The following is a 56,487-nucleotide window of genomic DNA, read 5'->3' as shown; positions in this document are numbered from 1 at the left end:
CCGGCCCCTCGTAGACGAGCCCGGTGTAGAGCTGCACCAGGTCGGCGCCGGCCTCGAACTTGGCGATCGCGGCTTCGGGACCGTCGACCCCGCCGACGCCGATCACCGGAAAGTCGCGTCCGACTGCCCTGCGGAAGGCGGCGAGCGCCCAGGTCGAGCGGGCGAAGAGGGGCCGGCCGGACAGGCCGCCGGTCTCCTCCGCGAGGGGGTGGCCCTTCATCGTGCGCGGGCGCGAGAGCGTCGTGTTGGAGACGATGAGCCCATCGGCCTTGTGGCGCTTGCACACCGCGGCGATCTCCTGGATCTGCAGGAGGTCGAGGTCGGGGGCGACCTTGACGAAGAGCGGCTTGCGCTTCGTCGCCGCGATGGCGGCAAGCCCGTTGCGCGCGGCAACGAGGGCCGCGAGCAGCTTGTCCAGCGCATCGCCCGCCTGCAGGTCGCGCAGCCCCGGCGTGTTGGGCGAGGAGATGTTGACCGTCAGGTAGCTCGCCACCGGCTCGAACAGGCTGATGCCGCTGACATAGTCGGCGATCCGGTCGCTCGTCTCCTTGTTGGCGCCGACATTGACGCCGACGATGCCCGGCTTGCGGACCCGCGCCTGCATCCGCTCGAACGCGTCCGCTTCGCCGCCATTGTTGAAGCCGAGGCGGTTGATGAGGGCGCGTTCGCTCTCGAGGCGGAAGACCCGCGGCTGCGGATTGCCGTCCTGCGGCTTCGGCGTGATCGTGCCGACCTCGGCAAAGCCGAAGCCGAGGCGCAGCGCCGCGTCGGGCACCTCGGCGTCCTTGTCGTAGCCGGCGGCGAGCCCGATCGGGTTCGGGAAATTGATGCCGGCGAGCGACACGCGCAGCCGCGCGTCGATCGGCAGGTTCCGGCGCGGCACGAGGCCGTGCTTCAGCGCCTCGATCGACAGGCGGTGGGCGCGTTCGGGTTCGAGCTTGAAGAGGAGCGGCCGCGCCAGCGCGTAGGCGCGCTTCATCGCACCGTGTCCGGGAAGCGGTGGAGGCCGTCCGGCCCGAGCGGCAAGGGCTCGACGCGCGCGACGTCGACGAGCGGCAGCGGGGCATAGAGATGCGGGAACAGCGCCCCGCCGCGCGAGACCTCCCACTTCAGCGCATCCCCGAGCCTGGCCGGCTCGACCGCGACCAGCAGCAGGTCGTCGATACCGGCAAAGTGCTTCGCCGCCGTCTCGCGCGCCTGGCTCGCGGTCGAGAAATGGATGTAGCCGTCGGCATGGTCGACCGGCGCGCCATCGAAGTGGCCGGCACGTTCCGCTGCCTGCCAGAGGTCGCGCGGGACGATCTTGTAGATGAACTCGCTCATGCTCTGGAGTTGCCAGAGGGGGGCACGGCGGTCAATCGGCCGCGACCTGCCTTGCTGCGTTCACAGTGAGCGCTTAACCCTCACGGGCCCGGACTTCAGTAAGAGAGAGGTGTCACCGCCATGCGATCCGCAACGCTGCTCCCGGCCCTGCTTTTCCTGGCCGTCCCGGCGGGAGCACAGGAAAACCTCTTCGCCGACCGGCCGGTGCCGCCGGCGCGCTACCAGATGCAGCCGGTGGAGGGCGGCATCGCGCGGCTCGACACCGAGACAGGTGCGATCACGCTCTGCCGGCCGCAGGCGGGGATCATGGTCTGCGCGCGCGGGGAGGACGGAGCCAGTGCAGCGGTGCCGCCCGGCGACGTGACGGCAGATCCGAGTGCTCCGGAGGCCGAGGACACGGCCTCGCCGCCGCAGGGCGATCGAGCTCGGCCCGGCAACCCTGCCGGGTCAGGACCCTCGCTGCCCGGGCTGGAGCGGCGGCTGACGCAGCTGGAAGCGCGCGTCGCCGGCCTCGAGAAGCGGCTGCAGGCGACGGGAGCCTCGACGAGCGACGAGGAGGACTTCCAGAAGTCCCTGGGTCAGGCGCGGCAGGTGTTCCAGATGTTCCGCGACATCGTCCGCGAGATGGACGAGGACCGGCGCGACCCGGCCGAGCCGACGCCGAACCGCACCTGACGCGCGCCCGCGCCGGCACTTCGGCTTCGACCGGAGGAAGGGAAGGCGCGGAGCGTGCGCACCGGCGACTGCGTCTCGCTCGTTCCCGGGCCGGGACCCGCGGCTTGCCGCGGTTCCGAGCCTTGGCCCCGAAGCTCCCAACGTTCATCCCGCACGGTGCATGAAGCTGCGCAGGCACCCTTCCATTTCGCCGAGGGAGGTGTCGCCGACGTCGCCTGGCCACATCTGGAAGACGTGCGCGCCGCCATTGTAGAGCGACAGGTTGGTGCCGTTGCCGGCCGCGAACCACCGGGCCGACATGAACAGCGTGTCGTCGAGGAGGAGGTCGCGGGTGCCGCAGGTGAAGAGCGCCGGCGGCAGTCCCGTCAGATCGGCGTAGAGCGGCGACACCTCGGGATTGGTCCGGTCGAAACTCTCCGGCAGGAAGCGGCGGACGAACTGCAGCACGTCGTTGCTGTTCAGCACCAGCCGCTCGGGCCCGAAATTGCGCACGCTCGGCGTCAGGGAGAGGTCGAAGCAGCCGGCGACGAGGTTCGCAGCGCTGAAGGGCGTCAGCCCATGATCGTCCCGCAACCGCAGCAGCGTCAGCACCGCCAGATGCGCCCCCGCCGACTCGCCTCCAATCGCAAGAAAGCCGCGCGAGACGCCTGCGATCCCGCCCGTCGCGAGAGCAAGGGCGGCGTCCTCGCAGTCGTTCGGCCCGAGGGGAAACGGGTGCTCCGGCGCCAGCCGGTAGTCGACCGAGACGACGTCGAGGCCGGTGTTGTCGGCAAGCCGGCGCAGCCGGGGGTCGTTCTCGTCGGCCGAACCATACATCCAGCCGCCGCCGTGAAGGTGCAGGTAGGTTCCGGCCGAACGGCCCTTGGCGGGGTGGAACAGGCGCAGCGGGATCGGGTGGCCGTCGCGCGCCCCGATCGTGCGGGTGGTGGCGGCCGGATCGAGAGCGAGCGCGGGCATGATGCCCCGGCCCGAACGCCGCGCCTGGCGAACGAGATCGACCGGCAGCGTCCACGGATCGGGCAGCGCGGCCTGGGTCCGGGCGATCCAGTCGTTCATCTCGCGCAGGCTTGGATCGACAGTGTCCGGATCGAAGGCCGACGGACTCAACGTGAGGCGCGCACTGCTCATGCCGGCATCCTTCTCCGTCTCGGATCAAAGGCGTTATAACCCGAACTCGCTTGGAAGTCGCCGGGCGGGCGACGCCCGGCCAGGACCTCGGGCAGCGGGAGGACGACAGGATGCGGCAGGCGATCGAAACCCTCACCGTCCAGACGCGCGGGCGCTCCATGCAGGACGTCTCGGCCAAGATGAATGCAAGGCTGCGGGACCTGCGGGTGCGCGACGGCCTGCTCACCGTCTTCATCCGGCACACCTCGGCCTCGCTGGTCATCCAGGAGAACGCCGACCCGGACGTGCGGGACGATCTTCTCGACGCGCTGGACCAGCTGGCGCCACAGGACGCACCGTATCGGCATGATGTGGAGGGGCCGGACGACATGCCGGCGCACGTCAAGGCCGCGATCACCGCGACCAGCATCGCGATTCCGGTGCAGGCGGGCCGCATGATGCTCGGCACCTGGCAGGGGCTCTACGTCGTCGAGCACCGGGCCCGGCCGCACGAGCGGCAGCTGGTGCTGCACTTTGCCGGGAGCTTCGAGGGCGAAGGCTGATCCGCCGCCGGCGCGGCGAGACCGGTCGTCACCGCCGGCCTTGAACGAAAGCGGCGCCCGAAAGGGCGCCGCCGATGGATCGATGCTCGAGGCGGATCAGGCCGCGTTCGCCTCGATCTGCTTCGCGTTGGCGTTGTCCGCCGCAGCGATCTCGATCTTGCGGGGCTTCATCGCCTCCGGAATGACCCGGACGAGATCGATGTGGAGCAGCCCGTTGCGCAGGCTGGCGCCCTTCACCTCGACGTACTCGGCAAGCTGGAAGCGGCGCTCGAAGGCACGCCCGGCGATGCCGCGATACAAGAGTTCGCTCTTGCCTTCCGTCTCGTCGGTCTTCTCGCCCTTCACGGTCAGCACGTTCTCGCGCGACTCGATCGAGAGTTCGCTGTCGGCAAAGCCGGCCACCGCCATGGTGATGCGGTAGGCGTTCTCGCCGGTGCGCTCGATATTGTAGGGCGGATAGCTCTGGGTCTCCGGCTGGGCGAGGTTGTCCAGCATCGAGAACAGCCGGTCGAAGCCGACGGTGGAGCGGTAGAGCGGGGCAAAATCATACTGGCGCATGGTTGTTCTCCTGAAGAAGCAACAGTGTTTGCGTGTGGCCGCTGAGGCTCCCTTACGGCGATCCGGCGGCCAGCGATCCCGTTTGGCGATCGCAGCCATGAAATGGTGACGCGCGCCGACGGCTTCAAGACGATTTCGGCAGCTGCGCGCGGACGAGCAAAGCGCTGATCGCGAGCCGTCCAAGCGATGAACGGGGCATGAACGGTCAGTTCCGAAGACGTTCAGCCGCCCTCTGCCAATCTCCACCCATCGCTCCAAGGGCGATCGTCACGAACGGCCCAACATGCGGCGGACCGTCCACACGGAGGCCACACCTCCACCGCCGCAGGTGCCGGCGTTTTCGAAAAACGACCGCAGCGTCCCGTCCCTTCCGCTGCGGTCGCTCGGGCCGGAGACCTCTTGCCAGGTCTCCGGTCCATCTTATCCCGGCCTCCACGTCCTGCCGCAGCGCTTTCCCGGCCCGCGGAAAGGCATTAGAGCTTCGAACGCGCGCCGCCTGCCGCCGTCAATCGTCCGGACCATGCTTGATCCCTTTCACCCCGACCGCCTGATCGAGACCGACGGCAACCTGCCGCCGCCGCAGATCCGATCGGCGAGCTTCCGCACTCCGGATCGGGTGCGGCTGCGCTATGCGATCTGTCCGAGCCAGCTGCCGACGACGCGGGGTACGGTCATCCTGCTGCACGGGCGCAACGACGCGATCGAGAAGTATTTCGAGACGATCGGCGACCTGACGCGCCGCGGCTTCATGGTCGCGACCTTCGACTGGCGCGGCCAGGGCCAGTCGGCGCGCCTTCACGACGACCCGACGCGTGGCCACGTGCGCAGCTTCCGCGCCTATGTGCGCGACCTCGAGGCGTTCCTGCACGCCATCGTCATGCCCGACTGCCGCGGTCCCTTCGTGATCCTCGCTCACTCCATGGGCGCCCTGGTGGCGCTGCTGGCGGCGCCGCGGCTGGTGAACCGGATCGAACGGATCGTCGCCGCTGCGCCGCTCATCGCCCTGCCGCCGCAGCGTGTCGGCCCGAACGCGCTCTACTTCGGCGCGGCCGCGATGCGGCTGGGCGGCTTCGGCGCGATGGCGGTGCAGAAGTGGCCGCAGGGCGGGCGGCGCTTCCGCTTCGAGGACAATCCCTTCACCTCCGACCGCCGCCGCTTCGAGCGCAACCAGGTGCTGGCGGAGACGGCGCCGCAGCTCTTTCTGCGCAGCCCGACGCTCGCCTGGCTCGTCTCGGCGCTCGGCGCCATGCGCAAGATGGACGACTCGAACACGATCGGCGCGCTGCGCATCCCCACGCTGCTCGTCACCGCGGGCGCCGACACGGTGGTGTCCTCTCATGCCACCGAGCGGCTCGCATGGCGGATGCGCTCGGGCCATCACCTGGTGATTCCCGGCGCCCGCCACGAGCTCCTGCAGGAGGCCGACCGCTATCGCGAGCCGTTCCTCTCCGCCTTCGAGAGCTTCGTCGGGTCGGTCCTGCCGCTCGACGGATCAGCGCTCGAGGGGGTCGGCTCGGCGGAAAAAGGCGGCAGCCTCCTCCCATAGGTCCGGTGTCGCGGCGGCGATGATGTCGCCGCCCGTCTCTGCCCGCGAACCGTCGATCCGGCGCACCACGCCGCCGGCCTGTTCGATGATCGGGATCAGCGCCACGATGTCGTAGGGCTGCAGTCCGGCTTCGACGACGAGGTCGATCTGTCCGGCCGCCAGCATCGCGAAGGCGTAGCAGTCGGCGCCGTAGCGGGCGAGCCTGACGCGTCGTTCCAGACGTTCGTAGGGCTCTGCGAGCGCTCCGGTGAACAGGCGGGGCGTGGTGGTGAAGAGCGTCGCCGCGTCGAGCGAGCGGGTTTGACGCACTGCCAGGCGATGCCGCTCGCCCGGTCCCTCGGCATAGGCGCCGCTGTCGTCGGCGAAGAAGCGTTCGCCGGTGAAAGGCTGGTGCATGATCCCCGCCCGAGCGACTCCCCCGACCGTGAAGCCGATCAGCGTGCCCCAGAGCGGCAATCCCGAGATGAAGGCGCGGGTGCCGTCGATCGGGTCGATCACCCAGCAGCGGTCGCCGGCGCCGCTGGCGCCGTACTCCTCGCCCAGGATAGCGTGATCGGGATGGGTGCGCTCGATCAGCGTGCGAATCGCGCGCTCGGCGGCCCGGTCCGCCTCGGTCACGGGATCGAAGTCGGCCGGCCGCTTGTTGTCGACGTCGAGCGGCAGGCGGAACCGTGGGAGCGTCTCCGCTGCGGCCGCCTCGGTGAGATCGATGAGAAAGTCGAGCGTCGGCAGCGCGGTCATCGCGGGGGGAACTCCGGCAGTTCGGACAGAAACCTCCGCTGGCTTAGGGACCGGGCGGGGGAACCGCAACCTCTCGGGGGCCCATCCGGGGCGTGGTGAAAGACCAGCGGCGAGAGGCCGTTGACAGCTGATGCACCGCACCATAGGTTTTGCATTGCAGCGGAGCGATCTGCTGCTGCCCTTCTTGGGCGTTTCCTCCCTAGACTTAGACCGCGCTGCCCGGCAGCGCGGTTTTTTTGTGCGTCACCGGCTGTTTCGCGTGTCTGCCGTCATTCGGCCGCGGCGGGGCGCTCCCACTCGATCGTGACGTCCATCACCAGCTTGGCCACCACCTCGCTCAGCCGCCGACGCAGCTCCGCCAGGCCCTCGTGCGGCACGAACCGCCGCTCGTCGGCATAGAGGCCGCGGTTGATCTCGATCTGAATGCAGTGGAGGCCGGCCGCAGGGCGGCCGTAGCGCTCGGTGATGTAGCCGCCGGCATAGGGCTTGTTCAGCGCCACGTCGTAGCCGCGCTCGGCGAGGTGACCGGCGAAGAGCCCGACGATGCGGCTCGACGCACTCGTGCCGAACCTGTCACCGAGCACGATGTCGGGCCGGCGGCCGCCGGGCAGGGTGCGCACCGTCGAAGGCATCGAATGGCAGTCGATCAGGATGGCGAGGCCGAATCGCGCCTGGGTGTCGCGCAGGAGCCGCGACAGGGTGTCGTGATAGGGCACATAGTAGCGCTCGATTCGCTCGAGGCCCTCCGCCACGGTGAGCTTGGACCGGTAGATGTCCTCCCGCTCGGCGACGATCCTGGGGATCGTGCCGAGACCGCCGGCGACGCGCACGGAACTCGTATTTACGAATGATGGAAGCTCTTCTGCGAACATGCGCGGGTCGAGTTCGAACGGCTCGCGGTTGAGATCGAGGAAGGCGCGGGGAAAGCGGGCGTGGAGCAACGGCGCGCCGAGGGCGGGCACGAAGTCGAACAGCTGATCGACGAAGAGGTCCTCGGAGCGGCGGATCGCTTCGCTGCCGAGCCGGGATGCCTGAAGGAATTCAAGCGGATAGGCTCGGCCGCTGTGCGGGGACGAGAAGACGAAGGGAGCGGTCGGGCGTGGCGGACTCAGAACTTCGAAGGCCGGGCACGGTCCGGCAGCGGTCTCGAAGCTCGGGGGTGGATCAGAGCGGTACCCGATCGATCCGGCGACGTTGTCGGTCAACGATGGGAACTCCCTGGAAACGCGCGTGCTCAAACTCTTGGGAAAACATTACCCAATCTGCTAAAACACTGTCATCCTTTGAACGTAGCATAGGCCGGGTGCGTTGCCTCCGGCACTTCGGGTTAACGTGAATGTCAAAGATCCTGCTCGCTGAAGACGACAACGACATGCGCCGCTTCCTGGCGAAGGCGCTGGAGAAGGCCGGTTACGAGGTGACCGCCTTCGACAACGGCGGCAGCGCCTACGAGCGGCTGCGTGAGGAGCCGTTCTCGCTGCTGCTCACCGACATCGTGATGCCGGAGATGGATGGCATCGAGCTGGCGCGCCGCGCGACCGAACTCGATCCCGACCTCAAGGTGATGTTCATCACCGGCTTCGCCGCGGTTGCGCTGAACCCCGACTCGAAGGCTCCCAAGGACGCCAAGATCCTGTCGAAGCCCTTCCATTTGCGCGAGCTGGTGGACGAGGTCGGCAAGATGCTCGAAGAGGCCGCCTGAGAGTTTCGTCGGCGGCGGGAGCGAAGTGTCGAGTCAGCCGCTTTTGGCTATTGACGGGCCGACCGCCTCTGTGGTCTATGCCGCCGCACTGGATGGGCGTGTAGCTCAGCGGGAGAGCACTACGTTGACATCGTAGGGGTCACAGGTTCAATCCCTGTCACGCCCACCATTCAAATTTACCGAAAGATCAAGGGCGCAGCGATCATCGCTGGGCCCTTTCGTTTTAGGTTCGGCAGCTGACGGCGCGCCTTCAAATGCGAACCGGTTTCGGTATGGGGGCGTCACCCGCATGGCGGGGGAGCGATCTGCCTTGCGCCGGAAGCAGCCGCCGGCCGGTTCTGCCGGCTCGGTGAAATCAAGCGCCGCCGGATTTGACCTTGACCAAGGTTCGATCTCGGCGGCGAGCCGTGCTGCTTCTGACGATCGTCGAGTCTCCGACATACGCCGAATGTCGTCCGGGTGGCCCGATGTCGCACCCCGGCTTTCGACAAACGAGGAACCTTCGGATGCCGATTGGTCGTTCCAGGTATCTGGGACCGCCGCGCCGATGAACCAACCTGCCGGTCGCTTCCGGCGCAGGCGCACCGCTCGATCGCCACGCGAGCTGGCCGGCTCGCATCCAGAGCAGTGCTTTCGAACCCTCGCCGGTATGAAGCCTGCCGCTTTCGCAGTTGTTTTCGCATGTCGACGACCCGGGCCGCAACGACATCCCGTAAGGCGAATCATTCGAATTCGATGTGCTATAGTTACGGTCTGATCTCGGGATCTGAGCTTGGCGGCTGGAGGCGAGAATGAGGGATGATCAATACCCCGCTTTATACCGTAGTGCCGACGCAGCTTCGAATAAGTATCAGCGCAATTACCTTGCGCTTATAAAGTCCGAATACGCCCTCCTGTTGGCGGCCTCCCTTCTGTCGCTGTCCGTGTTTTCATCCTCTATCGTCTATGCGATTGCGACGGCTGTGCTGGGCCTTTCTGCCGCCGTTCTTCTGACTCGTTCAATTTCGAAACCTGAGCAGGATTGGTACAAGTGTCGTGCGCTCGCTGAGAGCGTGAAGACGCTGACCTGGCGGTATTCCATGTGTGCATTTCCCTTTGGCGAGGATAATGAGGCCAAGGCGAGAAACGAGTTCAAGGAGAACCTCGAGAGGACATTCGAATCGAACAAGGAAGCCGCAGCAAGGATCGACGCATACTGGTCTGCTGAAAGCCAGATCACGGATGAAATGAGGCGCTTGCGCTCACTTCCATTGCCGGAGCGAAAGGCATTCTATCACCAGCACCGCGTCAATGACCAACGGATATGGTACTCGCGAAAGGCCGCATGGAACAGAACGATGTCGCGGCGCTGGGTCATTGCGAGCGTTGTCAGCTACATCGCGGCGGCAGGCTTCTCCGTCGCCAGAATTTTACATCCTCAAATCAGTCTATGGCCGATCGATCCGCTGATCGTAGCCGCGACCTCCATCGTCGGTTGGATACAGATCAAAAAATTTAATGAGCTTGCAGTCGCGTATTCCGTTACGTCCCAAGAAATCGGCATGATCAACATCATACTCGAGCATTCCGAAGACGTGAGTACGTTCTCCGATTTCGTCAACGAGGCGGAGACTGCTTTCTCACGGGAGCACACATTGTGGATTGCTCGTCAGGCTAACTAGAAGCTCTGGGCGTAACGCCCGGGGCCGTGCCGTTGTTTGCCGGCGATGACAGCGCGTGAGCCTGCCGGAGGCGGCAAACGAGCCCCGCTCACTCGGAAGTCGAGAGCCGGCCGACGGCGGTGTGTGACACACTCGTCAGTGGGACGGGGAGCCGCGTCTACCCTAAGGATCGACGCGGCGCATCATGTTTAATTGGCAGTATGGTCAGGGTGCGACATCAGCCGCCGTCGTCTCCAGGAACGGCGCCTTGCGCTCGCGTCGCAACCCGATGAACAGGCTCCAGCACAGCCCGAGCAGGATCAACGCGAAAGGGAAGCCTGTCGCGATCGCCGCCGCCTGAAGCGAAGCGAGGCCGCCGCCGAGCAGCAGCGCGATCGCCACCAGTCCCTCGAAGCAGGCCCAGAAGACGCGCTGCGGCACCGGCGCGTCCACCTTGCCGCCGGCGGTGATCGTGTCGATCACCAGCGAGCCCGAATCGGACGAGGTGACGAAGAAGACGATCACCAGGACGATGCCGATGAAGGAGGTGATCGCCGTCAGCGGCAGCTGGCTCAGCATCTCGAACAGCTTCAGCGGCAGGTCGGCATCGGTGATGCCGGTATAGCCGGCCAGTGTCTCGGTCAGCGCCGTGCCCCCGAAGACCGTCATCCAGATGATCGAGACGACCGTCGGCACGATCAGGACGCACGTGACGAACTCGCGCACCGTCCGGCCGCGGGAGACGCGGGCGATGAACATGCCGACGAAGGGCGACCAGGACATCCACCAGGCCCAGTAGAACGTCGTCCAGCCGGTGCGGAAGTTGAAGTCGTCGCGACCGAACGGGTTCGACAGCGGGATCACGTCCTGCAGGTACGCGACGGTGTTGCCGGCAAAGCCGCGCAGCAGCACCAGCGTCGGCCCGACCAGGAAGACGAAGGCGAGGAGCAGCAGGGCAAGCCCCATGTTCAGCTCGGACAGCCGCTTCACGCCCGAATCAAGCCCCGCCACCACCGATCCGAGCGCGATCGAGGTGATGATGCAGATCAGGATGACCCGGCTCAGCATCGTGTCGGGAATGCCGAACAGGAAGTTCAGCCCGGTGATCGCCTGCTCGGCGCCGAGCCCCAGCGAGGTTGCGAGGCCGAACAGGGTCGCAAAGACCGCGAGACAGTCGACGAGATGGCCGGGCCAGCCCCACACGCGCTCGCCGAGCAGCGGGTAGAAGGCCGAGCGGATCGTCAGGGGCAGGCCCCAGTTGTAGCTGAAGAAGGCGAGCGCGAGACCGACCACTGCATAGATCGCCCAGGGGTGGAGGCCCCAGTGGAAGATCGTCGCGGCCATCGCCAGCCGCCGTGCGCCCAGCTCGTCGCCGGCCGCGCCCGCGAGCGGGGCCCAGCTTTCGGCCGTGCCGGCATTGGCGGCCAGCGAGCTGTCGAAATGGGTCATCGGCTCGGAGACGCCGTAGAACATCAGGCCGATCCCCATGCCCGCGGCGAACAGCATGGAGAACCAGCCGACATAGCCGTAGTCGGGCCGGGCCTCCTTGCCTCCAAGCCGCAGGTTGCCGAACGGCGTGACGATTAGGAGAAGGCAGAAGAGGACGAAGATGTCCGCGGCAATCAGGAACAGCCAGTCGAACTGCGCGGTGAGGGTCGGCCGCAGCCAGCCGAAGAAATCTTCCGATTGACCGGGCAGCGCCAGCGCGATCAGCACGAACAGGACAACAAGTGCGGAAGAGATGGCAAAGACCGGATTGTGCACGTCCAACCCGAATTTCTGTACGTTGTCCTGCCCGATCTCGTAGTCCGAGACGGAAGGAGCGGGTGGTTGGTCGGCTTCGATACTCAAGACTTATGATCTCCCGTGAGGTTGATGGTGCGTTCCTCATGGTAGGGCATTGCCACGAGAAGGCCACACTCTGCTTTGCAAGGCGACCACAGACCGGCCGGCAACCCAAGGGAGGAGGACAGATGCTGCAATGGCTTCGGAGCAATCACGAGCTGCTGTCGGTGCTGACCAACATCGGCATGCTGGTCATCTGGATCGCCTATCTGCAGGTGTTCGTCGTGAACTTCCGCCGGCAGACGCGGCCGAAGATCATCATCAATCTCGGCTCGGGCCGCGGCCTCGACACCCACTGCATCGTCAGCAACATGAGTTCGGATGCGATCTATGTGCAGACGATGATTGCGGCGGTGGAGCGCGAGGACGATCGCTGGATGCTGCCGGTGACGGAGCTCGAGGGCATCGAGGAGTGGCCGTCACCCACCGATCTCAACCTGTGGAGCCGGCAGGGCCCGCTCCTGGCCGGCCACATGCGCGACATGGGCTCGCTGCGCGGGGTGATCCGGCACGTGGTGAGCAATGCCACCGGCGACGACACCGCGCTCGACCAGCTGGAGCGCCTGCTGCCCGTCCGCCTGGAGCTGCAGGTGATCGCGGCCTATGGGTCGGAGGAGCTTCCGATCGGCGCCCGGCGCGGCTTCGAGATCACACGCAACGAGATGGAGCGGACGGTGGTCAGGCCCCTCGACGTCGGCACGACGCAGATCCGCTCGCGCCGCGAGCGGCGGGCGATCGTCTCTCTGCTGGAGGAGCAGCTCTGAGCGAGCGACCGGCGGCGGCTCAGCCGTTGAAGACGAGATGATCGGCCGGCCGGCTCTGCGTCAGCACCAGCCGCATGTTGGGGAAGTCGTTGCCGTCGAGCTTTGCGGCCAGCGCGTCGCCGGACAGGCCGAGGTCGATCCAGCGGCGGGTCAGGCGCTCGCGCAGCACCGCTTCCGGCACGTCCAGCATCGCCGTCAGGTCGAAGCGAGGGCGAAGCGCGATCCAGCGCGGATCGTCGAGCAGGAGATAGTTCCCCTCCACGAGAAGGATCCGGGCCGATGGTCCGATGATCCGTGCGCCCGCGCGGGCGATCTCGATCTTCCGGTCGAAGACCGGCACGGCCACCTCGCGGCCGTCGTCGGCCCGTAGCCGGTCGAGGGTGACGGCGAGGCCGTCGACGTCGAAGGTGTGCGGGGCGCCTTTGCGGGGCCGGTGGCCGCGCGCGTTCAGAATGGCATCGTCGTAGTGGAAACCGTCCATCGGCAGAATCTCGGCACGGCCGGCCACCTCGGCGTTCAGCCGGTCGCGCAGCCACTCCGCGAGGGTGCTCTTGCCGGATCCGGGCGAGCCGGCGATGGCGACGACGATGCGTCGTTCGCCAGCCGATCGAGCGATCCTGTCGACGAGAGCGTCGCGAGACATGGACTGCGGCATGACGGCTGTTCCTTGATCCGCCCCGGGATAAGCCGGGGCGGGTCGGCGGCGTCAAGACCGATCAGCTCTCACCTGCGTCGCGCGGTCAGAGCATGGGCCGCCCGCCGGTCACCGGAAGGACGGCGCCGGTCATGTAGCTCGACTCGTCCGAGGCGAGGAGGACATAGGCGGGCGCGAGCTCGGCCGGCTGGCCCGCCCGGCCGAGCGGCGTCTCGGCGCCGAAGTTTGCCACCTTCTCGGCCGGCATCGTCGAGGGAATCAGCGGCGTCCAGATCGGGCCCGGCGCGACGGCGTTCACCCGGATGCCCTTGTCGGCGACGAGACCGGCGAGCCCGGCGGTGAAGTTGGCGATGGCCCCCTTGGTGGTCGCGTAGGGCAGGAGGGTCGGCACCGGGTTCTTGGCGTTGATCGAGGTCGTGTTGATGATCGTCGAGCCCGCCTTCATCTTCGGGATCGCCGCCCGGCAGAGATAGAACTGACTGTAGATGTTGGTGCGGAAGGTCGTGTCCCACTCCTCATCGGTGATGTCCTCGATCCGCTTGAGCGTGCGCTGGTGGGCCGCGTTGTTGACGAGGACGTCGAGCCTGCCGAACTCGGACACGGCACGCTCGACCAGGCTGGTGCAGAAGCCGGAGTCCTTGATGTCGCCCGAGACCACCACCGCCTTGCGGCCGGCCTCCTCGACCCACCGGGCCGTCTCCTTCGCGTCTTCGTGCTCGCTGAGATAGGCGATGAGCACGTCGGCGCCCTCACGGGCGAAGGCGATCGCCACGGCGCGGCCGATGCCGGAGTCGGCGCCGGTGATCAGCGCGGCCCGGCCGGCGAGCCGGCCCGAGCCCTTGTAGCTCGCCTCCCCGTGATCGGGTTTGGGGTCCATCGCGCCGGTGGTGCCGGGCATGGACTGCTGCTGCTCGCGCTGCGGCGGCTGCGGATGGGCAGTGGTCGGATCGACGGTCATCGTGCATGCCTTCCTTGAGGGGTGTCGCACCCGCAAGTCGTCAGCCTCGATGACAGTTCCGACCGTTTCCGTTGGTCGCGCAAGCGCCTGAACGCGCCGCGGCGGCCGACGGCGCGGCCTACCGCGCCCGCTTCTTGTCCTTGAATCCGCCCGGCTTCCTGGGCTTGCCGCGCTTGAAGGGCGCGCCCCGCGCCGGCCGCTCCCCCGCCGCCGGCTTGCCGCCGGCGCCGAGTTCGCTGATGGCGATGTCCTCCTCGTCGTCGCGGGCCGCCGACTGCAGGAAGCGCTTGGCCGACGCCTCGGCGATCTCGAACTTGGTCTCGTTGTCGAAGATGCGGATCGCGCCGATCTCGCCGCGCGAGATGTTGCCGCGCCGGCAGAGCAGCGGCAGGATCCACTTCGGATCGGCATTGTTCTTGCGCCCGACATCCAGGCGGAACCACACGGTCGGGCCGCCGCGCACGTGCTCCTCGCGCTCGCGCGGCTTGCGCCCGCGCCCGTCGGCATAGTCGCGCGGGCCGCGGTCGTGGTCGCGCGGCGGGCCGGGATCGAACACGTCCTCCGGCGCCGGCAGTCGGGCGCGGTGGAAGCGCGCGAGCGCCGCCGCGATCTCTTCCGGCGAATGCTGCTTCAGGAGGGCCTCGGCCATGCTCCTGTCGTCCTCGCCCGAGGGGGCTGTCAGCAGCGGATCGGCGAGCAGCCGCTCCTCGTCGCGCTTGCGGATCTCGTCCGGTGAAGGGGCGCCGCCCCAGATCGGCTGGACGCCGGCCTGCGCGAAGAGGTGCTCGGCCTTGCGGCGCCGCGACAGCGACACGAGCAGCACCGAGACGCCCTTGCGTCCGGCGCGCCCGGTGCGCCCGCTGCGGTGCTGCAGCGTCTCGGCGTCGTGCGGCAGGTCGGCATGGACGACGAGGCCGAGATTGGGGATGTCGATGCCGCGCGCGGCGACGTCGGTGGCGACGCACACCCGTGCCTGGCCGTCGCGCAGGAGCTGCATGGTCCGGTTGCGCTCGTTCTGGCCGAGTTCGCCCGACAGCGTGACCGACGAGAAGCCGCGTTCGAGCAGCACCGCGGCGAGGTGACGGACCGCCTCGCGGGTGTTGCAGAACACGATGGCGCTCGGCGCCTCGAAGTAGCGCAGGACGTTGACCACCGCGAGTTCGGCCTCGTTCGGCGCGATCCGCACCGCACGGTATTCGATATCGGCGTGGCCGTCGGTGTCGCCGGCGATCTCGAGCCGCAGCGCGTCCTTCTGGTAGCGCTTGGCCATCGCGATGATGGGCTTGGGCAGCGTCGCCGAGAAGAGGAGGGTGCGGCGCTCCGTGGAGGTGGCATCGAGGATGAATTCGAGATCCTCGCGGAAGCCGAGATTGAGCATCTCGTCGGCCTCGTCGAGCACGAGGGCCTTCAGCCCGCCGAGCATCAGCCGGCCGCGCTCCAGATGATCGCGCAGGCGGCCGGGCGTGCCGACGACGATATGGGCGCCGTCGTTGAGCTGGCGCATCTCGGCGCGCGGGTCCATGCCGCCGACGCAGGTGACGATGCGCGCGCCGGCCTCGCCATAGAGCCAGGACAGCTCGCGGTGGACCTGCAGCGCGAGCTCGCGGGTCGGCGCGATCACGAGGCCGAGCGGTTCGCCCGCGCGCCCCAGCGTCTCAGCGCCGCCGAGCAGCGTGTCGCCGATCGCAAGGCCGTAGGCGACCGTCTTGCCCGAGCCGGTCTGGGCCGAGACGATGAGATCGCGCCCGTCCGCCGTGGGTTCGAGGACGGCGGCCTGCACCGGAGTGGGGTCGGAATAGGACCGGGCGGCCAAAGCGCGGGCCAGCGGTCCGGTGGGGATCGGAAAGGGCATTGGAACTCTCGGGATGGTCGCGCGCGCAGCCGAATGGCGCGCGTCGGGCATGTTCGAAAAAGCGGGCTCGGTGCGGCCAGAGGGTCCGGCATCGATGCGAGCGTTCCGCCTCCTTAAGGCATTTCGCGCCGGATCGGGAGGGCAAAAGTCGCGAGAGGGTTTCCATCCGCGCAAGGCTGCCGCGCAGGCCCGTCCTGCGGTGGAGTTTGCGGAACGGGCTCGACATCATGCGCACGCTCGTGCGAGCGAGGTCTTCGCCGCACTTGGCTCCGGCCGCCCTGGCCGGGGAAGCGAAAGGACCGCCCGATGCAGCCGATACGCCGCCGCCGCTTGCCGACGCTCCTTGCCGCGGCATTCGCAGTGCTGGCGCTCTCGACGGCGGGCGCGGCGGCGAAAGATGGCGTCGTCATCGCGATGGGCATTGAGCCCGCGGGTCTCGACCCGACCATCGCGGCGCCGGCGGCGATCGGGCAGGTGACCTGGCAGAACGTCTTCGAGGGGCTCACCCGCATCGACAGGGACGGCAAGGTCCGTCCGCAGCTGGCGGAAGCCTGGGACATCGCCACCGACGGCAAGACCTACACCTTCCACCTGCGCAGTGGCGTTCGCTTCCACAACGGCGTCGCCTTCGATGCCGCCACCGCGAAGTTCACGCTCGACCGGGCGCGCGGCGAGAAGTCGACCAACCCGCAGAAGCAGTTCTTCGAGACGATCGAGCGGATCGAGGCACCCGATGCGCAGACGCTGGTGCTCTCCCTGAAGCAGCCGACCGGCAACCTTCTCTACTGGCTCGGCTGGCCGACGGCCGTGATGCTCGAGCCGTCGAGCGCCGAAGACGACCGCACCCACCCGATCGGCACCGGGCCCTTCGTCTTCGATGGCTGGCGGCAGGGCGTCAGCGTCGACTTGAAGCGCAACGAGGCGTACTGGGATGCTGCCCGTCGCCCGCAGCTGTCGAGCGCGACGTTCCGCTTCATCGCGGATGCGCAGGCGCAGGCCGCCGCCGTCCAATCCGGCGAGGTCGACGCCGTGCCGGAATTCGGCGCCCCCGAGCTCTTCGCCTCGTTCAAGGACGATCCGCGGCTGGAGACGGTGGTCGGCGACACAGAGCTCAAGGTCGTGGCCGGCCTCAACCTGCGCAAGCCACCGCTCGACGACGTCAGGGTGCGCCAGGCGCTGATGATGGCGATCGACCGCCAGGTGGTGATCGAGGGGGCCTGGTCGGGCTTCGGCACGCCGATCGGCAGCCACTACACGCCCAACGATCCGGGCTATGTCGACCTCACGGGCCGGCTTGCCTACGATCCGGCGAAGGCGCGCGCGCTTCTCGCCGAAGCCGGCCATGCGGACGGCCTCGATCTGACGATCAAGGTGCCGCAGATGACCTACGCCACGCGCTCGGCCGAGGTGCTGCAGGCGCTCCTCGCCGAGGTCGGCGTGCGCCTCACCATCGTGCCGACCGAGTTCCCGGCCAAGTGGATCGACGAAGTGTTCAAGCGTCACGACTTCGACATGACGATCGTCGCCCATGCCGAACCGCTCGACATCGGCATCTATGCCCGGCCGGACTACTATTTCGGCTACCGCAACCCGCAGTTCGACCGGGTGCTGGGCGAGGCTGAGGCCGCCACCGACACGGCGCGGCGCCTCGAACTCTATGGCGAGGCGCAGCGGATGCTCGCCGACGACGTGCCGGCGCTGTATCTCTTCGTGATGCCGAAGCTGGGGGTCTGGAAGGCCGGGCTGAAGGGTCTTTGGGCGAACGAGCCGATCCCGTCGAACGACCTGACCGAGGTGCGCTGGGACGATTGAGCGGGGGTTCTCGGCAAAGCGTCTATTCCGGGTGGAAAGTCCATCGACATGCTGTTGCGTCGCCTCATCGGCCTCCTCCTGACGCTGCTTGCGGTCTCGCTGCTGCTCTTCCTGGTGATGAATCTCCTGCCGGGCGATCCTGCAGCGGTGATGCTCGGGACTTCGGCCCGACCGGACACACTGGCGGCGATGCGCGAGGCCATGGGGCTCGACCGTCCGCTTCCCGTCCGCTTCGTGGTGTGGCTCGGCGGCGTCCTGACCGGCGATTTCGGCACCTCGATCACCTACGGCACGCCGGTCGCGGAGCTGATCCGCGACCGCGCGGCGGTAACGCTGCCGCTCGCGGGGCTCGCCATCCTCCTGTCGATCCTGATCGCGCTGCCACTCGGCCTCGTCTCGGCAGCGCGCCGGGGCCGGCGGGCGGACGCGGTGGCCGGACTGTTCGCGCAGCTGGGGCTGGCGCTGCCGAATTTCTGGATCGGTCTCCTCCTTGTGCTGGTCTTCGCCAGCGAACTGCACTGGCTGCCGTCCGGCGGATTTCCCGGCTGGTCCGCCGGCCTCGGGCCGGCGCTGTCGGCGCTCGTGCTGCCGACCGTCGCGCTGGCGCTGCCGCAGGCGGCGGTGCTCACCCGCGTCACCCGGGCGGCGCTGCTCGACACGCTCGCCGAGGATTTCGTCCGCACCGCCCGCGCCAAGGGCCTCACCCGCCGCGAAGCTTTGCTGCGCCATGCGCTGCCCAACGCCATGGTGCCGATCCTGACGATCCTCGGCCTGCAGTTTTCCTTCCTGGTGGCCGGTGCCGTGCTCGTCGAGAACGTCTTCGATCTGCCGGGGCTCGGCCGGCTGGTCTACCAGGCGCTGCTGCAGCGCGACGCGGTTGTGGTGCAGGGCACCGTGCTCTGCTTCACCGCGCTCGTCGTTGTCGTGAACTTCCTCGTCGATCTCGCCTATCTGCGGTTCGACCCCCGTCTTCGGGCGGCGTCGTGACGGCGCTGGACCGAGTGCGCACGCCGCGTCGGCGTTCTGTTCCGAAGCGCCTCGTCGCGGGCGCCGTCCTGACAATCCTGCTCGTCGTCCTGGCGCTCGTCTCGCTGGTCTGGACGCCGCAGCCGACGAGCGGCATCCGCATCCTCCTCAAGCTGCAGCCGCCGCTGTCGTCCGGTCTGCTCGGCACCGACCAGCTCGGCCGCGACGTCTTTTCCCTGCTGATGGCCGGCGCCGCCAACTCCTTCGCCATCGCGGCGGCCGCGGTGGCGCTCGGTGGCACGCTCGGCACCGTGACGGGGCTGCTCGCGGCGATCCGTGGCGGCTGGACGGAGACGCTGACGATGCGCGGCTGCGACGTGCTCTTCGCGTTTCCGCCGATCCTCTCTGCGATGCTGCTCGGCGTCGTCCTCGGACCGGGACGGCCGACGGCGGTCGTCGCCATCGCCGCCTTCATGGTGCCGGTCTTCGCCCGCGTCGCCCGCGCCTCCGGCGCTCGCATCCTGGCACTCGACTACATCCTCGCCGCCCGCTGCGCCGGCAAGGGCGCAGCGCGGATCGCCGCCGAGCACGTCTTGCCGAACATCGCGGGCGACCTGCTCGTGCAGGCGACGCTGCAGCTCGGCCTGGCGATCCTGGCGGAGGCCGGCCTCAGCTTTCTCGGTCTCGGGCCGACGCCGCCGGCGCCGAGCTGGGGTCGGATGCTGGCCGACGCGCGCACCTATGTCCAACTCGCACCCTGGCTCGCGATCGCGCCCGGCGCTGCCGTCGCGCTCGCGGTGCTCGGCCTCAATCTTCTCGGTGACGGTCTGCGCGATCGGTTCGATCCACGGCTGCGGGGGCGCACGTGAGCGCGCTTCTGCAGGTGTCGAACCTTTCGCTGACCCTGCCGATGGCGGATGGCCGCCGCTTGCCGGTGCTCGCCGACATCGGCTTCTCCCTCGGCCGGGGCGAGCGGCTCGGCATCGTCGGCGAATCGGGCTCCGGCAAGACGATGCTGGCCCTCGCGCTGATCGGCCTCGAACCGGAGATGGCGGGACTGAGCGGCAGCATTCGCTTCGACGACCGCGAGCTCCTCGGTCTGCCCGAATACAAGCGCGCGCGCCTGCGGGGGCGGCGCATCGCGATGATCTTCCAGGAACCGATGAGCGCGCTCAACCCGGCGATGCCGATCGTCGCCCAGATCGCCGAGGGCCCGCTGCGCATCGGACTGTGGCGGCGGAGCGAAGCGCGGGCGCGGGCGATCGCGCTGCTCGAGCGGGTGCGACTGCCCGACGCGGCCCGCCGCGCCGACGCCTATGCGCATCAGCTGTCGGGCGGCCAGAGGCAGCGGGTGATGATTGCGATGGCGCTCGCGCAGTCGCCCGACCTCCTGATCGCCGACGAGCCGACCACGGCGCTCGATGCAACGCTCCGCGACGACATGCTCGACCTCGTCGCCGGGCTCGTCGAGGAGGAGGGCATGAGCCTTCTCCTCGTCAGCCACGATCTGCGCGCGGTCGCCCGGGCGAGCGACCGGGTGCTGGTGCTCTACGCCGGAACGCGCTTCGAGGATGGGCCGACGGCCGATGTTCTGGGCGCGCCGCTCAACCCGTACACGCGGGCGCTGATCGCGGCGCTGCCGCGGCGGCCGGATGTCGTCGGCGGACATGGCCCGCGCCCGCGGCTTGCGGCGATCGACGGCCAGATCCCCGCTCTGGGCGACCTGCCGACCGGTTGCCGATTTGCCGACCGCTGCGCCTGCCGGATCGAGGCCTGCACGCCGCGGGAGCCGGATTGGCGCGAGCTCGCGGGGCGCGGCGTGCGCTGCATCCGGGCCGTGCCTGCGGGGACGAGCGCATGACACCGCCGCTGCTCGAAGTGCGGGCCGTCTCGCGCCGCTACGCCGGCGTTCGAGGGGCGCCGGAGATCCAGGCGCTCGACGACGTGTCGCTCACCCTCGAGCGCGGCGAGGTCCTCGGCCTGGTCGGGGAGAGCGGCAGCGGAAAGTCGACCCTGGCGCGCCTGATCCTCGGCCTCGGGTCGCCGTCTTCGGGCTCGGTGCTGTTGCAGGGCCACGACATTCACGCCGCACGCGGGACGGCCCTGCGTCGGCTGCGCCGCGACGTGCAGATGGTGTTTCAGGATCCCTACGGCTCGCTCGATCCACGCCAGCGTGTCGCGCGGATCGTCGCCGAGCCGCTGCATCTCCTCGACGGCTGGACGCGCGAGCAAAAGCGGCAGCGCTCGATCGAAGTGCTCGGTGCGGTCGGTCTTGGCGAAGATGCGCTCGATCGGTTCCCGCACGAGTTCTCCGGCGGGCAGCGTCAGAGGATCGCGATCGCCCGGGCGATCATATGCCGTCCCAAACTCCTGGTTGCGGACGAGGCGGTTGCATCGCTCGACCCGTCGGTGCAGGCGCAGATCCTCAACCTCCTGATCGACCTTCAGGAGACCGAAGATCTCGCCATCCTGTTCATCGCACATGATCTCGCGGCCGTGGCAGCGGTGGCCGATCGCATCGCGGTCATGAAAGACGGGAGAGTGATCGAGACAGGGAGACGGGACGAAGTACTGTCACGCCCTATGCAAAAATTCACAGAGCTGCTAGCTGCTGCGGCGTTCGGGGGCGGGACGAGGTCGACAATCCTGTGAAATCCTCAGACGATTGCATTTGCAAGCCGCGGAATGTGGGGTGAAGCCGCGAAGTTGAGCCTTATATGAGGCGTCTGCATAGCTGTGCAGCAACTTTACTCGCGTTATGAGAGTAAAGCATGACCGCGCTTGTCCAATTTTCCACCGAGGCGCGGTTGCTACCATGAGGAGATAGCTGTTAGCTCGCTATCAGTTCCCATCACGGAATGGTGATAACACGTTGTCCGCAGAGATGATCCCCGCCGCGGCTCTCGCTAGCCTGCTGGAGCAGGTTGCACGGCGTATACATTCGCAAGGCTATGCCTCTGACTTGTTTCCTGCTCAGTGGGCGGCCCTGCGCTATCTGAACGGGGCGCCGCCGCAACTGCGGACAGCGATCGATCTCGCGCGTTTCCAGGGACTGGCGTCAGGAGCCGTCGCCCGTACGGTGCGCACGCTCGTGACCAAGGGGCTGGTGATCAAGGTCGGGACCATCGGCCGCGGCCGCGCGGAACAGCTGGACGTCACCGACAGCGCCAAGGAGCTGCTGGCGACCGATCCGCTGAAGAACATCGCGGAAGCCCTGGAGATCCTCGACCCGCGTGACCGCGAGGCGCTGGCGAACGCCCTCGAGATCGCCATCCGCTCGACAATGCCCGGCGAGCGCTAAGTTCGGGGTCAACTGCAGGTCGGGAAGGCAGATAATGCGCGTATGGTGGTTCTTCGCACGCTGACCCTGCTGGTGCTGCTCGTCGGTCTCGCCGCCTGCCAGCCGGCGCAGGAGCCCGGAACGCTGTTCATCGGGCGCGGCGCGCCGACCTTCGTCGATCCCGGCGGCTCCTTGTCGCCCGAGCAGGTGGTCGCCGACGGCGAGAACCTCTTCCGCCCGTCGGACGACCATGCGGCCAATGCGGGCATGCCGCCGACGGGCGATACGGTCTTTTGGGTCAAGCTCGCGATCCCGAGCGCGCAGGAACTGAGCGCGGACGGCTGGACCGATGACTACATGCTGTCGGTCGAAGAGCCCCGCATCGTGCATGTCGATGCCTATGTCGTGCGCGGCCGACACATCGGGCAACGCCTGACATGGGACGGGCGGGACCGTGCCAGTGCCGGAAGCCTGCGCTACCCGGCCTTCTTCCTCGAAGCGTCGGAGGTCGAGGGCTCCTTCATCTACCTCGCGATCCAGACCTACGGAGCCATGCGCGCGAGCGTCTGGTTGGCGGACGCGAGCCACTTCAGCGCGACCTACGGGGCGGAAATCTTCTTCCTCGCACTTCTCGTCGGCATCATGACCGGCGCGCTGATCTATCTCGTCGCGCTGGGAGCCAATCTGCGGGATCCGACCAACCTCTGGCTCGCGCTCTGCCTGTTCAGTGCCAAGTTCTACATCCTGACCACGAACGGGCTGTTCGAGACCTATTTCCTCCCGGGCGCGATCACCACGTCGCGGGTCATGGCGCTTGCCTCCGCGCTTCTGATCTACTGCGCCTTCACCGCCTTCACGTCGCACTTCCTGCGCATTCCCGAAATGATGCCGCGCCTGGCGCGCGCCGCCGATGCGGCGGCTCTCTTCTTCTGTGTCCTGGCCGTCCTGTCGCCGCTCGAGATCGTCCTGTCGCTGAACGTGTGGCGCTTCCTCGGCCCGCTTCTCGCGGCGGCGGTGATCCTCTTCGCGGCCCTGCTCGCGGCCGTGTCGGCCCGGCGCGCACCAATGCGCAGCCTGCTCTACCTCGCGGCCTGGTCGCCGCTGGTGCTGTGCGTGATCCTGCAACTCACGCTGATCCTGCTGCCGGGCGTCGGCGTCGTCCCATTCAGTGCCTCGGCGCTGTACTTCAGCATCGCGGTCTCGCTGGTGTCGTTCAGCATCATCTCGACCCTCGACATCCAGCAGCGCGAGCGTGCGCTGCAGCGTCAGATCATCGCCAACGCCAACCGCTTCCGGGCCTTTGCTGAAATCGGCACCGACACCTTCTGGGAGGTCGACGCGCAGGGCCGCATCACCTTCCTGTCCGGCGGCCGGATCAAGGGTATTGCGCTGGAGCGCGGGGGCGCCTTGCTCGACCGCCTCGCGGAGGCGAGTTCCCCCGACTTCGCCGCGCCGCTCGCCGGGGCCATCGAGGCGCGCCGCCCGATCGACGACCGGCGGATCCGCATCACGCTCACCGATCGGGAGCACTGGATCTCGATCAGCGGCCGGCCGATCGGCGAAAGCCCGGAGAGCGACGCGACCTACCGCGGCATCATCAAGGACATCACCCTGGAGGTCGAGCGCGAAAGCCGCCGGCTGATGGAGCAGCAGATGTTCACGCTCGGCCAGATGGCCGGCAGTGTCGCGCACGAGATCAACAACCTGATCCACCCGATCATCAACCTGACCAAACGGCTGCGGCATCGCCTGAAGGGCGACGCCGAGATCGAGCGCATGTTCGACCTGATCGACCTGTCGAGTCGCCAGGCCGCCAACGTCGTCTCGGCGCTCCTGACCACCACGCGCAGTGGCGAGAAGTGGCGCAACGCCGACCGGCCGCTGCACGAGGCCGTACAGTACGGGATCGATGCCCTCCAGCCGGCGATGCCGTCCAGCATCCGTATCGATTTCACGAGCACCGAGGTGCCCTGCATCATCGTCAAGGCCGGCGACGTGCTGCAAGTGCTGGGCAACCTGATCGCGAACTCCGTCCATGCCGTCAACGGCTCGGGATCGATCAGCGTCACTCTCAATCCCGCGCCGGACGGCGGCGCGCGGCTGACGGTGGCCGACGGCGGGCCGGGCATGAGCGAAGCGGTCCTGCGGCGTGCGCTGGAGCCGTTCTTCACGACGAAGGCCGACGGCGGGACTGGGGTCGGGCTCTATATTGTGCAGCGGATCATGCACCAGTATGGCGGGTCGATCGACATCCAGTCGGCTACCGACCGCGGAACGGTGGTCGCCCTGACATTTCCTGCGGGAGAGGAACCCGATGCCCGAGAACAAGCAAACCGCGCTCGTCGTTGAGGACGTGCTGACCGTGCGCGAATCGCTGCGCATGGCGCTCGAGGGCGCCGGCCTCGAAGTCAGCTGCGCCGAGAACGGGCGCGAGGCGCTGGAGATGCTCCAGACGCGCAGCTTCGACGTCTTGGTCACCGACATGTGGATGCCGGAGGTCGACGGGCTGCGCCTTCTCAAGGAGATTCGCGGCACCCATCCGGAGATGCGCGTCTTCGGCATCACGGGCGGCGGCCCGAAGCTGACCATCGAGGCGATGAGTTCGCTGGCGCAGATCTGGGGGGCCGAGCGCGTGTTTCTGAAGCCGTTCGACGACGACGAATTGATCGACGCGATCCAGGCCGCGCCGCGGGTCTGATACCTAACGGGTAGGAACCGGATCGTCGCCGTAGGCTGTCGCGTCCGCCGCATCCAGCATCCGGCGGACCTGCGTGACCAGGAGCTCCCCGTCCGGCGTGCAGTTGTCGTGCGTCAGGAGATCGCCGCAGCGGATCGGTTGCGTGACCCGCGATCCTTCGGCAAGCCCGAGCGGCAGCGCGCGGGCGCTTCGCGCGTCCGTCCAGGCCATGGCGAAACCGCGATACTCGCTCTCGCCGATTCGTCCGAGCGTCTCGCCCGGTGCGAGGTCGCGCTTGGCTCGCGCACCGCACTCCGCGACGGGGCGGGCGAGGGGGCGCATGTCCGCGCGCCTGTGCATCACCGCGCGCGCTGCCGAGAGCGGCGTCTCAAGACTCGTCAGATGGAACGGCCGCACCAGGCTGAAGCACGGCCCGGGTCCGACCTTGAGGTCCGCCATGCGCTCGATCGCGCGCGGGTGGCGCGGCTTGGCGATGCAGAAGACGCCGGGGGCGACGCCCCTGCCGACGGTGAAGTCGACGCGGCCCGGCGCGGAGAGTATGCCGCCGTCCTCGGTCGTGCACAGCACCTGCGCCAGCGTCTCCAGCGTCGCTTCCGGCCCGTGCATGCCCGGCACGTCCGGCACCAGCCCCGTGCAGTTGGCGATCGCCGTCATCTCGACCATCGTCTTCGACCCGTCGACGAACTCCACGAGCATGCGGGGGTTCATGTCGCGGGCTTGCGCTTCGGCCTCGTAGTCCGCAGGCACCGCGTCGATGCGCAGCGGGTTGTTCTTGCCCTTGCCGGCCGCAACGACCTCCATGCCGAGGCTCTGGGCGAAGGCGATCAGCTCCAGCGTCGCGGCCGGTTCGTCGCCGGCCGATCCGGTGTAGACGACGCCGGCGCGGTCGGCTGCGGCGACGAGGTGGCGGCCGACGGTGATGTCGGCCTCCACGTTCAGCATCACGATGTGCTTGCCGTTGGCGATGGCGTCGAGCGCCAGTTGGGTGCCGAGGTTGGGGCTGCCCGTCGCGTCGATCACGACGTCGATCCGCCCTGCGGCGCACAGGGCCGCGAGATCGTCGGTGACGGCGATCTTGCCGCGCTCGATCGCCGCGTCGATCGCCGAGGCGCTCGACGCGATCACCCCGTGGTGGTCCGGGTGGCCGGCCATCGCGATCGCCGCGCGCGGACGGTCCGGACGGCGGGCGGCGATCGCGCCGATGCGGATGCCCGTCATCAGCGCCACCTGGACGACGATGTCGGTGCCCATCTGGCCGGCTCCTGCCAGGCCAACGGTGATGGGCCCGTGCGCATCGGCATGGGCGGCGAGTTCGGCGGCAAAGCCGACGCGGTCGAGTCCTGACATCCGCCTCTTTCTCGGTTAGGTCTGCTCTCGGACGAGCGGCGCGAGCCGTGCCGCTTTAGCCGTTTCCGGGGCGTTTGTAAGGCCTCGAAGCGTATCGGGCGAGGAAGAGGCCTCGCCGGGCCGGCAGGATGCGACGATGACGGACGAGACGACGCGGACAGCGGCCGAGCAGCGCCGGCTGCGGCTGGAAGCCCAGCTGCGCGACAATCTGCGCCGCCGCAAGGACCAGGCGCGGGCGCGGCGCGAGGAGGTTCAGGACCTTGAAGCGCCGCGCGTGCCGGAGCCGGAGGCGGGCCCGGACGGCTGATCCCGGCGGCGCGGGAATGGCGGCGAGGTCGGCGGCCAGCGTCTCCACATCGGCAGATCGGAGGCGGGCGAGCCAGCCGCAGCGCTTCGGCAGGTCGGATCGCCCGGCGACGGATTGGCACGCCCCCAAACGTGGACTTCGGCAAGGCGAGACCTTAGAACCGTTCTCGAAGGGAGTCCCCGATGATCGACTACAAGGGCCGGTTCGCCGCGGCCATCGACGCGCTCCACGACGAGAAGCGCTACCGCGTCTTTGCCGACCTCGAGCGCATCGCCGGCCGCTTTCCCGCCGCGATGTGGCGGCACGAGGGCGAAGCGCGCGAGATCACCGTCTGGTGCTCGAACGACTATCTCGGCATGGGTCAGCATCCGGCGGTGATGGAGGCCATGCGCTCCGCCGTCGCCGCGATGGGTTCAGGCGCCGGCGGCACCCGCAATATCTCGGGCACCAATCACCCGCTGGTCGAGCTGGAGCGCGAACTCGCCGACCTGCACGGCAAGGAAGCGGCGCTCGTCTTCACCTCAGGTTTCGTCTCGAACGAGGCGTCGATCTCGACCATCGCCCGGCTCCTGCCGGACTGCCAGATCTTCTCCGACGAGCTGAACCATGCCTCGATGATCGAGGGCGTCAAGAAGTCGGGCTGCCGCAAGGCGATCTTCCGCCACAACGACGTCGACCATCTGGAAGAACTCCTGAAGGCGGCCGACCCGGCCAAGCCCAAGCTGATCGTCTTCGAGAGCGTCTACTCGATGGACGGTGACATCGCGCCGATCGCTGCGATCGCCGACCTCGCCGAGCGCCACAACGCGCTGACCTACATCGACGAGGTCCACGCCGTCGGCATGTACGGCGCGCGCGGCGGCGGGATCACCGAGCGCGACGGCGAGGCGCGTCGCATCGACGTCATCGAGGGGACGCTCGCCAAGGCGTTCGGCGTCCTCGGCGGCTACATCGCGGGCAGCCGCGACGTGATCGACTGCGTGCGCTCCTATGCGCCGGGCTTCATCTTCACGACCGCGCTGCCGCCGGCGCTCGCCGCGGCGGCGACGGCCTCGATCCGGCACCTGAAGACGAGCCAGGTCGAGCGCGACAGCCAGCAGCGCCAGGCTGCACGGGCGAAAGCCGTGCTCGGCGCGGCGGGGCTGCCGGTGATGGCGTCGCCGACGCACATCGTTCCCGTGCTCGTCGGCGATCCCGACCTCTGCAAGAAGGCGAGCGACCACCTGCTCGAGGTGCACGGCATCTACATCCAGCCGATCAACTACCCGACGGTGCCGCGCGGCACCGAACGCCTGCGCATCACGCCGACGCCGTTTCACGACGACGCGCTGATCGCCAAGCTGCGGGATGCGCTGGTCGAGACCTGGCAGGCGGTGGGCATTGCCTTCGCCAACGCCGCCAAGCCGGCCGAGCCGGCGCGCAGTCGCGTGACGCCGCTCGTGGTGTCCCAGGCCGGGGGCTGACGCCCGGCTTCCCGGGCACCTCGGAGGAAGATCGGACGGCTCTACCGGTGCACACTGGGCCCGCAAGAGTGGCGCTGGCCGTTATGGGCCTTCTGAGATCGCTGCGGCGAGAGGTCAGACCGAGTGCCCGGCACGCATCGAATAGCAGCGGCGTGCACCGCAAGGACGGCGGCGGGCCGCGAGGGACCGCTCAGCCAACCTTCCCGATCCAGTCCGCCAGCCGGTTCGCCGCCGTCTCGACCTCATCGAGGCGCCGGTGGAAGCAGGCGCGCATGAAGCGCGGCCCCGCCGGGCCGAAGGCGGTGCCTGGCGCGATCCCCACCCGCGCCTCGTCGACGATGCGGAAGGCGGCGCTGCGCGTGTCCTCCACCCCGTCCACCGCGAAGAAGGCGTAGAAGGCGCCTTCCGGGGGCACCAGCGACACCCGGTTGGTCGCCATCAGCGTCTCGCAGAAGATCGATCGTGCCTTGTGGGCCCGCTCGATCTGTCCGGCGACGAAGCTCTCGCCCTCGGCCAGGGCGGCCACCGCGGCACGCTGCATGAAGGCGGCGACGCCGGAGGTCGAGTACTGGACGAGGTTCTCGATGACGTCGCCGTAGACCGGCGGCGCCTCGATCCAGCCGATCCGCCAGCCGGTCATCGCCCAGTTCTTGGAGAAGGACTGGACGAAGATGACCGCGTCCTCCGGCTCGATCAGGTCGTGGAAGGACGGCGCCCGCTCGCCGGCATAGAAGAAGCGGCTGTAGATCTCATCCGCCACGATCGTGACGCCGGTCCGGCGCGCGAGATCGAGGATCGCCCGCAGGGTCTCGAGGTCGGCGGTCCAGCCGGTGGGGTTCGACGGCGAGTTGACGAAGAGTGCGCGGGTGTTCGGGCCGATCGCAGCCTCGAGCTTGGCGATGTCCAGCTGCCAGCCGCTTTCGGTCCAGTCGAGCGCCACCTCGCGCGGGGCGGCGCCGGCAACACCGGCCGCCGCGGCGAAGTTCGGCCAGGCCGGGCCGAAATAGACGACCTCGTCGCCCTTGCCGGCCAACGCGGCGATCGCGATCTGGATCGCGTGCATGCCGGAGCCGGTCACGAAGAAGCGGTCGGCGCTCGCCGGCCGGCCGTAAAGCCTCGCCGTATAGTCGGCAAGCGCCTGGCGCAGTTCGGGGATGCCGCGCTGCCAGGTGTAGAAGGTCTCGCCGGCCGCGAGCGAGGCGCTCGCCGCATCGGCGATGAAGCGCGGCGTCGGCAGGTCGCCTTCACCGGCCCAGAGCGGGATCAGGCCGTCCGTGCCCCTTGCGCGGGCATAGTTCATGACGGCGACGATGCCGCTCTCGGGGGCAGCGAGCGCGTCGGGGCGCAGACGATCGAGAAGCGACATGACGACTCCGTACGGCGATGTGGACGGCTTCGACATCCGCCTTTCCCCGCAGCGCGTCAAGTTCGCGCCACGGACGTATCGTCCTCGCCCGCTTACCGAAAGTGGTGCCTGCATCTGGACAGGGAGCGGTGGTGGTGCTTGGCTTCGATCCCTCGGCGGAAGACCCTGACAAGGGCGAGTCTGCCGGGCTGAGGCGTCGACGGGAGGCGACGGCTTGCCGAGCTGGATCATCATTGCCGCCGCGGCAGGCTATCTGCTGCTGCTCTTCGCCGTCGCCTGGGCGGGCGATCGGCGACGGCGTGCCTGCGGCTCGTCGGCGGCCCGCCCGGCGATCTACGCCCTCAGCCTTGCCGTCTACTGCACGTCCTGGACCTTCTTCGGGTCGGTCGGCGTCGCGGCACAGAGCGGCCTCGGCTTCCTGGCGATCTATCTCGGCCCGATCCTCGTCTTCCTGTTCGCCGGCCGGTTGATCGAGCGCATCATCCGCCTCGCCAAGGCCGAGCGCATCACCACCGTCGCCGACTTCATCGGCTCGCGCTACGGCAAGAGCAGCTCGGTGGCGGCGATCGCGACCCTGATCGCTCTGGTCGGCGGCATTCCGTACATCGCGCTGCAGCTGAAGGCGATCTCGACCTCGGTCGCGACGCTCGCCGCGGCACAGCCGCCGCAGCTCTTCGCGCCGCAGCCGTTCTTCGGCGACCTTGCTCTCCTGATCGCCATCGTGCTCGGCCTCTTCGCCATCCTGTTCGGCACCCGCCACGCGGACGCGACCGAGCATCAGGACGGGCTGGTGCTCGCCGTGGCGATGGAATCGACGGTCAAGCTGACCGCCTTCCTCGCCGCGGGCCTGTGGGTCTGCTTCGGCCTGTTCTCGCCGGGCGAGCTCTGGCAGGCGGCGCGCGCGAGCCCGTCGGTCGATACGGTGCTCGCCGTCGGCGACCTCGGACACTTCGCCGTCGCGACGCTGCTCAGCGCGGCGGCCATCCTCCTCCTGCCGCGCCAGTTCCACATGACGGTCGTCGAGAACCGCTCCCTGGTCGAGCTGCGCCGGGCGCGCTGGCTGTTCCCGCTCTATCTCGTCGCGATCAACCTCTTCGTCATCCCGATCGCGGCGGCCGGTCTCCTGCGTCTGTCGCCGGCCGGAACGCCGGATCTCTACGTCCTGTCGCTGCCGCTCGCGATGGGCAACCAGGCCCTCGCGCTCCTCGTCTTCGTCGGCGGCCTCTCGGCCGCGACGGCCATGGTCATCGTGGCGAGCGTCGCGCTGTCGGTGATGATCTCCAACAGCCTCGTGCTGCCGATGCTGTTGCGCCGCCGGGCGCGCCTCCCGCTGCTCTCCGACCGGGACGAGATCGCCCTGATCCTCAACATCCGGCGCGGCGCGATCCTTGCCATCGCGCTGTTCGGCTATGTCTACTACCGCCTCGCAGGCGACGGGGCAGGGCTCGCCGAGATCGGGCTCCTGTCCTTCGCCGCGATCGCCCAGCTCGCGCCGGCGCTTCTCATCGGCCTCCGGTGGAAGCGGGCGAATGCGCGCGGCGCCAAGGCGGGCATGATCGCGGGCATCGCGGTGTGGTTCTACGCGCTGCTGCTGCCGGCCGTCCTGCCCGGTTGCGCGCTCGTCGAGAGCGGCCCGTTCGGTATCGCCGCGCTGAAGCCGCAGGCGCTGCTCGGCCTGTCGATCGACCCGCTGGCGCACGGGGTCTTCTGGAGCCTGGCGTTGAACGTGGCGATGCTGTTCACCGCCTCGCTGACCCGGCGGGCCGCCCCGCTGGAGCGCATCCAGGCCGCCACCTTCGTGCAGCGCGGCGTCGTCCCGCTGCCGAGCCTGCGCCGCCAGAAGCCCGGCGTGTCGGTCGGCGAGCTGAAGGCTGCCGTCGGGCGCTACCTCGGCGCCGAACGCGCGGAGCGCAGCTTCCAGAGCTTCGCGGCGGAAGCCGGCGAGCCGCTGCCGCTCGGCGTCGAGCCGGCCGACGGCGCGCTCCTGCGCCACTGCGAGCAGCTGCTCGGCTCGACCATCGGCTCGGCCTCGGCGCGGCTCGTCCTTTCCCTGCTGGTCGAGCGCAATGCGAGCACCAGCCCGGCGGCAATCCGCCTGCTCGACGATGCCTCGCAGGCGGTGCAGCACAACCGCGATCTTCTCCACATCGGTCTGGAGCAGGTCGACCAGGGGCTCGCGATCTTCGATCCGGACTATCGCCTGAGCTTCTGGAACCGGCAGTTCCGGCTGCTGCTCGGTCTGCCGCCGCAGTTCGGCCAGGTCGGCGTGTCGCTGGCCTCGCTGCTCGAGCAGCTGCATCTGGCCGGCGAGATCGGCCACGAGGAGTTCGTCCGGGCCTTCGGCGCGCTCACCCGCAGCCCGGCGATGCGCCAGCTCGCGCTCGCCGGCAGCGGGCGGACCATCGAGATTCGCGCCAATGCGATGCCGGACGGCGGTACCGTCGTCACCGTGTCGGACATGACCGAGCGGGTGCGCCAGGCCCGGGTGCTGCGCGAGCTGAACGAGACGCTGGAGCAGCGGGTGCGCGAGCGCACCGGCGAGCTGGTGCGCGCCAATGCCGATCTGGCGGAGGCGCGGCGGGCGGCCGAAGCGGCCAATCTCGGCAAGACGCGGTTCCTTGCGGCGGCGGGCCACGACATCCTGCAGCCGCTCAACGCCGCCCGTCTCTACGCCGCGGCCTTGGGCGAGCGGCTGGCCGGCGCCCCGACGGCGCGCCTCGCCGACAACGTCGCCTCCTCGCTGGAATCGGTCGACGCGATCCTCGCCGCCCTCCTCGACATCTCTCGGCTCGATGCCGGCGGCATGGCGCCGAAGTTCGAGGACGTCCGTCTCGACGCGCTGTTGCACCAGGTGGAGACCGATCTGCGGCCGCTGGCGGAGGAGGGTGGCGTGCGGCTGACCCTCGTCAACACGGCCGCGGTGGTGCGGACCGATCGCAACCTGCTGCGGCGGCTGGTCCAGAACCTTCTCTCCAACGCCATCAAATACGCGCCCGGCGGCCGCGTCGTGGTGGGGGCGCGTCGAAGCGGCGGCGGCGTGACGCTGCAGATCGTGGACGACGGCATCGGCATCCCCGACGAGCAGAAGGACGCGATCTTCCGCGAGTTCGTGCGCCTCGACGAGGGCAGCCGCACGGCGCGTGGTCTCGGTCTCGGGCTGTCAATCGTCGACCGGATCGCGCGGATCCTCGACCACCCCGTGAACTTCGACTCTGTGCCGGGCCGGGGCACGCGCTTCCGGGTCGCCCTGCCGCCCGGGCACGAGCCGGCGCTGTCGGCCCCGCCGCCCGCGGTGCCGGAACCCAGCTCGCACAACATGGCGCTGCGCGGCGCCCGCGCGCTCTGCATCAGCCCGGACGAGGCCTTGCAGGACGCTCTCGCGCGGCTGCTGTCGAGCTGGGGCTGCGAGGCGATCTGCGCGCAGGACCTCGCTGCGGCGCGCGATCGTCTCGCCTCCGGTCCGACGCGTCCCGACATTCTCCTCGTCGACAACGAACTCGGCGAGGGAACCGGCGTGACCGCGATCGCGCGGCTGCGGTCGGTCGGCGAGGACGAGCCGCGCACGATCCTGATCACCGCCGACCGCACGCCCGCTCTCTTCGAACAGGCGGCCATGCTCGGCATCGACGTCTTGACCAAGCCCTTGAAGCCGGCCTCGCTGCGCGCCGCGCTCGGTCGCCATTCGCCGCGCCGGGCGGCAGCGGAATAAACAACCTGCACCCCAAGCCGGCCGCGTGCCGGTTTCAGGTTTCGGAGGCGAGCTTGTTCAGCCGGATCACCGCCTGGGTGCGGCTGTCGACGCCGAGCTTCTGCAGGACGGCCGAGACGTGCGCCTTCACCGTCGCCTCGGACACGCCGAGCTCGAAGGCGATCTGCTTGTTGAGGAGGCCCTTGCCGAGCATCGTCAGGACGCGCGTCTGCTGCGGCGTCAGGCTGCGCATCCGCTCGATCAGGTCCACCACCTCGGGGTCCTGTTCGGGCGGCAGGTCGAGGTCGGGCGGACAGTAGATCTCGCCGGTGAGGATGCGCTCGAGCGCCTCGCGGATGCCGGCGAAGGAAGCCGACTTCGGGATGAAGCCGGAGGCGCCGAGATCGAGCGCCCGCCGCGGCACCGATGCGTCCTGGCTGCCGGTGACGATGGCGATCGGCAGGCCGGGAAACTCGGCCCGCAGCATCGCCAGTCCGGACAGGCCGGTCGAGCCGGGCATATGGATGTCGAGCAGGAGGAGGTCGGGGTCCGGATTGTCGGCGAGCGCGACCACCACGGCCTCGAGATCCGCCGCCTCCACGATGCGCGCCGCCTGGCCGAGCGAGCCGACGATCTCCTTCAGCGCACCGCGCACGAGCGGATGGTCATCGGCAACGATGAAGGTGGAAGGCGGGGTGGCGGTCACGACGGGTCCGATGCGGCTGGGCGCGAACGCCGCTCGCGGCGTCGACGCTCGGGATGGACGGCCAGTGTAGCGGGTGGAGGCACCCGCTCACCAGTGCGGCGGCCGGAAGAACCGTGCGTGATGCCGCGGACGCCCGGGCCTCCTCAGGCGATCAGCGCGCAGAAGCGGTCGACGTCCTCGACCGCCGTCGACCAGCTCGTGACGAGGCGGATCAACTGCTCGTTCTCGGCGACCGGCATCCCATGCGGCGCGTTCCAGTCGTAGAACACCGCACCCTTCTCTTTGAGCTGGCGGGCGGTGGCCCGCTCCACGACGGCGAACACCTCGTTGGCGCGCGTCGTCCAGGCGGGCCGCGCCTGACGGCTGGCCGCCAGTCCCTCGCGCAGCCGGTCGGCCATCGCATTGGCGTGGCCGGCGAGCTCGAGCCACAGTCCGTCCTGCAGATAGGCCTCGAACTGCGCCGCCACGAAGCGCGTCTTTGAGAAGAGCTGGGCGCCGCGCTTGCGGATGTAGGGGAACTGCTCGGCCTTGGCCGGGTCGAAGAAGACAACCGCTTCGGCGCACCAGCAGCCGTTCTTGGTCGCGCCGAAGGACAGGATGTCGACGCCGCGCCGCCAGCTCATCTCGGCCGGCGTCGCGCCGGTGGCGGCAAGTGCGTTGGCGAAGCGGGCGCCGTCCATGTGGAGGGCAAGGCCGCGCCCGTGCGCGACGGCGGCGATGGCGTCGATCTCCTCGGCCGCGTAGAGCGTGCCGACCTCGGTGGTCTGGCTGATCGACACGGCCATCGGCTGGCCGGCATGGACGAAGCCGGGATTGAAGCGGCCGAGCTCGGCCTTCAAGTTGGCGACGTCCATCCGCCCGTCCGGCCCGTCGACCGGGTGCAGCCTGGCGCCATGGGTGAAGAATTCCGGTGCGCCGCACTCGTCCTCGACGACATGCGCCTCGCGGTGGCAGAGGACGACGCCGCCCGGCCGGTTGACCGCTGCGAAGGAGAGGGAGTTGGCCGCCGTGCCGGTGCCGACGAAGAAGACGGCCACCTCTCGCTCGAAAAGGTCGTTGAACCGCGCCTCTACCGCCTTGTCGAGGGCGCTGGTGCCGTAGGCGGCGGCCATGCCCGAGGCATTGTCGGCGAGGGATCGGGTGATGGCGGGGTGGGCCCCGGACCAGTTGTCGGACGCGAAGATCATGCCAGATGACCTATCCCGCAGCGCGAAGACACGCAAGCTGCGCCATCTTGCCGGCGCGGCGCCGGCTCCCGCAGCCGCCTCGCTGCGCCAGTTGCTCCTGCGCGGAACATCTGCCATATTGCTGCCGATAGGACAGCAGTGCTGCCATAATAAACGGGAAACCGCACGCGGTGCAGCCGCAGGCGGACAAAGAAGCAGCCGCACCCTATCCTGACGTAAATCACCGTGCGATGAGCGCGGTCGATCGAGTTCAAGCCTGGTCCTGCGTCTCTCGAGGCTCGCGCCTCGCGACGCGGGGGCCGGGCAGGGCGCGCGCCCGGCTGGCGTGCCATCGAAGGGAGAGACGCGATGACGAAGACGACGCCATCCCACGCCGCAGGGGCCGCTGTGGCCGCCACGACGCCGGACCTGCGCGCCGTCAAACCGCGTGTGCTGCCGGAGGCGGTCGGTCTGTACGACCCGCGCAACGAGCACGATGCCTGTGGCGTCGGCTTCATCGCGCACATGAAGAACGTCGCCTCGCACGACATCGTCGCCAAGGGCCTGACGATCCTGCAGAACCTCACCCATCGCGGCGCCGTCGGCGCCGATCCGCTGATGGGCGACGGCGCGGGCATGCTGGTCCAGATCCCGCACGGCTTCTTCGCCGCGGAGATGGCGACGCAGGGCGTCACGCTGCCGGAGCCCGGCCACTACGGCGTCGGCCACATCTTCATGCCGCAGGACGACGCGCAGCGCCGCCACTTCGAGGAGGTCTTCGAGGCGGTCGTCGCCGAGGAAGGCCAGACCGTCCTCGGCTGGCGCGACGTGCCGGTGACGAACGAGTCCCTGTCGAAGGCCCCCGAGATCGTCGCCACCGAGCCGGCGCAGCGGCAGATCTTCATCGCCCGCTCCGCCTCGATCGCCACCGACGACGACTTCGAGCGCAAGCTCTACATCCTGCGCAAGGTCGTCTCGAACCGGGTGCAGAACGAGTTCGGCGGCAAGGATGTCGGCTTCTACGTCGTCTCGCTGTCGGCGCGCACGGTGGTCTACAAGGGCATGTTCCTGGCCTACCAGCTCGGTGCCTACTACAAGGACCTCACCGATCCGCGCTTCGAGAGCGCGCTGGCGCTCGTCCACCAGCGCTTCTCGACCAACACATTCCCGTCCTGGCGGCTGGCCCATCCCTACCGCATGGTCGCGCACAACGGCGAGATCAACACGCTGCGCGGCAACGTCAACTGGATGGCGGCCCGCCAAGCCTCGGTCGATTCGGAGCTCTACGGCAACGACATCGGCAAGCTCTGGCCGATCTCCTACGAAGGCCAGTCGGACACCGCCTGCTTCGACAACGCGCTCGAGTTCCTGACACAGGGCGGCTATCCGCTCGCCCACGCGATGATGATGCTGATCCCGGAGGCCTGGGCCGGCAACAAGCAGATGTCGCGCGAGCGGCGCGCCTTCTACGAGTACCACGCCGCCCTCATGGAGCCGTGGGATGGCCCGGCGGCGGTCGCCTTCACCGATGGCCGGCAGATCGGCGCGACGCTCGACCGCAACGGCCTCAGGCCGGCGCGCTACGTCGTCACCGACGACGATCTCGTGATCATGGCCTCGGAGGCCGGAACGCTGGAGATCCCGGAGGAGCGGATCGTCAAGAAGTGGCGGCTGCAGCCGGGCCGGATGCTCCTGATCGACCTCGAGAAGGGCCGCATCGTCTCCGACGAGGAGGTGAAGCGGGAGATGGCGAGCGGCCATCCCTACGGCGACTGGCTGAAGAACACCCAGCTGATCCTGGAGGATCTGAAGCCCGTCGCGCCGCGCGCCTCGCGCTCGGACGTGTCGCTGCTCGACCGCCAGCAGGCCTTCGGCTACTCGATCGAGGACACCCGCATCCTGATGGCGCCGATGGCGACCACCGGCCAGGAGGCGATCGGCTCGATGGGCACCGACACGCCGATCTCGGCGATGTCGAGCCGCTCCAAGCTGCTCTACACCTACTTCAAGCAGAATTTCGCGCAGGTCACCAACCCGCCGATCGATCCGATCCGCGAGGAGCTGGTGATGTCGCTGGTGTCCTTCATCGGGCCCCGGCCGAACATCTTCGACCTCGAGGGCACTTCGCGGCGCAAGCGGCTGGAGGTGCGCCAGCCGATCCTGACCAATGGCGACCTCGAGAAGATCCGCAACATCGGCCACACCGAGGACCGCTTCGACACCAAGACGATCGACATGACCTATCCGGCCGAGGGCGGCGCGGCGGGCATGGCCGGCGCGCTCGACCGTCTCTGCGAGCGGGCCGAGGCGGCGGTTGTCGGTGGCTACAACATCATCATCCTTTCCGACCGGCAGGTCGGGCCGGACCGCATTCCGATCCCGGCGCTGCTCGGCTGTGCGGCCGTGCACCATCACCTGATCCGCAAGGGCCTGCGGACGGCGGCCGGGCTCGTGGTGGAGTCGGGCGAGCCGCGCGAGGTGCACCACTTCGCCTGCCTCGCCGGCTACGGCGCCGAGGCGATCAACCCCTATCTCGCCTTCGACACGCTGACCGAAATGCACCGGCGCGGCGACTTCCCGCCGGAGGTCGACGCTTCGGAGGTGGTGACCCGCTACATCAAGTCGATCGGCAAGGGCATCCTGAAGGTCATGTCCAAGATGGGCATCTCGACCTACCAGTCCTATTGCGGCGCCCAGATCTTCGACGCCGTCGGGCTGAAGTCGGCCTTCGTCCAGCACTACTTCACCGGCACGGCGACCACCATCGAGGGTGTCGGGCTGGAGGAGGTCGCCCGCGAGAGCGCCGAGCGCCATCAGCTCGCCTTCTCGGAAGACCCGGTGCTCGCCCGCTCGCTCGAGATCGGCGGCGAATACGCCTACCGCATGCGCGGGGAGACGCACATCTGGTCGCCCGACGCGGTCGCGACGCTGCAGCATGCCGTGCGCCTCGAATCCTGGGAGAAGTACCAGGAATACGCGGCGATGGTGAACCAGAGCGACGTCGCCAACTCGACCATCCGCGGCCTGTTCCGGATCAAGATGGCCGCGGAGATCGGTCGGACGCCGGTCCCGCTGGACGAAGTCGAGCCGGCCAAGGAGATCGTCAAGCGCTTCGCCACCGGCGCGATGAGCTTCGGCTCGATCTCGCGCGAGGCACACTCGACGCTCGCGGTCGCGATGAACCGCATCGGCGGCAAGTCGAACACCGGCGAGGGCGGCGAGGAGCCCGACCGCTTCAAGCCGCTCCCGGGCGGTGCGCCGAACCCGGAGCGCTCGGCGATCAAGCAGGTCGCCTCCGGCCGCTTCGGCGTGACGACGGAGTATCTCGTCAATGCCGACATGCTGCAGATCAAGGTGGCGCAGGGTGCCAAGCCCGGCGAGGGCGGCCAGCTGCCCGGCCACAAGGTCGACGCGACCATCGCCAAGACGCGCCACTCGACGCCGGGTGTCGGGCTGATCTCGCCGCCACCGCACCACGACATCTACTCGATCGAGGATCTGGCGCAGCTGATCTACGATCTGAAGAACGTGAACCCGGCGGCCGACATCTCGGTGAAGCTCGTCTCGGAGGTCGGCGTCGGCACGGTGGCAGCCGGCGTCGCCAAGGCGCGGGCCGACCACATCATCGTCGCCGGCTATGACGGCGGCACCGGCGCCTCGCCGCTGACGTCGATCAAGCATGCCGGGTCCCCTTGGGAGATGGGGCTCGCCGAGACCCAGCAGACGCTGGTGATGAACGGGCTGCGCTCCCGCGTCTGCCTGCAGGTGGACGGCGGCCTCAGAACCGGGCGCGACGTCATCGTCGGCGCGCTCCTCGGCGCCGACGAGTTCGGCTTCGCCACGGCGCCGCTGATCGCGGCCGGCTGCATCATGATGCGCAAGTGCCACCTCAACACCTGCCCGGTGGGCGTGGCCACGCAGGACCCGGTGCTGCGCCAGCGCTTCAAGGGCACGCCCGAGCACGTCATCAACTTCTTCTTCTACGTCGCCGAGGAGGTCCGGCTGATCCTGGCCGAGATGGGCGTGCGCTCGCTGAACGAGCTGATCGGCCAGACCGATCGCCTCGACAAGGCGGAGCTGATCGACCACTGGAAGGCGAAGGGTCTCGACTTCTCGAAGGTGTTCTACAAGCCCGAGGCCGACGCCGGCGAGATCCTCTGGACGACCCGTCAGCACCACCCGATCGCCGACGTCCTCGATCACAAGCTGATCGCCGGGGCGCAGGCCGCCCTGACGGCGCGCCAGCAGGTGAAGATCGAGACGACGATCTCCAACGTCGACCGCTCGGCCGGCGCGATGCTCTCCGGCGAGGTGGCCAAGCGCTTCGGCGCCAAGGGGCTTGCCGACGACACGATCCAGGTGACGCTGACCGGCACCGCCGGCCAGAGCTTCGGCGCATTCCTGGCGCAGGGCGTCACGTTCGACCTCGTCGGCGACGGCAACGACTATGTCGGCAAGGGCCTGTCGGGCGGCTGCATCATCGTGCGTCCGCGCGAGGAGACGCGGATCAAGCCGGAGGAGTCGATCATCGTCGGCAACACCGTGCTCTACGGCGCGATCTCCGGCGAGTGCTATTTCCGCGGCGTCGCCGGCGAACGCTTCGCGGTGCGCAACTCCGGCGCCATCGCGGTCGTGGAGGGTGTCGGCGACCACGGCTGCGAGTACATGACGGGGGGTGTCGTCGTCATCCTCGGCCACACCGGGCGCAACTTCGCGGCCGGCATGTCGGGCGGCATCGCGTACGTGCTCGACGAGGAGGGCAACTTCGCCGAACGCTGCAACATGGCGATGGTCGAGCTCGAGCCGGTGCCGGAGGAGGACGACATCCTCGAGCGCCTGCACCACCACGGCGGCGACCTGCAGCACAAGGGCCGCGTCGACGTCTCGTCGAACATGACGGGGCACGACGAGGAGCGCCTGGCGCAGCTGATCTCCAACCACCACCACTTCACCGGCTCGACGCGGGCGAAGGAGATCCTGGAGAACTGGGAGACCTTCCGGCCGAAATTCGTGAAGGTGATGCCGGTGGAGTATCGCCGCGCGCTGCAGGAGATGGAGCGCATGCGCATGGGAGTGGCGGCGGAGTAGAGTTCGTCGTCGCTGGACCGGGCACCATCCGACGCAAGCGGTCTGGTGGTGTTTGCCGCTGGTGATGTGCTTTCGTCATCTCACATGGAGGTGCGCGGTGGGGATCAGGACGGGGGAGGAGAGGGTGGTCAGCCTCTTCCGGAACGGGAGAAGCCAGGCCGTGCGCATTGCGAAGGAATTCGGGATCGCGTCGGACAGGGTCATCATCGCGCGGCAGGAGGACGGCTCTCTTCTCCTGAGACCTGCGGTGCCGAAGATGTCGCTGATCGAGACGCTCGACTGGATGAAGACCCTGGAGCCGATCGACGATTTCCCGGGAGACCCCGGAGACGACGATCTGCCTCGGCTCGATGACGTCGTCCTTTGACTCGATACCTCCTCGACACGAACATCATCTGCGATGTCTTCCGGCATGCCGGGGGACGGGTGGATCTGGCGCTGCGGGCGCGCAAGGATGAAGAGATCGGAACCAGCCTGATCGTGAAGGGAGAGATCCTGTTCGGGCTGGAGAAGAACCGGAACGTGCGCGGGCTCGATCGCCTGAAGGTCTTCCTGCAGGCGATCGAGGTCTGGGGTCTTGAGGCTCCGACCGAGGCGAACTACGCGCAGGTGAGGGATGAGCGGGAACGGAGCGGGGTGAGGATGGGCGCGGACGATCTTTGGGTCGCCGCACACGCGATCGCCCTCGATGCGACTCTCGTGTCCGACGACAGGGCGTTTCCGGACGTGCCCCGTCTGTCTGTCGAAAATTGGTTGCGCGACTGAGCGCGCAGAAGAACGGATCGAACATGGGCAAGGTTACAGGATTTCTCGAGATCGACCGGCAGACGCCGAAGTATCAGCCGGCTTCCGATCGCATCCGGCACTTCCGCGAGTTCACCCTGCCGATGTCGGACGAGGAGGTCGGCAAGCAGGCGGCGCGCTGCATGGACTGCGGCATCCCCTATTGCCACGGACCGACGGGGTGTCCGGTGCACAACCAGATCCCGGACTGGAACGACCTCGTCTATGCCGGGGACTGGGAGACCGCGATCCGCAACCTCCACTCGACCAACAACTTCCCCGAGTTCACCGGCCGCATCTGCCCCGCGCCCTGCGAGGAAGCGTGCACGCTGAACCTCGAGGACTCGCCGGTCGCGATCAAGACCGTCGAGGAAGCGATCGCCGACAAGGCCTACAAGCTCGGCTTCGTACGCCCGCAGCCGGCGGCGACCCAGAGCGGCAAGAGCGTTGCGATCATCGGCTCCGGCCCGGCCGGGCTCGCTGCAGCCCAGCAGCTCGGCCGCGCCGGCCACCAGGTGCACGTCTACGAGCGCGAGTCGCGCCCGGGCGGCCTGCTGCGCTACGGCATTCCCGACTTCAAGATGGAGAAGCACTGGATCGACCGCCGCGTGCAGCAGATGCAGGGCGAGGGCGTGACCTTCTTCTGCGGGGTCGAGATCGGCAAGGACAAGAGCCTCGACGAGCTGCTGGCGACGTATGACGCGGTGCTCTATTGCGGCGGTGCCGAGCGACCGCGCGATTCGGGCATCCCGAGCGAAGGACTGGCCGGCATCCATGACGCCATGCCCTATCTCGTGCAGCAGAACCGACGCGTCGGCGGCGAGCCGATCCGCAGCACCGCTTGGGCCGCCGAGGAGATCTGGGCCGGCGGCAAGCACGTCGTGGTGGTCGGCGGCGGCGACACGGCATCGGATTGCGTCGGCACCGCGTTCCGTCAGGGCGCCGTCAAGGTGACCCAGCTCGACATCCGCCCGCAGCCGCCGAAGCAGGAGAACAAGCTGACGGTCTGGCCCTACTGGGCGACCAAGATGCGGACCTCCTCCAGCCAGGCCGAAGGGGCGAACCGGGAGTTCCAGGTCGCGACGCTCGCCTTCGTCGGCGAGGACGGCCAGCTGACGGGCGTGCGCTGCGCTGAGGTGGACGACAAGCGTCAGCCGATCCCCGGCACCGAGTTCGTCATCCGGGCCGACCTCGCGTTCATCGCCATCGGCTTTGCTGGTCCGTTGGAGGCCGGCCTCGTGGCCGAGGCCGGTCAGCGCCTGTCGCTGCGCACCGACAGGCGCGGCAACGTGGCCGTCGACGCCGACGAGAAGAGCTACGCGACCTCGCTGGACAAGCTCTATGCGGCCGGCGACGTGAGGCGCGGCCAGTCGCTGGTCGTCTGGGCGATCCGCGAGGGTCGCCAGGCGGCGCGGTCCATCGATCTCGCGCTGACCGGTACGACGACGCTGCCGCTCTGAGCGGCAGGCGAGGCGATCCGATCGAGGGCACCGGCGGGTCGGCCGGTGCAGCCTCAGCCTTCCGGGCCCCGCTCCAGTCCCGGCGGCGCGGCACTCTGCGGCGGCTCGGCCCTCGGGGGCTGCGCTGGCTCCGACGGGGCAGCTGCCGCTGCCGCAGCGTCCGCGGGCGGCGCGGCCTGCGGGTTGTTCAGCCAGTCGTCGATGATCGCGTCCTGCAGCGAGGGCATCGGCTTCGGCGGCACCGGCTCGCCGGTGCCCCGCAAGGTGTCCAGCGCCACGGAACCGCGCTTGACGATCGCCGGATCGCGGCCGGCGGAAACCGCTTCGGTCTTGCGATTCCAGTCGAAATCGTCGGCCCGGCCCTCCACGCCCGGGTTCGCCATGCCGGAGATCAGTCGTTCGCGCGGCGAGGGCTCGAGCGCCGGAACGGCTCGCGCCGGTCCGCCGAGGAGGATCTCGCCGCCGTCGAGCGCGGGATCGTTGAGGGCCATGGCCGGCGTCGAGGTCTGGTTGGCGACCGCGGCGAGGGGCGGCAGTCCGAAGCCGGGCGCTTCGCCGTTCGGCAGGGCAGCCACGGCGCCCGGCGCGCCGGCATCGCCGAGGAGGCGCAGGATCGGCTTCTCGGCGAAGAAGGCGAGCTTGTTCCGGCCGGCATCGGTCATGGTGATGCCGTCGCTGTTGCGCAGCCGCGCCGGCTGGCCATCGGTATCCGGCCCGGACAGGGCGAAGGCGCCGCTCGAATCGACGAAACCGTCCCAGACGTCGACGAACTCGCCCCCGGCGGTCGTCGCAGCCGTCATGTAGACGCCGTTCAGATAGACCATGTCCTCGCTCATCCGCTCGGACTTGAACGAGGGCATGCCGACCCAGACCAGCGGCACGTCGCGGCCGCGGATCGCCTTCGCCAGCGTCTCCGCCCGGCGCCCGTACGCACTCGACCAGCGATCGCTGCGCAGGTCCAGGGTTTCGGCACCGGACTGGATCGGCTGGCGGTCGTTGGATCCCAGCATCACGACGACGAGCGCGGGTTTCACCTCGTCGATCAGCGGGCCGATCTCGGCCAGCCAGTCGTAGTGGTCGTCGCGCACCAGCCCGGAGGAGCCGTCGGTGCGATCGACGATCCGAACGTTGGCGTCGTCGCTGAAGGCATCCGCCAGCCCGGTGGCGAGCGCTGAGGCCATGAAATCGCCGACCACGAGCACGGCCTTGGCGTCCGCGACCTTCTCGACCGGCGCCGCGTCGGCGGCATCGACAGCCGCGCTTGCGGCTGTCGCGGACGATGAACCCGCCGGCGCCTTGACCCGCTTCGGCGCCTTCTTGCGGATCCGCCGGGGCTCCGGCGCGCCGGGCTGACCCGGCCGGGCCTGACGTGCCGAACCGCCGAAGAGCATGTCCATGATGGTGCGCGGCCGCTCCTGTGCCACGGCCCGCGCGGCGGGCACGAGCAGTCCCGTGTCGAGAGCGAGCGGCACCACCAGCAACAGGGCGAGCAGGCGCGTCACGGGCTTCGTGTGCGGAAGCGTCCTGCTCGCAGCCATCGCTCAGCGGCTCCGCAGGATGTCGAGAAGCGCCTTCGACGCATTGCCGTCTTCCGGCATCCCGTACTGCCGCTGGTAGGCCATGATGGCGGACTTGGAGCCCGACCCGATCTTGCCATCGATCTTGCCGTCGTACAGGCCCCTGTGGGTCAGGCGCTGCTGCAATTCGTAGCGCTCCTCCATGCTGAGCGGCGTGTAGCCGCGCGGCCAGGTGTTCTCGAAGGCGCCGTAGCCGCCGATTCGATCCGCAAGGTGGCCGACGGCAAGAGCATATTTGTCGGCGTTGTTGTAGCGCTTCAGAACGAAGAAGTTCTTCGTCATCAGGAAGGCCGGCCCATCCGGACCGGCCGGCAGGACGAGGTTGGCGCGGTCGGACGGCCGCGGGAAGTCCTTGCCGTTCGGACGGCGGAAGCCGAGCGCGGCCCACTGGGCCAGCGTCTTGTTCGCCCGGCGCAGCTTGCGGGCGACGGCGTCCGACGGGATCTCGATCTCGTAGCCCCAGGTGTGACCGCTCTGCCAGCCGTTCTTGCGCAGGAGGTTGGCCGTCGTCGCGAGCGCGTCGGGGACCGACGTCCAGATGTCGGCATGACCGTTGCCGTCCATGTCGGCGCGGTAGATGCGGTAGCTCGTCGGAATGAACTGCGTGTGGCCCATCGCACCGGCCCAGGAGCCGGTGAGGCCGGCCGGCGACACGTCGCCCTCCTGGACCATCTTCAGGGCGGCGATCAGCTGGGTGCGTGCATATTTGGCACGGCGCTGGTCGAGATAGGCGAGGGTGGCGAGCGAGCGCGGCACGCTGCGCACCACGTCGTCGCGCTTCAGCACGCGGCCGTAATTGGTCTCCATGGACCAGATCGCGAGAAGCACGTCGCGGTCGACGCCGAAGCGCGCCTCGATGCGGTCGAGCCATGGCTTCAGCTTCGTGCGAAGGGCGCGACCCTCGGCGATGCTCTCCTCGTTCACCCGGTTGTCGAGGTAGTCCCAGACCTGGTCGTTGAATTCCGGCTGATAGCGCGCCTTCTCGATCACCGCGGGATCGGGATCGTCGATGCCGGCAAAGACACGTCGATAGACATCGTGTCGCACGCCGGCCTTGGCGGCGACGCTTTCGAAGTCCGAGATCCAGCGGCGGAAGCCGGCGTCGGCGGCCGCCGGCGCGACGGCCGCGAGCGACAGGCCGGCCGCCAGCAGCGCCGCGGCGGCACCGCGGACCAGGCGATCATGGGTTGCTTCAGGCATGATTCTTCTCCTTCGTCAGGACAGGATTCTGCTCGAGGCGAACTCTAGCCGTAGGGCGTTAAGCATTGCTTTACCACGCCGGGCGCTGGAAAATGCCGGCCTTTGCTGGCAGATGGAGCCATTGCCGCTATTTCGCGGCGAAAGCACGGCAGCCGGCGCGCAGATCGGCCGAAAGCCGTGATCTGCGGTGGTGTTGAGAGCGCCAGAGGAGTGATCGTGACGATGCAGAAGGTGCGCAAGGCGGTGTTCCCGGTGGCGGGCCTCGGAACCCGGTTCCTCCCGGCGACCAAGGCCATCCCCAAGGAGATGCTGACCGTCGTCGACCGCCCGGTCATCCAATACGTCGTCGACGAGGCGCTTCAGGCCGGCATCGAGCATCTGATCTTCGTCACCGGCCGCAACAAGGGCGTCATCGAGGACTATTTCGACATCCAGGTCGAGCTGTCGAACACGCTCGCCGAGCGTGGCAAGACGGCCGAACTCCAGCTGCTCGACGAGTTGCAGCCGCGTGCCGGCAAGTCGAGCTTCACCCGCCAGCAGGCGCCGCTCGGTCTCGGGCATGCGGTCTGGTGCGCGCGCGATCTCGTCGGCAACGAGCCCTTCGCGCTGCTCCTGCCGGACATGATCATGCAGGCCGAGAAGAGCTGCCTCAGTTCGATGGTCGAACTCTATGAGCAGTCGGGCGGCGGCAACGTGATCTCCGTCGAGACCTGCGACCCGAAGGAGACGGCGAAATACGGCATCGTCGGCCGCGGCTCCGAAGTCGGCTCCGGCTTCCGCGTCGACGGCATGGTCGAGAAGCCGAAGCCCGAGGATGCGCCCTCGAACTTCTTCATCTCCGGCCGCTACATCCTGCAGCCCGAGATCTTCGACATCCTCGAAACGCAGGAACGCGGCGCCGGCAACGAAATCCAGCTCACCGACGGCATGCTGAAGCTCGCCGATCGCCAGGATTTCTACGCCTACCACTTCACCGGGCGCACCTTCGACTGCGGCTCCAAGGAAGGCTTCATCGAGGCCAACGTCGCCTTCGCGCTGTGGCGCGCCGACATTCGCGACAAGGTGCGGGGCAATCTGCAGGAGCTGATGGAGACCGTGGAGCCGGCCCGGCGCTGAGCGGCGCGGGCAGCTTTCAACACGCTTGAGAGATGAGGGCCGGGCGCCGAGCGCTCGGCCGATCCGTTTCAGCGCTGCAGCTTCAGCCCGATCCGGGCGCTCTCGGCGGAATAGTCGCTGCCCGGCGCCTCGCTGTCGACGGTCTCGTGGCGCAGCAGGCCCGTCAGGGCGAGGCTGCGGTTCACCCAGTAGGTTGCGCCGCCCTCCGCCGAGAGCGTGCGCTCCCGGTCGCTCTCGACGTCGCTGTCGCGGTAGCCCGCGGTCACGGCGGCGTTGAGGTCGAGGCGCTCGGTCGCACGGTGGCGCAGGCCGAGCGAGGCCTCGTAAACGGTTGCCGGCGCGATGTTCTGCGTGTCCGGGTCGAAGCGCGTCGTGCCGGTGAAGATCACGTCGGTGCCGCGCCATGGCGACCAGGCGAGCTTGGCGTCGATCGTCGGCGAGCCGACGGTGTCGAGTTCGTCCGCATCGGGCACGTTCACGGCATATCCGAGGGCCAGCTCGCCGTTCAGCTTGTCGCCGAAGTCGAGGGAGATGCCGGCCCGCATCGCCTCGATCAGGGAGTTGCGGCTGCGTCCGGTGTCGTCCTTCTCGTCGTCGAACAGGCGGCGGGCGAGGCTCGCCTCGAGGAAGGGCTGCAGCGCCGGCGAGATCTCGTAGCCGCCGCGCAGCCGACCGGTCAGCGTCGTGTAGCTCTGGCCGGGCGTGCCCGCGGTCTCTTCGGCGTATCCGTCGCGCCGCAGGTCGGCGCCGAGATCAGCCGAGAAGCGTCCGAACGTCTTCTGGACGTCGCCGCCGAGCGAGGTGGTGTAGATCTGCGGCCGGGTGGCGAGCTCGGCCGGGCTGTCGGCATCGGCCGCCGCCTCGCGGCGATATTCGAAGCCGCCATTGATGGTCGCCACCAGGTCCCGCTCGATGTCGAGCCGAAGCCGACCGTCGAACACCAGGTGCGGATCCTCTTCGATGTCGCCTGCGAAGTTGCGGCGATAGGCTGCCATCGCGTTGATTTCCGCCTCGTGCAGCGACCAGTCGGAGCGCAGACGGGCGGACACTGCGGTGTCGGTGAAGAGGCCGGAAGCGCCGCCGGGGCTGAGGCTCACATTGGTGGAATAGCCGGCGCTCTGCTCCAGCGCCGAGGTGAGAACGAAGCTGCCGAGGCGCAGGCCGACGGGCGCGAAGGGATCCTCCGCCGTCGTCGGCACCATCGGGCGCAGGCCTGTGACGGGCAGATTCTGGCGGCTGAGGCTGCGGTCGAAACCGGCGCGGCGCTCCGGCTCCTCGGCGAGGTTGCGCGACTGCCTCAGCCGCGCGTCCTCGACCGTGTCCGCATCGCCGGCGAGATTGGGAAGGCCGGCGAGGGCGGCATCGGAGCCGCGGCGGCGCGCAGCCGGATCCGCAGCGTCGGCCTTCTTCGCGTCGTCGGCCGGGCGGTCGGTCGGCGTTGCGGTGCGTGCTGCGCGCCGGTCGACGGAGGTTGGAAAGGTCTGGGAGGGCGAGCGGCTCGAGCGGCCGTCATCGAGAAGATCGAAGGGCTTGGGCTGCGCGTCGTCGGCATCGTCGGACAGGCCGTCCGAGGATGAAGGTCGCGATGCTGCACCGTCGTCGGACAAGCTCGTCGTGCCGGTGGAGTCGTCGGAGGCATCGTCCGAAGCCGGCGCGGCGACGGGGTCCAGCGGGTTCGCGTCGAGATCGGAGGCGGCGTCCCCAGGTGCGCCCGAGGCGGCATCGCCGCTGCCGAAGGCGCGGCTCCCGGCGTCGGTTGCGCCATACTGCGAGGTCGCCGCAGGTGGCAGAGGTTGTGCCAGCGCCTGGTCAGCCCGTGCGGGAGCGGCATCGCTGATCCGCAGATCGCTCGTGGCAAGGTCGCCGCTGCCCCGCAGGGGCCCGACGATCGCGCCGGTGCGCAGCTGGTCGAGCACCGCGTCCTGTCCGAAGGCCGCGAGAGGCAGGAGGACGCCACCGGCCAGAAGCGCGTAGCCGCCCCTGCGTTTCCAAGCTGCGTTCGCGGCGAGGGGCATCACCTTACGTTCCGTCATGGGGCCGAGGATGGGCGCGCCAAGTCGGGACGCGTCGTTACCATACCGTAAAGGGATGTGGTTAACCGAAGCTTACCGAAATCGGTTCGCCCGGCCTGCGATTTACAAGCGGCGCGGGACGGACGATAACCGCCCGATCTCCGGAGCCCTGCAGGGGGGCGCGCCGGAAGCCATGTGGCGGACGATTGCCGGCCCGGCCGGACGGCGCACCGCCGAAGCGGGGACGAGTTGATGCAAAGACTGCCGGTTCCGGCGCAGGATGCGCATGCCGGGGTCGCGTCCGCGATCCGTACGATCGAGATGGAAGCCGCCGGGCTGCACGCCCTGGCCGAAGCTCTGACCGGTCCGATGGGCGACGCGTTCGAGGCGGTGCTCGCGGTGATCGCCGCCACCACCGGCCGCGTCATCATCACGGGCGTCGGCAAGAGCGGCCACATCGGCTCCAAGCTCGCTGCGACCTTCGCCTCCACCGGAACGCCCGCCTTCTTCGTGCATCCCTCGGAAGCCAATCACGGCGACCTCGGCATGATCGGCCGCGACGACGTCGTGCTGGCCATGTCGTGGTCGGGCGAGACGACGGAGCTGAAGGGGATCGTCTCCTACACGCGCCGCTTCAACATCCCGCTCGTCGCCATCACGTCACGCGACACGTCCACGCTGGCGCGCGAAAGCGATTTCCGGCTCGTTCTACCGCGCGCCGCCGAAGCCTGCCCGCACGGCCTGGCGCCAACCACCTCCACCGCTGTCCAGCTGGCGATCGGGGACGCCCTGGCCGTCGCCTTGCTGGAGCGGCGCGGCTTCAGTGTCGGCGACTTCCGGGTCTTCCATCCCGGCGGTCAGCTCGGGGCGAGCCTGACGCATGTCGGCGATATCATGCACCGGGGCGAGCGGATGCCCCTGGTGCCGCCCACCATGTCGATCCCCGACGCGCTCGCGGTGATGTCGAGCAAGGGCTTCGGATGCGTCATCGCGGTGGAGGACGATCGGCTCGTCGGCATCTTCACCGACGGCGACCTGCGACGCCATCTCGGTCCCGATGTCCTCAACCGCACGGTCGGCGAGCTGATGACGCCGAAGCCGCGGGTCATCGAGCCGGAGATGCTCGCCGGCAAGGCGCTCGAACTCCTCAACTCGGCCAAGATCAACGTTCTGGTTGTCGCGCGCGATCGCCAGCCGGTCGGCATCGTCCACATGCACGACTTCGTCCGGATCGGCGTCGCCTGAACGCTTCGCTCGCCGCGTCTTACGCCTCGATCGCCCTCAGCCGGCGCGGGCCTGCGGTGCCGGCTCGCTCGCCACCACCGTCAGCAGCGATCCATCCGCGCCGACGATGCGCACGCTGGAGCCCGCCGGCAACTCCGGACCCTGCACGGTCCACCAGCCATCGGCGATCGCCACCCGCCCGCGGCCACCCTGGATCGGCTCGGTGAGGCGCGCCGTCTGGCCGATCAGCCGGTCGGTGCGCCGGTTCAGCGTCGAGGAGCCTTCGCCGGTGCGGCGCAGGCTGTAGACGCGTCGCCCGACGAGCACACACACCGCCGAGAGGATGACGAAGGAGACGACCTGCAGCTCCCAGCCGAACCAGGCAGGCAGCAGCAGTGCGTTGAATCCCACGATCAGCGCGGCGATGCCGAAGAACAGGAGATAGACGCCGGGGAGCGCAACCTCGAGACCGAGCAGCACCAGCCCGAGGATCCACCACCCGTAGCTGCCGAAGGCGGCGAGGTCGGCACTCACGATGCCGACCCGTCATAGGGCACCGGCGGCACCGTCGCGGCCGGGCGCGCCGAGCGGCCACGCGGAACCGGCGCGGGGGCCGGAGGCTGGGGCCTCGACGCATCCGGAAACGCCGCGCGGGCGATCTCGGCGATACCGCCGACCGCGCCGATCAGCGAGGACGCCTCCAGCGGCATCAGCACCACGCGCTGGTTGTTGGCCGAGGCGATCTTGGCGAGCGCCTCGGTGTACTTCTGCGCAACGAAGTAGTTGATCGCCTGCACGTCACCGGCGGCGATCGCCTCCGACACGAGGCGCGTCGCGGTCGCCTCCGCTTCGGCCAGGCGCTCGCGCGCTTCGGCTTCCCGGTAAGCGGCCTCGCGCTTGCCTTCGGCCTCGAGGATCTGGGACTGCTTCTCGCCCTCGGCGCGCAGGATCTTGGCGTTGCGCTGGCCTTCGGCCTCCAGAACCTCGGCGCGCTTTTCACGCTCGGCCTTCATCTGCCGTGCCATCGAGTCGACGATGTCGCGCGGCGGGCGGATGTCCTTGAGCTCGATGCGGGTGATCTTGATGCCCCAGCTGTGCGCCGCCTGATCGACCACCCGCAGGATGCGGTCGGAGATCTGGTCGCGGTTGGACAGGAGGTCGTCGAGATCCATCGCGCCCATCACCGAGCGCAGGTTGGTCATCACCAGGTTGAGGATGGCGTTCTGCAGGCCGCTCACCTCATAGGCCGCGGCCGCCGCGTCGAGGATCTGGTAGAAGGCGACCGCGTCGGCCGCGACCGACGCGTTGTCGCGGGTGATCACCTCCTGCTCGGGGACGTCGAGCACCTGCTCCATCATGTTCAGGCGTGCGCCGATCCGCTCGACGAAGGGGGTGATGAGGTTGAGTCCCGGCGTGAGCGTGCGGGTGTACCGGCCGAAATTCTCGACGGTGTAGTTGTAGCCCTGCGGCACGATCTTGATGGTGGAGCTGAGGACGATCAGGCCCACCACCAGAAAGACCACGATCACGATGCCGAACGCCGTCATGCCTCGCCTCCCGAACAAGCAGCGCCGCAGATGCTACGGCGCGCGGCCACACTAGCATGGGCGGCCCGGCGCCGCGTGAAAAGCGTCCCGTGCGCCGGCGCTAGGCGATCCAGCCCTGCAGCTCCCGCCGCACCAGCGTTTCGATGACCGCCATGCCCGGTTCGCTGTCGTTGAGGCAGGGGATGTGGGTGAAGTTCTCCCCGCCATGCTCGCGGAAGATCTCGCCGACGCCGACCGCGATCTCCTCCAGCGTCTCGAGGCAGTCGGAGACGAAGCCGGGGTTGAACACGGCGATCCGCTTCGTTCCGCCTTCGGCGAGCGCCTGCACGGTCTTGTCGGTATAGGGCTGCAGCCACTCCTCCGGGCCGAAGCGCGACTGGAAGGTCGTCATCAGCCGGCCTTCCGGCCAGCCCAGCCGCTCGTTCAGCAGCCGCGAGGTCTTCTGGCAGTGACAGTGATACGGGTCGCCCTTGCGGAAGTAGCTCTGCGGGATGCCATGATAGGAGGCGATGACCTTTTCCGGCTCGAAGTCCAGCGTCGACAGATGCGTCTCGATCGAACGGGCGAGCGCGTCGATGTAGACCGGCTCGTCGTGGTAGGCCGGCACGGTGCGGGCCGCCGGCATCCAGCGCTTGCCCATCAGGTGCTTGAAGAAGACGTCGTTGACCGTCGCCGTCGTCGAGGCCGAGTACTGCGGGTAGAGCGGGAAGCAGAGGATGCGCTCGCAGCCACGGGCGATCAGCGCATCGACCTTCTCTGCGACGGAGGGCTGCCCGTAACGCATGCCCCAGTCCACCGCGATCTCCGGATGCGCCATGAGGCGCTCGGCGAGCTTTTCCCCCTGTGCCCGGGTGAAGGTGCGCAGCGGTGACTCGTTGCGCTCCTTGTTCCAGATCGTCGCGTAGGCGTGGCCCGACTTCTTCGGCCGCGTGTTGAGGACGATGCCGTAGAGGATCGGATACCACACCGCCCGCGGCCATTCGATGACGCGCCTGTCGGACAGGAACTCGGCGAGGTAGCGCCGCATCGGCTTGTAGTCGGTGCCGTCGGGTGTGCCGAGATTGACCAGCAGCACGCCGATCTTCGGCTTGGCGACAGGGGGATGGCCGGCGGGCAGGGGGCCGATGGCACGCTCGGCGACGGTGAGGGTATGGGCGGTCATCGGATCTCGGTGCAGGTTCGGGTCGCGGTCTGGACCTCATATAAACAACCCATGTCGGCGAAACAGCCTTGTGTCTCGGCACACCGTCGCTTCGGCCCATCAGGCAACTTCGGGGTTGCATGTCGTTCGTGCCTGTGCGATCGCTAAGGCAACCAGGAGGTTGCATATGAACGAGATCAGGAAAGAGATCGACCTCGCTGCGCCGGTCGACCGGGTGTGGCGCGCGGTGACCGACCACGAGGAGTTCGGCAGCTGGTTTCGCGTCTGGCTCGACGGGCCGTTCCGGGTCGGCGAAATGGCGACCGGCGCAATGACGTATCCCGGCTACGAGCACCTGACATGGCGAGCCAGGGTGGAGCGGATGGAGCCGTATGTCTTCGCCTTTTCCTGGCACCCCTATGCGATCGATCCGACGGTGGACTACGCGGACGAGCCCCCGACGCTCGTCACCTTCGCGCTGCGACCGTCGACGGTCGGAACGCATCTGACGATTACCGAGAGCGGCTTCGACGCACTGCCGCCGCACCGCTTCGACGAGGCGCTGCGGATGAACGACCGCGGCTGGACGATCCAGGCCGCCAACATCGCCGCACATGTCGCCTGAGGCCGGCGCATCCGGGCTTGCCGAGGCGGCGCGGATATTCGCCGCTCTTGGCGACCCGACGCGGCTCGCACTCCTCCACCGGCTCGCAGACGGGCAGGAGCGGTCGATCGCCAGCCTCTCCACCGACGGCGCGCTGACACGCCAGGCGGTGACCAAGCACCTCGCGGTGTTGGAAGCGACGGGGTTCGTCGGGCGTCAGCGTCGCGGCCGCGAGACGCGGTTCAAATTCAAGCCGCACTCCATCCAGGAGGCGGGCGCCTACCTGCAGGCCGTTTCCGGCCAGTGGGACGATGCGCTGGCGCGACTGCAGGCGCATCTGGAGGGGAAGGGGGCGGCCGCGATCGATCGGTGAGGGGATGCCGCCGCTGCCCGAGGATCAGGCGCGGCGCGCCAGATCGAACCGCGTGCCGTTGGACGAGGCGCAGGAGAGCCGGTCGGGCTGCACTTGGTTGCAGTTCACGGCGATCTGCTCGTTGGTGCTGGGCCGCCGATAGTTGATGGTCGCCTGGTGGGGCCCGTTCAGGACGTAGGTGCCCTCGGCGAGAGGCGCCCGCGTCGCCGTCTCCATCGAGACGAAGCGGCCGCCGGTGAAGGTCGCGGTGTAGGCCACCGGTCCGCCGACCGACGACCAGACGCCTTCGACACCCTTCGGCGCCGCCGCGACCACGGTGGTCGTGCGGGTCTCGGTCTGGCAGGCGCCGAGTGTCGCGGCGGCGAGGACGGCAAGAGCAACGGCAGTTGGACGGCGCATGAGGTGGCTCCGGGAGTGGTGTCGATGGCGTGAGGAAGGACGACCGGACCACATGCCGATCAAAGAAGAAGAGGGCTGCCCTTCGGTCTCCGCGAGGGGCACGGGGATCAGCGGGGCGCCGACGCGAGCGGGGCGCCGGCGAGGGCGGTGTCGGCCGCCGGGATGACGGAGTGGATCGAGCCGATGCTCTCGATCGAGCGGATGCGGTCGTCGCTGGTGAAGGCGAACCAGTACATGGTCGTACCGATGACCAGCGAGCCGTCCCGCTCGTCGCGCTTGGTCCAGTCGCAGCGGCTGGCGCCCTGATCGTCCTCGATGATGATGCCGCGCAACGTATAGGATATGAACGTCGCGCGCCGCATCAGCTCGCTCAGGAAGGCTTTGGCCTCCGGCTCGCCGCCGAGGCGGAACTCGCCCTCCAGCCGCTCGAACCACGGGGCGTCGAAGCTTCCTGCATTGCTGCGGCTCGACACCACCGCGCCTGGCGCAAAGTGGCGGGCGACGTTGCCCGGTTTGCCGGACATCACCGCATCCATCACCTCGCGCAAGACCGAGCGCCTCTTGCCGAGATCGGCCTCCACCACACTCATCACCAGCGATCCTCAAGCGTTTCGCATCCCCTTGAGGTAAGGCCGTTTTTTCAGAAGGCCAGCCGCTGCCATCCCAAAGCGAGTGATTGTCAAGCCTTATCTACAGGTTTTATCGCACGAGGATGTTCTTGAATTGCCAGGGATCGTCCATATCGAGATCCTCGTCGAAGAGCCCGGGCCGGTCGGTCAGCGGCGTCCAGTCGGTGAAGATCCCCTCGACGGGACCGAGATACGGCTTCTGGATCTCGAGACAGCGGTGGAAGTCCATCTCCTCGGTCTCCACGATGCCGCGCTCCGGATTTTCCAGCGCCCACACCATGCCGGTGAGAACCGCCGAGGTGACCTGGAGCGCCGTGGCGTTCTGAAAGGGTGCCAGCTGCCGCGCCTCGGCGAGGCTCAGCCGGGAGCCGTACCAGTAGGCGTTCTTCTCGTGCCCGAAGAGCAGGACGCCCAGTTCGTCGACACCCTCGACCAGCACCTCCTCCGTCATCAGCTCGTGCACCGGCTGGAACTTGCCGGCCGCGCCGAACAGCTCGTTCAGCGACAGCACCGCGTCGTTGCAGGGGTGGTAGGCATAGTGGCAGGTGGGGCGGAACTGGACCTCGCCGCTGCCCGATCGCACGGTGAAGTAGTCGGCGAGCGAGATCGCCTCGTTGTGCGTCACCAGGTAGCCGAACTGCGGCCCCGGGGTCGGACACCAGGTGCGCACGCGGGTGTTGGCGCCGGGCTGCTCGAGGAAGATCGCGGCGCGCGAGCCGCGGCTGTGCTTGCGCGCGGTCGCCGGCAACCACTTCTCGTGCGTGCCCCAGCCGAGTTCGGCCGGCTGCATGCCCTCCGACAGGAACCCGTCGACCGACCAGGTGTTGCGGAACACGCCGATCGGCTTCTGCGTCGGGGCATACTGGGTGTCGCGTTCGGCGACGTGGATGCCCTTGACGCCGACCTGGCGCATCAGCGCGGCCCAGGCGGCACGGTCACCGGCAGCCGGCTCGGGCGTCTCGATGCCTGTGTCGCGCGCGATGTCGAGCAGGGCCTGCTTGACGAACCAGGACACCATGCCGGGGTTGGCGCCGCAGCAGGAGACGGCGGTCGTGCCGCCCGGATTGGCCAGCTTCTCGCGCTGCACCGCGTCGCGCAGGCGGTAGTTGGTGCGCTCCTCGTTGCGCAGCTCCTCGTCATAGTAGAAGCCGAGCCACGGCTCCACGACGGTGTCGATGTAGAGAACGCCGAGCTTGCGGCACAGCTTCATGAGGTCGAGCGAGCTGGTGTCGACCGAGAGATTGACGCAGAAGCCCTGGCCTTCGCCGTTGGTGAGAAGCGGGGTCAGCAGCGCCTCGTAGTTCTCCCGCGTCACCGCCTCCTTGACGAAGCGATACCCATGCGCGTCGACCTGAGCGCGGTGGCGCTCGTTCGGATCGACGACGGTCAGGCGGGACTTGTCGAAGGTGAAGTGGCGTTCGATCAGCGGCAGCGTGCCGCGGCCGATCGAACCGAAGCCGATCATCACGATTGGGCCGGTAATGTCGGCATAAACGGGATAATCTTCATTCGCCATTCGGCAGGTTCCTTCCGGTCTGTGGGATGATGCGTCGGGGCTTCCGTGGGCTACGGGCTACGCTGAGGTCTCCGGCTAAAGCACATTGGCAAGGATGGAAAGGGCCGGGGAGCGGGCGGCATCGACGGACCTCCGTCCCTCGATGCGCTCGTGCGGCCTTGGTGATCGCATCTCCCGCTCACGGCCGCCGGCGATCAGGCGGCGTCCAGCGCCTCGAGTTCGTCGATGAACCCGGCGATCACCGACAGGCCCTTCGACCAGAAGGCCGGGTCCGAGGCATCGAGTCCGAACGGCGCCAGAAGCTCGGAGTGGTGCCGCGTGCCGCCGGCCCGCAGCATTTCGAAGTACTTCTCCTGAAAGCCGCTTGCGGCGCCCTGGTAGACCGCAAAGAGCGAGTTCACCAGGCAGTCGCCGAAGGCATAGGCGTAGACGTAGAAGGGCGAATGGATGAAGTGCGGGATGTAGGTCCAGAAGGTCTCATAGCCGGGGCCGAACTCGATCGCCGGGCCGAGGCTCTGCTTCTGGACGTCGAGCCAGATCTCGCCCAGCCGCTCGGCGGTCAGCTCGCCGCCGCGCCGCTCCACATGGACCGCGCGCTCGAACTGGTAGAAGGCGATCTGCCGAACCACGGTGTTCAGCATGTCCTCGACCTTGGAGGCGAGCAGGGCCTTGCGCTCGCGGCGATCGGTCGTGCGATCGAGCAGCGAACGGAAGGTCAGCATCTCGCCGAAGACCGAGGCGGTTTCGGCCAGCGTCAGCGGCGTCGGTGCCATCAGCGCCCCCTGCGGGGCCGCGAGCACCTGGTGCACGCCGTGACCGAGCTCATGCGCGAGGGTCATCACGTCGCGCGGCTTGCCCATGTAGTTGAGGAGCACGTAGGGATGGGCCGAGGGCACGGTCGGATGCGCGAAGGCGCCCGGCGACTTGCCAGGGCGCAGCGCCGCATCGATCCAGCCATGGTCGAAGAAGCGGCCGGCGATCTCGGCCATGTCGGGTGAGAAGCCGGCATAGGCCGACAGCACGGTGTCGCGTGCCTCGTTCCAGCCGATCTCCCGCTGCGGCGTCTCCGGCAGCGGCGCGTTCCGGTCGT

At 68.5% G+C, this 56,487-nt stretch carries 49 protein-coding genes and 1 tRNA gene (2 of these 50 only partly in view); 26 read left to right on the top strand and 24 right to left on the bottom strand.

Features of this window, described 5'->3' with window-relative positions; genetic code table 11:
* Positions 1–979: the 5' portion of a quinone-dependent dihydroorotate dehydrogenase gene (locus tag NPA30_RS14120; protein WP_256803373.1), read on the bottom strand. 125 nt of this gene lie to the left of the window's left edge; the window shows 979 of its 1,104 coding nt (coding positions 1–979); its start codon is at positions 977–979; its stop codon lies beyond the left edge, outside the window.
* Entirely contained in the window at positions 976–1,323 is a 348-nt protein-coding gene (locus tag NPA30_RS14115; protein WP_256803372.1) for a DUF952 domain-containing protein, read from the bottom strand. The genes NPA30_RS14120 and NPA30_RS14115 overlap by 4 nt, the downstream gene beginning before the upstream one ends.
* 120 nt (positions 1,324–1,443) lie before the next feature.
* On the opposite strand from NPA30_RS14115, the gene NPA30_RS14110 reads away from it, so the two are divergent.
* Positions 1,444–1,998: a hypothetical protein gene (locus NPA30_RS14110; RefSeq protein WP_256803371.1), complete on the top strand. Its 555-nt coding sequence runs from the start codon at positions 1,444–1,446 to the stop codon at positions 1,996–1,998.
* 144 nt (positions 1,999–2,142) lie between these two features.
* On the opposite strand, the gene NPA30_RS14105 is transcribed toward NPA30_RS14110, so the two are convergent.
* Positions 2,143–3,126 (bottom strand): alpha/beta hydrolase, encoded by a 984-nt coding sequence (locus NPA30_RS14105; protein ID WP_306228914.1) that lies wholly within the window; start codon positions 3,124–3,126, stop codon positions 2,143–2,145.
* Between the two features lie 110 nt (positions 3,127–3,236).
* On the opposite strand from NPA30_RS14105, the gene NPA30_RS14100 reads away from it, so the two are divergent.
* On the top strand, positions 3,237–3,668 hold the full coding sequence (locus NPA30_RS14100) for a secondary thiamine-phosphate synthase enzyme YjbQ (RefSeq protein ID WP_256803370.1): 432 nt from the start codon (positions 3,237–3,239) through the stop codon (positions 3,666–3,668).
* Positions 3,669–3,764: 96 nt separating this feature from the next.
* Here the strand turns inward: NPA30_RS14100 and NPA30_RS14095 are convergent, their stop codons facing one another.
* Positions 3,765–4,226: an Hsp20 family protein gene (locus NPA30_RS14095; RefSeq protein ID WP_256803369.1), complete on the bottom strand. Its 462-nt coding sequence runs from the start codon at positions 4,224–4,226 to the stop codon at positions 3,765–3,767.
* Positions 4,227–4,746: 520 nt separating this feature from the next.
* On the opposite strand from NPA30_RS14095, the gene NPA30_RS14090 reads away from it, so the two are divergent.
* On the top strand, positions 4,747–5,772 hold the full coding sequence (locus NPA30_RS14090) for an alpha/beta fold hydrolase (RefSeq protein ID WP_256803368.1): 1,026 nt from the start codon (positions 4,747–4,749) through the stop codon (positions 5,770–5,772).
* Here NPA30_RS14090 and hisN read toward each other — a convergent pair.
* Entirely contained in the window at positions 5,719–6,513 is a 795-nt protein-coding gene (gene hisN, locus NPA30_RS14085; RefSeq protein WP_256803367.1) for a histidinol-phosphatase, read from the bottom strand. The two genes, NPA30_RS14090 and hisN, sit on opposite strands and share 54 nt — an antisense overlap.
* Before the next feature lie 269 nt (positions 6,514–6,782).
* The gene (locus tag NPA30_RS14080) at positions 6,783–7,718 is read right to left on the bottom strand and encodes an N-formylglutamate amidohydrolase (RefSeq protein ID WP_256803365.1); all 936 of its coding nucleotides are present in this window, start codon (positions 7,716–7,718) and stop codon (positions 6,783–6,785) included.
* A 131-nt stretch (positions 7,719–7,849) separates the two neighbouring features.
* Between NPA30_RS14080 and cpdR the strand changes: the two genes are divergently transcribed.
* The 3 genes from cpdR (at position 7,850) to NPA30_RS14065 (ending at position 9,876) form a co-directional block, all read left to right on the top strand.
* Positions 7,850–8,215, top strand: coding sequence for a cell cycle two-component system response regulator CpdR (gene cpdR, locus NPA30_RS14075; protein ID WP_256803363.1), 366 nt, complete (start codon positions 7,850–7,852; stop codon positions 8,213–8,215).
* A gap of 94 nt (positions 8,216–8,309) precedes the next feature.
* Positions 8,310–8,384, top strand: a tRNA-Val gene (locus NPA30_RS14070).
* A 622-nt stretch (positions 8,385–9,006) separates the two neighbouring features.
* Positions 9,007–9,876 carry a DUF4231 domain-containing protein gene (locus NPA30_RS14065; protein ID WP_256803362.1) on the top strand — a complete coding sequence of 290 codons (870 nt, stop codon included), beginning with the start codon at positions 9,007–9,009 and terminating at the stop codon, positions 9,874–9,876.
* A gap of 204 nt (positions 9,877–10,080) precedes the next feature.
* Here the strand turns inward: NPA30_RS14065 and NPA30_RS14060 are convergent, their stop codons facing one another.
* A complete protein-coding gene (locus NPA30_RS14060) occupies positions 10,081–11,706 on the bottom strand; it encodes a BCCT family transporter (RefSeq protein WP_256803361.1) in 1,626 nt (541 codons plus the stop codon).
* Positions 11,707–11,828: 122 nt separating this feature from the next.
* Here NPA30_RS14060 and NPA30_RS14055 point away from each other — a divergent pair, with 122 nt between their 5' ends.
* Entirely contained in the window at positions 11,829–12,464 is a 636-nt protein-coding gene (locus NPA30_RS14055; protein ID WP_256803360.1) for a hypothetical protein, read from the top strand.
* Between the two features lie 19 nt (positions 12,465–12,483).
* Here NPA30_RS14055 and NPA30_RS14050 read toward each other — a convergent pair whose 3' ends face one another.
* The 3 genes from NPA30_RS14050 to NPA30_RS14040 form a co-directional block, all read right to left on the bottom strand.
* A complete protein-coding gene (locus NPA30_RS14050; RefSeq protein WP_256803359.1) occupies positions 12,484–13,119 on the bottom strand; it encodes a nucleoside triphosphate hydrolase in 636 nt (211 codons plus the stop codon).
* Positions 13,120–13,204: 85 nt separating this feature from the next.
* A complete protein-coding gene (locus NPA30_RS14045) occupies positions 13,205–14,077 on the bottom strand; it encodes an SDR family oxidoreductase (protein ID WP_256803358.1) in 873 nt (290 codons plus the stop codon).
* 118 nt (positions 14,078–14,195) lie between these two features.
* Entirely contained in the window at positions 14,196–15,929 is a 1,734-nt protein-coding gene (locus NPA30_RS14040; RefSeq protein ID WP_256803357.1) for a DEAD/DEAH box helicase, read from the bottom strand.
* 306 nt (positions 15,930–16,235) lie between these two features.
* Here NPA30_RS14040 and NPA30_RS14035 point away from each other — a divergent pair, with 306 nt between their 5' ends.
* From NPA30_RS14035 to NPA30_RS14000, 8 genes are all read left to right on the top strand, one after another.
* Positions 16,236–17,741 carry an ABC transporter substrate-binding protein gene (locus NPA30_RS14035; protein WP_256803356.1) on the top strand — a complete coding sequence of 502 codons (1,506 nt, stop codon included), beginning with the start codon at positions 16,236–16,238 and terminating at the stop codon, positions 17,739–17,741.
* Positions 17,742–17,789: 48 nt separating this feature from the next.
* Positions 17,790–18,728, top strand: coding sequence for an ABC transporter permease (locus tag NPA30_RS14030; protein WP_256803355.1), 939 nt, complete (start codon positions 17,790–17,792; stop codon positions 18,726–18,728).
* 14 nt (positions 18,729–18,742) lie between these two features.
* Positions 18,743–19,576 (top strand): ABC transporter permease, encoded by an 834-nt coding sequence (locus tag NPA30_RS14025; RefSeq protein ID WP_256803354.1) that lies wholly within the window; start codon positions 18,743–18,745, stop codon positions 19,574–19,576.
* Complete coding sequence (locus tag NPA30_RS14020; protein WP_256803353.1) at positions 19,573–20,568, top strand: ABC transporter ATP-binding protein; 996 nt, start codon at positions 19,573–19,575, stop codon at positions 20,566–20,568. Before NPA30_RS14025 ends, NPA30_RS14020 begins: the two co-directional genes overlap by 4 nt.
* Positions 20,565–21,359, top strand: a complete 795-nt coding sequence (locus NPA30_RS14015) for an ATP-binding cassette domain-containing protein (RefSeq protein WP_256803352.1) — start codon at positions 20,565–20,567, stop codon at positions 21,357–21,359. Before NPA30_RS14020 ends, NPA30_RS14015 begins: the two co-directional genes overlap by 4 nt.
* 232 nt (positions 21,360–21,591) lie before the next feature.
* Entirely contained in the window at positions 21,592–22,008 is a 417-nt protein-coding gene (locus tag NPA30_RS14010) for a MarR family winged helix-turn-helix transcriptional regulator (RefSeq protein WP_256803351.1), read from the top strand.
* 42 nt (positions 22,009–22,050) lie between these two features.
* Positions 22,051–24,336, top strand: a complete 2,286-nt coding sequence (locus tag NPA30_RS14005) for a sensor histidine kinase (protein WP_256803350.1) — start codon at positions 22,051–22,053, stop codon at positions 24,334–24,336.
* Entirely contained in the window at positions 24,302–24,685 is a 384-nt protein-coding gene (locus NPA30_RS14000; RefSeq protein WP_256803349.1) for a response regulator, read from the top strand. Before NPA30_RS14005 ends, NPA30_RS14000 begins: the two co-directional genes overlap by 35 nt.
* Before the next feature lie 3 nt (positions 24,686–24,688).
* Here NPA30_RS14000 and NPA30_RS13995 read toward each other — a convergent pair whose 3' ends face one another.
* On the bottom strand, positions 24,689–26,032 hold the full coding sequence (locus NPA30_RS13995) for an NAD(P)H-dependent oxidoreductase (RefSeq protein ID WP_256803348.1): 1,344 nt from the start codon (positions 26,030–26,032) through the stop codon (positions 24,689–24,691).
* Positions 26,033–26,168: 136 nt separating this feature from the next.
* On the opposite strand from NPA30_RS13995, the gene NPA30_RS13990 reads away from it, so the two are divergent.
* Positions 26,169–26,339: a hypothetical protein gene (locus NPA30_RS13990; RefSeq protein WP_256803347.1), complete on the top strand. Its 171-nt coding sequence runs from the start codon at positions 26,169–26,171 to the stop codon at positions 26,337–26,339.
* Between the two features lie 185 nt (positions 26,340–26,524).
* A complete protein-coding gene (hemA, locus tag NPA30_RS13985) occupies positions 26,525–27,802 on the top strand; it encodes a 5-aminolevulinate synthase (protein WP_256803604.1) in 1,278 nt (425 codons plus the stop codon).
* A 190-nt stretch (positions 27,803–27,992) separates the two neighbouring features.
* Here hemA and NPA30_RS13980 read toward each other — a convergent pair whose 3' ends face one another.
* Complete coding sequence (locus NPA30_RS13980) at positions 27,993–29,168, bottom strand: pyridoxal phosphate-dependent aminotransferase (protein ID WP_256803346.1); 1,176 nt, start codon at positions 29,166–29,168, stop codon at positions 27,993–27,995.
* Positions 29,169–29,382: 214 nt separating this feature from the next.
* On the opposite strand from NPA30_RS13980, the gene NPA30_RS13975 reads away from it, so the two are divergent.
* Positions 29,383–32,877, top strand: coding sequence for a hybrid sensor histidine kinase/response regulator (locus NPA30_RS13975; protein ID WP_256803344.1), 3,495 nt, complete (start codon positions 29,383–29,385; stop codon positions 32,875–32,877).
* Positions 32,878–32,911: 34 nt separating this feature from the next.
* On the opposite strand, the gene NPA30_RS13970 is transcribed toward NPA30_RS13975, so the two are convergent.
* Both NPA30_RS13970 and NPA30_RS13965 read right to left on the bottom strand, forming a co-directional pair.
* Complete coding sequence (locus NPA30_RS13970; protein WP_256803342.1) at positions 32,912–33,562, bottom strand: response regulator transcription factor; 651 nt, start codon at positions 33,560–33,562, stop codon at positions 32,912–32,914.
* A 143-nt stretch (positions 33,563–33,705) separates the two neighbouring features.
* Entirely contained in the window at positions 33,706–34,749 is a 1,044-nt protein-coding gene (locus tag NPA30_RS13965; RefSeq protein ID WP_256803341.1) for a threonine aldolase family protein, read from the bottom strand.
* 348 nt (positions 34,750–35,097) lie between these two features.
* On the opposite strand from NPA30_RS13965, the gene gltB reads away from it, so the two are divergent.
* The 4 genes from gltB (at position 35,098) to NPA30_RS13945 (ending at position 42,059) form a co-directional block, all read left to right on the top strand.
* Positions 35,098–39,816 carry a glutamate synthase large subunit gene (gene gltB, locus NPA30_RS13960; protein WP_256803340.1) on the top strand — a complete coding sequence of 1,573 codons (4,719 nt, stop codon included), beginning with the start codon at positions 35,098–35,100 and terminating at the stop codon, positions 39,814–39,816.
* A gap of 160 nt (positions 39,817–39,976) precedes the next feature.
* Positions 39,977–40,183, top strand: coding sequence for a hypothetical protein (locus NPA30_RS13955; protein WP_256803339.1), 207 nt, complete (start codon positions 39,977–39,979; stop codon positions 40,181–40,183).
* Entirely contained in the window at positions 40,180–40,581 is a 402-nt protein-coding gene (locus NPA30_RS13950) for a PIN domain-containing protein (RefSeq protein WP_256803338.1), read from the top strand. Before NPA30_RS13955 ends, NPA30_RS13950 begins: the two co-directional genes overlap by 4 nt.
* A 23-nt stretch (positions 40,582–40,604) precedes the next feature.
* Entirely contained in the window at positions 40,605–42,059 is a 1,455-nt protein-coding gene (locus NPA30_RS13945; protein WP_256803337.1) for a glutamate synthase subunit beta, read from the top strand.
* Between the two features lie 53 nt (positions 42,060–42,112).
* On the opposite strand, the gene NPA30_RS13940 is transcribed toward NPA30_RS13945, so the two are convergent.
* Positions 42,113–43,597 (bottom strand): SGNH/GDSL hydrolase family protein, encoded by a 1,485-nt coding sequence (locus tag NPA30_RS13940; protein WP_256803336.1) that lies wholly within the window; start codon positions 43,595–43,597, stop codon positions 42,113–42,115.
* Between the two features lie 3 nt (positions 43,598–43,600).
* On the bottom strand, positions 43,601–44,836 hold the full coding sequence (locus tag NPA30_RS13935) for a lytic murein transglycosylase (RefSeq protein WP_256803335.1): 1,236 nt from the start codon (positions 44,834–44,836) through the stop codon (positions 43,601–43,603).
* Between the two features lie 213 nt (positions 44,837–45,049).
* Between NPA30_RS13935 and galU the strand changes: the two genes are divergently transcribed.
* Positions 45,050–45,952 (top strand): UTP--glucose-1-phosphate uridylyltransferase GalU, encoded by a 903-nt coding sequence (galU, locus tag NPA30_RS13930; protein WP_256803603.1) that lies wholly within the window; start codon positions 45,050–45,052, stop codon positions 45,950–45,952.
* A gap of 68 nt (positions 45,953–46,020) precedes the next feature.
* On the opposite strand, the gene NPA30_RS13925 is transcribed toward galU, so the two are convergent.
* Entirely contained in the window at positions 46,021–47,967 is a 1,947-nt protein-coding gene (locus tag NPA30_RS13925) for an outer membrane beta-barrel protein (RefSeq protein WP_256803333.1), read from the bottom strand.
* A 249-nt stretch (positions 47,968–48,216) separates the two neighbouring features.
* Between NPA30_RS13925 and NPA30_RS13920 the strand changes: the two genes are divergently transcribed.
* Positions 48,217–49,209 (top strand): KpsF/GutQ family sugar-phosphate isomerase, encoded by a 993-nt coding sequence (locus NPA30_RS13920; protein WP_256803332.1) that lies wholly within the window; start codon positions 48,217–48,219, stop codon positions 49,207–49,209.
* Positions 49,210–49,245: 36 nt separating this feature from the next.
* On the opposite strand, the gene NPA30_RS13915 is transcribed toward NPA30_RS13920, so the two are convergent.
* The 3 genes from NPA30_RS13915 to hemH form a co-directional block, all read right to left on the bottom strand.
* A complete protein-coding gene (locus tag NPA30_RS13915) occupies positions 49,246–49,722 on the bottom strand; it encodes an NfeD family protein (RefSeq protein ID WP_256803330.1) in 477 nt (158 codons plus the stop codon).
* A complete protein-coding gene (locus NPA30_RS13910) occupies positions 49,719–50,735 on the bottom strand; it encodes an SPFH domain-containing protein (protein ID WP_256803329.1) in 1,017 nt (338 codons plus the stop codon). Before NPA30_RS13910 ends, NPA30_RS13915 begins: the two co-directional genes overlap by 4 nt.
* A 100-nt stretch (positions 50,736–50,835) precedes the next feature.
* The gene (gene hemH, locus NPA30_RS13905) at positions 50,836–51,897 is read right to left on the bottom strand and encodes a ferrochelatase (RefSeq protein WP_256803328.1); all 1,062 of its coding nucleotides are present in this window, start codon (positions 51,895–51,897) and stop codon (positions 50,836–50,838) included.
* Between the two features lie 166 nt (positions 51,898–52,063).
* On the opposite strand from hemH, the gene NPA30_RS13900 reads away from it, so the two are divergent.
* A complete protein-coding gene (locus NPA30_RS13900) occupies positions 52,064–52,501 on the top strand; it encodes an SRPBCC family protein (RefSeq protein ID WP_256803327.1) in 438 nt (145 codons plus the stop codon).
* On the top strand, positions 52,491–52,853 hold the full coding sequence (locus tag NPA30_RS13895) for an ArsR/SmtB family transcription factor (protein WP_256803326.1): 363 nt from the start codon (positions 52,491–52,493) through the stop codon (positions 52,851–52,853). Before NPA30_RS13900 ends, NPA30_RS13895 begins: the two co-directional genes overlap by 11 nt.
* Before the next feature lie 24 nt (positions 52,854–52,877).
* On the opposite strand, the gene NPA30_RS13890 is transcribed toward NPA30_RS13895, so the two are convergent.
* The 4 genes from NPA30_RS13890 to NPA30_RS13875 all read right to left on the bottom strand — a co-directional run.
* On the bottom strand, positions 52,878–53,252 hold the full coding sequence (locus NPA30_RS13890; RefSeq protein ID WP_256803325.1) for a hypothetical protein: 375 nt from the start codon (positions 53,250–53,252) through the stop codon (positions 52,878–52,880).
* 107 nt (positions 53,253–53,359) lie between these two features.
* Positions 53,360–53,842, bottom strand: coding sequence for a nuclear transport factor 2 family protein (locus NPA30_RS13885; RefSeq protein WP_256803324.1), 483 nt, complete (start codon positions 53,840–53,842; stop codon positions 53,360–53,362).
* Positions 53,843–53,951: 109 nt separating this feature from the next.
* Positions 53,952–55,397, bottom strand: a complete 1,446-nt coding sequence (locus tag NPA30_RS13880) for a homospermidine synthase (protein WP_256803323.1) — start codon at positions 55,395–55,397, stop codon at positions 53,952–53,954.
* A 194-nt stretch (positions 55,398–55,591) separates the two neighbouring features.
* Positions 55,592–56,487 carry the end of a M3 family oligoendopeptidase gene (locus NPA30_RS13875; RefSeq protein WP_256803322.1) on the bottom strand. 919 nt of this gene lie beyond the right edge of the window, so 896 of the gene's 1,815 nt are visible here — the last part of the coding sequence; its start codon lies beyond the right edge, outside the window — the gene reads right to left on this strand; it ends in the stop codon at positions 55,592–55,594.

Source organism: Mangrovibrevibacter kandeliae, from assembly GCF_024519155.1.
In the GTDB taxonomy this organism is placed as follows: domain Bacteria; phylum Pseudomonadota; class Alphaproteobacteria; order Rhizobiales; family Rhizobiaceae; genus Mangrovibrevibacter; species Mangrovibrevibacter kandeliae.
Note: the sequence above shows the minus strand (reverse complement) of the source record. Positions and strands in the feature narration are given on the sequence as shown.

What these genes read in the sequence shown, in the direction of transcription:
- NPA30_RS13900 (WP_256803327.1), top strand. Translation starts at nt 52,064, where the DNA reads ATGAACGAGATCAGGAAAGAGATCGACCTCGCTGCGCCGGTCGACCGG.
- NPA30_RS14010 (WP_256803351.1), top strand. Translation starts at nt 21,592, where the DNA reads ATGATCCCCGCCGCGGCTCTCGCTAGCCTGCTGGAGCAGGTTGCACGG.
- NPA30_RS14105 (WP_306228914.1), bottom strand. Translation starts at nt 3,126, where the DNA reads ATGAGCAGTGCGCGCCTCACGTTGAGTCCGTCGGCCTTCGATCCGGAC.
- NPA30_RS14040 (WP_256803357.1), bottom strand. Translation starts at nt 15,929, where the DNA reads ATGCCCTTTCCGATCCCCACCGGACCGCTGGCCCGCGCTTTGGCCGCC.
- hemH (WP_256803328.1), bottom strand. Translation starts at nt 51,897, where the DNA reads ATGACCGCCCATACCCTCACCGTCGCCGAGCGTGCCATCGGCCCCCTG.
- NPA30_RS13890 (WP_256803325.1), bottom strand. Translation starts at nt 53,252, where the DNA reads ATGCGCCGTCCAACTGCCGTTGCTCTTGCCGTCCTCGCCGCCGCGACA.
- NPA30_RS14090 (WP_256803368.1), top strand. Translation starts at nt 4,747, where the DNA reads ATGCTTGATCCCTTTCACCCCGACCGCCTGATCGAGACCGACGGCAAC.
- NPA30_RS14015 (WP_256803352.1), top strand. Translation starts at nt 20,565, where the DNA reads ATGACACCGCCGCTGCTCGAAGTGCGGGCCGTCTCGCGCCGCTACGCC.
- NPA30_RS14110 (WP_256803371.1), top strand. Translation starts at nt 1,444, where the DNA reads ATGCGATCCGCAACGCTGCTCCCGGCCCTGCTTTTCCTGGCCGTCCCG.
- NPA30_RS14050 (WP_256803359.1), bottom strand. Translation starts at nt 13,119, where the DNA reads ATGCCGCAGTCCATGTCTCGCGACGCTCTCGTCGACAGGATCGCTCGA.
- NPA30_RS13940 (WP_256803336.1), bottom strand. Translation starts at nt 43,597, where the DNA reads ATGGCTGCGAGCAGGACGCTTCCGCACACGAAGCCCGTGACGCGCCTG.
- NPA30_RS14055 (WP_256803360.1), top strand. Translation starts at nt 11,829, where the DNA reads ATGCTGCAATGGCTTCGGAGCAATCACGAGCTGCTGTCGGTGCTGACC.
- NPA30_RS13925 (WP_256803333.1), bottom strand. Translation starts at nt 47,967, where the DNA reads ATGCCCCTCGCCGCGAACGCAGCTTGGAAACGCAGGGGCGGCTACGCG.
- NPA30_RS14000 (WP_256803349.1), top strand. Translation starts at nt 24,302, where the DNA reads ATGCCCGAGAACAAGCAAACCGCGCTCGTCGTTGAGGACGTGCTGACC.
- NPA30_RS13880 (WP_256803323.1), bottom strand. Translation starts at nt 55,397, where the DNA reads ATGGCGAATGAAGATTATCCCGTTTATGCCGACATTACCGGCCCAATC.
- NPA30_RS13995 (WP_256803348.1), bottom strand. Translation starts at nt 26,032, where the DNA reads ATGTCAGGACTCGACCGCGTCGGCTTTGCCGCCGAACTCGCCGCCCAT.
- NPA30_RS13990 (WP_256803347.1), top strand. Translation starts at nt 26,169, where the DNA reads ATGACGGACGAGACGACGCGGACAGCGGCCGAGCAGCGCCGGCTGCGG.
- NPA30_RS13945 (WP_256803337.1), top strand. Translation starts at nt 40,605, where the DNA reads ATGGGCAAGGTTACAGGATTTCTCGAGATCGACCGGCAGACGCCGAAG.
- hisN (WP_256803367.1), bottom strand. Translation starts at nt 6,513, where the DNA reads ATGACCGCGCTGCCGACGCTCGACTTTCTCATCGATCTCACCGAGGCG.
- NPA30_RS14115 (WP_256803372.1), bottom strand. Translation starts at nt 1,323, where the DNA reads ATGAGCGAGTTCATCTACAAGATCGTCCCGCGCGACCTCTGGCAGGCA.
- NPA30_RS13965 (WP_256803341.1), bottom strand. Translation starts at nt 34,749, where the DNA reads ATGATCTTCGCGTCCGACAACTGGTCCGGGGCCCACCCCGCCATCACC.
- NPA30_RS13895 (WP_256803326.1), top strand. Translation starts at nt 52,491, where the DNA reads ATGTCGCCTGAGGCCGGCGCATCCGGGCTTGCCGAGGCGGCGCGGATA.
- NPA30_RS14045 (WP_256803358.1), bottom strand. Translation starts at nt 14,077, where the DNA reads ATGACCGTCGATCCGACCACTGCCCATCCGCAGCCGCCGCAGCGCGAG.
- NPA30_RS14005 (WP_256803350.1), top strand. Translation starts at nt 22,051, where the DNA reads ATGGTGGTTCTTCGCACGCTGACCCTGCTGGTGCTGCTCGTCGGTCTC.
- NPA30_RS13885 (WP_256803324.1), bottom strand. Translation starts at nt 53,842, where the DNA reads ATGAGTGTGGTGGAGGCCGATCTCGGCAAGAGGCGCTCGGTCTTGCGC.
- NPA30_RS14100 (WP_256803370.1), top strand. Translation starts at nt 3,237, where the DNA reads ATGCGGCAGGCGATCGAAACCCTCACCGTCCAGACGCGCGGGCGCTCC.
- NPA30_RS13980 (WP_256803346.1), bottom strand. Translation starts at nt 29,168, where the DNA reads ATGTCGCTTCTCGATCGTCTGCGCCCCGACGCGCTCGCTGCCCCCGAG.
- NPA30_RS14035 (WP_256803356.1), top strand. Translation starts at nt 16,236, where the DNA reads ATGCAGCCGATACGCCGCCGCCGCTTGCCGACGCTCCTTGCCGCGGCA.
- NPA30_RS13920 (WP_256803332.1), top strand. Translation starts at nt 48,217, where the DNA reads ATGCAAAGACTGCCGGTTCCGGCGCAGGATGCGCATGCCGGGGTCGCG.
- NPA30_RS13935 (WP_256803335.1), bottom strand. Translation starts at nt 44,836, where the DNA reads ATGCCTGAAGCAACCCATGATCGCCTGGTCCGCGGTGCCGCCGCGGCG.
- NPA30_RS13910 (WP_256803329.1), bottom strand. Translation starts at nt 50,735, where the DNA reads ATGACGGCGTTCGGCATCGTGATCGTGGTCTTTCTGGTGGTGGGCCTG.
- NPA30_RS14030 (WP_256803355.1), top strand. Translation starts at nt 17,790, where the DNA reads ATGCTGTTGCGTCGCCTCATCGGCCTCCTCCTGACGCTGCTTGCGGTC.
- NPA30_RS14065 (WP_256803362.1), top strand. Translation starts at nt 9,007, where the DNA reads ATGAGGGATGATCAATACCCCGCTTTATACCGTAGTGCCGACGCAGCT.
- NPA30_RS14095 (WP_256803369.1), bottom strand. Translation starts at nt 4,226, where the DNA reads ATGCGCCAGTATGATTTTGCCCCGCTCTACCGCTCCACCGTCGGCTTC.
- cpdR (WP_256803363.1), top strand. Translation starts at nt 7,850, where the DNA reads ATGTCAAAGATCCTGCTCGCTGAAGACGACAACGACATGCGCCGCTTC.
- gltB (WP_256803340.1), top strand. Translation starts at nt 35,098, where the DNA reads ATGACGAAGACGACGCCATCCCACGCCGCAGGGGCCGCTGTGGCCGCC.